General features: G+C 62.2%; 56 protein-coding genes, 1 tRNA gene, 1 pseudogene and 1 riboswitch (1 of these 59 cut by a window edge). Of the genes and pseudogenes, 34 read left to right on the top strand and 24 right to left on the bottom strand.

Annotated features, from left to right (window positions below):
* Positions 1–265 carry the 5' portion of a 16S rRNA (cytidine(1402)-2'-O)-methyltransferase gene (gene rsmI / locus MRY75_RS10600; RefSeq protein WP_292307621.1) on the bottom strand. 593 nt of this gene lie to the left of the window's left edge, so 265 of the gene's 858 nt are visible here — the first part of the coding sequence; its start codon is at positions 263–265; its stop codon lies beyond the left edge, outside the window.
* Positions 266–354: 89 nt separating this feature from the next.
* On the opposite strand from rsmI, the gene MRY75_RS10595 reads away from it, so the two are divergent.
* The 3 genes from MRY75_RS10595 to MRY75_RS10585 are packed head-to-tail and all read left to right on the top strand — an operon-like array spanning position 355 to position 6,226.
* Positions 355–1,536: a penicillin-binding protein activator gene (locus MRY75_RS10595; RefSeq protein WP_292307620.1), complete on the top strand. Its 1,182-nt coding sequence runs from the start codon at positions 355–357 to the stop codon at positions 1,534–1,536.
* Between the two features lie 10 nt (positions 1,537–1,546).
* Positions 1,547–4,306, top strand: a complete 2,760-nt coding sequence (locus MRY75_RS10590; RefSeq protein WP_292307619.1) for a [protein-PII] uridylyltransferase — start codon at positions 1,547–1,549, stop codon at positions 4,304–4,306.
* A 30-nt stretch (positions 4,307–4,336) separates the two neighbouring features.
* Entirely contained in the window at positions 4,337–6,226 is a 1,890-nt protein-coding gene (locus MRY75_RS10585; RefSeq protein ID WP_292307618.1) for a DUF4214 domain-containing protein, read from the top strand.
* Positions 6,227–6,315: 89 nt separating this feature from the next.
* Here MRY75_RS10585 and MRY75_RS10580 read toward each other — a convergent pair whose 3' ends face one another.
* Complete coding sequence (locus MRY75_RS10580) at positions 6,316–6,615, bottom strand: hypothetical protein (RefSeq protein WP_292307617.1); 300 nt, start codon at positions 6,613–6,615, stop codon at positions 6,316–6,318.
* A 299-nt stretch (positions 6,616–6,914) separates the two neighbouring features.
* Here MRY75_RS10580 and murJ point away from each other — a divergent pair, with 299 nt between their 5' ends.
* A complete protein-coding gene (murJ, locus tag MRY75_RS10575; protein WP_292307616.1) occupies positions 6,915–8,465 on the top strand; it encodes a murein biosynthesis integral membrane protein MurJ in 1,551 nt (516 codons plus the stop codon).
* On the opposite strand, the gene MRY75_RS10570 is transcribed toward murJ, so the two are convergent.
* Positions 8,453–9,142, bottom strand: coding sequence for a rhomboid family intramembrane serine protease (locus tag MRY75_RS10570; protein WP_292307614.1), 690 nt, complete (start codon positions 9,140–9,142; stop codon positions 8,453–8,455). The genes murJ and MRY75_RS10570 overlap by 13 nt on opposite strands.
* A gap of 77 nt (positions 9,143–9,219) precedes the next feature.
* Between MRY75_RS10570 and trpS the strand changes: the two genes are divergently transcribed.
* From trpS to MRY75_RS10490, 16 genes and pseudogenes are all read left to right on the top strand, one after another.
* Positions 9,220–10,254: a tryptophan--tRNA ligase gene (trpS, locus tag MRY75_RS10565; RefSeq protein WP_292307613.1), complete on the top strand. Its 1,035-nt coding sequence runs from the start codon at positions 9,220–9,222 to the stop codon at positions 10,252–10,254.
* Between the two features lie 153 nt (positions 10,255–10,407).
* The gene (locus MRY75_RS10560) at positions 10,408–11,271 is read left to right on the top strand and encodes a branched-chain amino acid aminotransferase (protein WP_292307612.1); all 864 of its coding nucleotides are present in this window, start codon (positions 10,408–10,410) and stop codon (positions 11,269–11,271) included.
* 77 nt (positions 11,272–11,348) lie between these two features.
* Positions 11,349–11,804, top strand: a complete 456-nt coding sequence (locus MRY75_RS10555; protein WP_292307611.1) for a universal stress protein — start codon at positions 11,349–11,351, stop codon at positions 11,802–11,804.
* Positions 11,805–11,869: 65 nt separating this feature from the next.
* Positions 11,870–12,424 carry a hypothetical protein gene (locus MRY75_RS10550; protein WP_292307609.1) on the top strand — a complete coding sequence of 185 codons (555 nt, stop codon included), beginning with the start codon at positions 11,870–11,872 and terminating at the stop codon, positions 12,422–12,424.
* 74 nt (positions 12,425–12,498) lie between these two features.
* Positions 12,499–13,062, top strand: coding sequence for a NifU family protein (locus MRY75_RS10545; protein WP_292307608.1), 564 nt, complete (start codon positions 12,499–12,501; stop codon positions 13,060–13,062).
* Positions 13,052–13,627, top strand: coding sequence for a tRNA (adenosine(37)-N6)-threonylcarbamoyltransferase complex dimerization subunit type 1 TsaB (tsaB, locus tag MRY75_RS10540; RefSeq protein ID WP_292307606.1), 576 nt, complete (start codon positions 13,052–13,054; stop codon positions 13,625–13,627). The genes MRY75_RS10545 and tsaB overlap by 11 nt, the downstream gene beginning before the upstream one ends.
* A gap of 23 nt (positions 13,628–13,650) precedes the next feature.
* A complete protein-coding gene (locus tag MRY75_RS10535; protein WP_292307604.1) occupies positions 13,651–14,091 on the top strand; it encodes a GNAT family N-acetyltransferase in 441 nt (146 codons plus the stop codon).
* Positions 14,092–14,186: 95 nt separating this feature from the next.
* Complete coding sequence (locus MRY75_RS10530; protein WP_292307603.1) at positions 14,187–15,182, top strand: BMP family ABC transporter substrate-binding protein; 996 nt, start codon at positions 14,187–14,189, stop codon at positions 15,180–15,182.
* A gap of 96 nt (positions 15,183–15,278) precedes the next feature.
* A pseudogene (locus MRY75_RS10525) lies at positions 15,279–16,841 on the top strand (ABC transporter ATP-binding protein); the annotation flags it as partial.
* 409 nt (positions 16,842–17,250) lie between these two features.
* On the top strand, positions 17,251–18,342 hold the full coding sequence (locus MRY75_RS10520; RefSeq protein WP_292307601.1) for an ABC transporter permease: 1,092 nt from the start codon (positions 17,251–17,253) through the stop codon (positions 18,340–18,342).
* A complete protein-coding gene (locus tag MRY75_RS10515) occupies positions 18,342–19,307 on the top strand; it encodes an ABC transporter permease (RefSeq protein WP_292307599.1) in 966 nt (321 codons plus the stop codon). Before MRY75_RS10520 ends, MRY75_RS10515 begins: the two co-directional genes overlap by 1 nt.
* A 162-nt stretch (positions 19,308–19,469) precedes the next feature.
* The gene (locus MRY75_RS10510; RefSeq protein WP_292307598.1) at positions 19,470–20,384 is read left to right on the top strand and encodes a sulfite exporter TauE/SafE family protein; all 915 of its coding nucleotides are present in this window, start codon (positions 19,470–19,472) and stop codon (positions 20,382–20,384) included.
* Positions 20,385–20,533: 149 nt separating this feature from the next.
* The gene (locus MRY75_RS10505; protein WP_292307596.1) at positions 20,534–21,448 is read left to right on the top strand and encodes a sulfite exporter TauE/SafE family protein; all 915 of its coding nucleotides are present in this window, start codon (positions 20,534–20,536) and stop codon (positions 21,446–21,448) included.
* Entirely contained in the window at positions 21,448–22,209 is a 762-nt protein-coding gene (locus tag MRY75_RS10500) for a TIGR02186 family protein (RefSeq protein WP_292307594.1), read from the top strand. The genes MRY75_RS10505 and MRY75_RS10500 overlap by 1 nt, the downstream gene beginning before the upstream one ends.
* Positions 22,209–22,640: a thioesterase family protein gene (locus MRY75_RS10495; protein WP_292307592.1), complete on the top strand. Its 432-nt coding sequence runs from the start codon at positions 22,209–22,211 to the stop codon at positions 22,638–22,640. Before MRY75_RS10500 ends, MRY75_RS10495 begins: the two co-directional genes overlap by 1 nt.
* Positions 22,641–22,709: 69 nt before the next feature.
* The gene (locus tag MRY75_RS10490) at positions 22,710–23,126 is read left to right on the top strand and encodes a hypothetical protein (RefSeq protein WP_292307591.1); all 417 of its coding nucleotides are present in this window, start codon (positions 22,710–22,712) and stop codon (positions 23,124–23,126) included.
* Positions 23,127–23,141: 15 nt separating this feature from the next.
* On the opposite strand, the gene uvrC is transcribed toward MRY75_RS10490, so the two are convergent.
* The 5 genes from uvrC to MRY75_RS10465 all read right to left on the bottom strand — a co-directional run bounded on the left by uvrC (position 23,142) and on the right by MRY75_RS10465 (position 30,495).
* A complete protein-coding gene (gene uvrC, locus MRY75_RS10485; RefSeq protein ID WP_292307590.1) occupies positions 23,142–25,010 on the bottom strand; it encodes an excinuclease ABC subunit UvrC in 1,869 nt (622 codons plus the stop codon).
* 312 nt (positions 25,011–25,322) lie between these two features.
* Positions 25,323–26,102 (bottom strand): SDR family oxidoreductase, encoded by a 780-nt coding sequence (locus MRY75_RS10480; RefSeq protein ID WP_292307588.1) that lies wholly within the window; start codon positions 26,100–26,102, stop codon positions 25,323–25,325.
* A 15-nt stretch (positions 26,103–26,117) separates the two neighbouring features.
* On the bottom strand, positions 26,118–27,065 hold the full coding sequence (locus MRY75_RS10475) for a calcium/sodium antiporter (RefSeq protein WP_292307628.1): 948 nt from the start codon (positions 27,063–27,065) through the stop codon (positions 26,118–26,120).
* A 176-nt stretch (positions 27,066–27,241) separates the two neighbouring features.
* Positions 27,242–28,039, bottom strand: coding sequence for a S49 family peptidase (locus MRY75_RS10470; RefSeq protein ID WP_292307586.1), 798 nt, complete (start codon positions 28,037–28,039; stop codon positions 27,242–27,244).
* A gap of 257 nt (positions 28,040–28,296) precedes the next feature.
* Entirely contained in the window at positions 28,297–30,495 is a 2,199-nt protein-coding gene (locus tag MRY75_RS10465) for a primosomal protein N' (protein WP_292307585.1), read from the bottom strand.
* 79 nt (positions 30,496–30,574) lie between these two features.
* Here MRY75_RS10465 and fsa point away from each other — a divergent pair, with 79 nt between their 5' ends.
* From fsa to MRY75_RS10425, 8 genes are all read left to right on the top strand, one after another.
* A complete protein-coding gene (fsa, locus tag MRY75_RS10460) occupies positions 30,575–31,228 on the top strand; it encodes a fructose-6-phosphate aldolase (RefSeq protein WP_292307583.1) in 654 nt (217 codons plus the stop codon).
* Between the two features lie 161 nt (positions 31,229–31,389).
* Positions 31,390–32,094 (top strand): DUF484 family protein, encoded by a 705-nt coding sequence (locus tag MRY75_RS10455; RefSeq protein WP_292307581.1) that lies wholly within the window; start codon positions 31,390–31,392, stop codon positions 32,092–32,094.
* Entirely contained in the window at positions 32,091–33,017 is a 927-nt protein-coding gene (locus tag MRY75_RS10450; protein ID WP_292307580.1) for a tyrosine recombinase XerC, read from the top strand. The genes MRY75_RS10455 and MRY75_RS10450 overlap by 4 nt, the downstream gene beginning before the upstream one ends.
* Before the next feature lie 81 nt (positions 33,018–33,098).
* Positions 33,099–33,719, top strand: a complete 621-nt coding sequence (locus MRY75_RS10445; RefSeq protein ID WP_292307578.1) for an FMN-binding negative transcriptional regulator — start codon at positions 33,099–33,101, stop codon at positions 33,717–33,719.
* Positions 33,720–33,833: 114 nt separating this feature from the next.
* On the top strand, positions 33,834–34,439 hold the full coding sequence (locus MRY75_RS10440) for a glutathione S-transferase (RefSeq protein ID WP_292307576.1): 606 nt from the start codon (positions 33,834–33,836) through the stop codon (positions 34,437–34,439).
* Positions 34,440–34,527: 88 nt separating this feature from the next.
* Entirely contained in the window at positions 34,528–35,190 is a 663-nt protein-coding gene (locus MRY75_RS10435) for a phosphatidylserine decarboxylase (protein ID WP_292307574.1), read from the top strand.
* Positions 35,187–35,966, top strand: a complete 780-nt coding sequence (gene pssA / locus MRY75_RS10430; protein ID WP_292307572.1) for a CDP-diacylglycerol--serine O-phosphatidyltransferase — start codon at positions 35,187–35,189, stop codon at positions 35,964–35,966. The genes MRY75_RS10435 and pssA overlap by 4 nt, the downstream gene beginning before the upstream one ends.
* A 16-nt stretch (positions 35,967–35,982) precedes the next feature.
* Positions 35,983–36,486, top strand: a complete 504-nt coding sequence (locus MRY75_RS10425; RefSeq protein ID WP_292307570.1) for an ATP-binding protein — start codon at positions 35,983–35,985, stop codon at positions 36,484–36,486.
* Here MRY75_RS10425 and MRY75_RS10420 read toward each other — a convergent pair.
* Positions 36,476–37,144: an outer membrane beta-barrel protein gene (locus MRY75_RS10420; protein ID WP_292307569.1), complete on the bottom strand. Its 669-nt coding sequence runs from the start codon at positions 37,142–37,144 to the stop codon at positions 36,476–36,478. The two genes, MRY75_RS10425 and MRY75_RS10420, sit on opposite strands and share 11 nt — an antisense overlap.
* 219 nt (positions 37,145–37,363) lie before the next feature.
* On the opposite strand from MRY75_RS10420, the gene petA reads away from it, so the two are divergent.
* The 3 genes from petA to MRY75_RS10405 are packed head-to-tail and all read left to right on the top strand — an operon-like array spanning position 37,364 to position 40,107.
* Positions 37,364–37,942, top strand: coding sequence for a ubiquinol-cytochrome c reductase iron-sulfur subunit (petA, locus tag MRY75_RS10415; RefSeq protein ID WP_292307567.1), 579 nt, complete (start codon positions 37,364–37,366; stop codon positions 37,940–37,942).
* A gap of 12 nt (positions 37,943–37,954) precedes the next feature.
* On the top strand, positions 37,955–39,301 hold the full coding sequence (gene petB / locus MRY75_RS10410; RefSeq protein ID WP_292307566.1) for a cytochrome b: 1,347 nt from the start codon (positions 37,955–37,957) through the stop codon (positions 39,299–39,301).
* 17 nt (positions 39,302–39,318) lie between these two features.
* The gene (locus MRY75_RS10405; protein WP_292307564.1) at positions 39,319–40,107 is read left to right on the top strand and encodes a cytochrome c1; all 789 of its coding nucleotides are present in this window, start codon (positions 39,319–39,321) and stop codon (positions 40,105–40,107) included.
* A 125-nt stretch (positions 40,108–40,232) separates the two neighbouring features.
* Here the strand turns inward: MRY75_RS10405 and MRY75_RS10400 are convergent, their stop codons facing one another.
* The 3 genes from MRY75_RS10400 to MRY75_RS10390 are packed head-to-tail and all read right to left on the bottom strand — an operon-like array spanning position 40,233 to position 43,403.
* On the bottom strand, positions 40,233–40,937 hold the full coding sequence (locus MRY75_RS10400) for an ATP-binding cassette domain-containing protein (RefSeq protein WP_292307563.1): 705 nt from the start codon (positions 40,935–40,937) through the stop codon (positions 40,233–40,235).
* A complete protein-coding gene (locus MRY75_RS10395; RefSeq protein ID WP_292307561.1) occupies positions 40,921–42,438 on the bottom strand; it encodes a thiamine/thiamine pyrophosphate ABC transporter permease ThiP in 1,518 nt (505 codons plus the stop codon). Before MRY75_RS10395 ends, MRY75_RS10400 begins: the two co-directional genes overlap by 17 nt.
* Positions 42,414–43,403: a thiamine ABC transporter substrate binding subunit gene (locus tag MRY75_RS10390; RefSeq protein WP_292307559.1), complete on the bottom strand. Its 990-nt coding sequence runs from the start codon at positions 43,401–43,403 to the stop codon at positions 42,414–42,416. Before MRY75_RS10390 ends, MRY75_RS10395 begins: the two co-directional genes overlap by 25 nt.
* A gap of 35 nt (positions 43,404–43,438) precedes the next feature.
* A riboswitch (TPP riboswitch) is annotated at positions 43,439–43,540 on the bottom strand.
* Positions 43,541–43,761: 221 nt separating this feature from the next.
* On the opposite strand from MRY75_RS10390, the gene aroC reads away from it, so the two are divergent.
* On the top strand, positions 43,762–44,865 hold the full coding sequence (gene aroC, locus MRY75_RS10385; RefSeq protein WP_292307558.1) for a chorismate synthase: 1,104 nt from the start codon (positions 43,762–43,764) through the stop codon (positions 44,863–44,865).
* A 5-nt stretch (positions 44,866–44,870) separates the two neighbouring features.
* Here the strand turns inward: aroC and MRY75_RS10380 are convergent, their stop codons facing one another.
* Genes MRY75_RS10380 through MRY75_RS10370 form a run of 3 tightly spaced genes read right to left on the bottom strand, consistent with a single transcriptional unit; the run spans position 44,871 to position 46,967 of the window.
* Complete coding sequence (locus MRY75_RS10380; RefSeq protein WP_292307556.1) at positions 44,871–45,281, bottom strand: thioredoxin family protein; 411 nt, start codon at positions 45,279–45,281, stop codon at positions 44,871–44,873.
* Between the two features lie 19 nt (positions 45,282–45,300).
* Positions 45,301–46,014: a cytochrome c biogenesis CcdA family protein gene (locus MRY75_RS10375; protein WP_292307554.1), complete on the bottom strand. Its 714-nt coding sequence runs from the start codon at positions 46,012–46,014 to the stop codon at positions 45,301–45,303.
* Positions 46,015–46,073: 59 nt separating this feature from the next.
* The gene (locus MRY75_RS10370) at positions 46,074–46,967 is read right to left on the bottom strand and encodes a DMT family transporter (protein ID WP_292307553.1); all 894 of its coding nucleotides are present in this window, start codon (positions 46,965–46,967) and stop codon (positions 46,074–46,076) included.
* Positions 46,968–47,217: 250 nt separating this feature from the next.
* On the opposite strand from MRY75_RS10370, the gene MRY75_RS10365 reads away from it, so the two are divergent.
* On the top strand, positions 47,218–47,496 hold the full coding sequence (locus tag MRY75_RS10365; RefSeq protein ID WP_292307551.1) for a hypothetical protein: 279 nt from the start codon (positions 47,218–47,220) through the stop codon (positions 47,494–47,496).
* A gap of 13 nt (positions 47,497–47,509) precedes the next feature.
* On the opposite strand, the gene MRY75_RS10360 is transcribed toward MRY75_RS10365, so the two are convergent.
* The 4 genes from MRY75_RS10360 to MRY75_RS10345 form a co-directional block, all read right to left on the bottom strand.
* Complete coding sequence (locus tag MRY75_RS10360) at positions 47,510–48,157, bottom strand: L,D-transpeptidase (RefSeq protein ID WP_292307549.1); 648 nt, start codon at positions 48,155–48,157, stop codon at positions 47,510–47,512.
* A 210-nt stretch (positions 48,158–48,367) separates the two neighbouring features.
* On the bottom strand, positions 48,368–49,141 hold the full coding sequence (locus MRY75_RS10355) for a fumarylacetoacetate hydrolase family protein (RefSeq protein WP_292307547.1): 774 nt from the start codon (positions 49,139–49,141) through the stop codon (positions 48,368–48,370).
* Between the two features lie 211 nt (positions 49,142–49,352).
* Positions 49,353–50,456 carry a site-specific DNA-methyltransferase gene (locus MRY75_RS10350; protein ID WP_292307545.1) on the bottom strand — a complete coding sequence of 368 codons (1,104 nt, stop codon included), beginning with the start codon at positions 50,454–50,456 and terminating at the stop codon, positions 49,353–49,355.
* Positions 50,457–50,571: 115 nt separating this feature from the next.
* Entirely contained in the window at positions 50,572–51,177 is a 606-nt protein-coding gene (locus MRY75_RS10345; RefSeq protein ID WP_292307542.1) for a ribonuclease HII, read from the bottom strand.
* A 175-nt stretch (positions 51,178–51,352) separates the two neighbouring features.
* Between MRY75_RS10345 and MRY75_RS10340 the strand changes: the two genes are divergently transcribed.
* Positions 51,353–51,427 (top strand) — tRNA-Phe (locus MRY75_RS10340).
* A gap of 397 nt (positions 51,428–51,824) precedes the next feature.
* Here the strand turns inward: MRY75_RS10340 and MRY75_RS10335 are convergent.
* The 5 genes from MRY75_RS10335 to MRY75_RS10315 all read right to left on the bottom strand — a co-directional run.
* Positions 51,825–52,775: an SMP-30/gluconolactonase/LRE family protein gene (locus MRY75_RS10335; RefSeq protein ID WP_292307540.1), complete on the bottom strand. Its 951-nt coding sequence runs from the start codon at positions 52,773–52,775 to the stop codon at positions 51,825–51,827.
* Positions 52,772–54,064 (bottom strand): TRAP transporter large permease, encoded by a 1,293-nt coding sequence (locus tag MRY75_RS10330; protein ID WP_292307538.1) that lies wholly within the window; start codon positions 54,062–54,064, stop codon positions 52,772–52,774. The genes MRY75_RS10335 and MRY75_RS10330 overlap by 4 nt, the downstream gene beginning before the upstream one ends.
* The gene (locus tag MRY75_RS10325) at positions 54,065–54,580 is read right to left on the bottom strand and encodes a TRAP transporter small permease (protein ID WP_292307536.1); all 516 of its coding nucleotides are present in this window, start codon (positions 54,578–54,580) and stop codon (positions 54,065–54,067) included.
* Position 54,581: 1 nt separating this feature from the next.
* A complete protein-coding gene (dctP, locus tag MRY75_RS10320; RefSeq protein ID WP_292307534.1) occupies positions 54,582–55,556 on the bottom strand; it encodes a TRAP transporter substrate-binding protein DctP in 975 nt (324 codons plus the stop codon).
* Between the two features lie 54 nt (positions 55,557–55,610).
* Positions 55,611–56,314, bottom strand: a 704-nt coding sequence (locus MRY75_RS10315) for a tripartite tricarboxylate transporter substrate binding protein (protein WP_292307532.1), incomplete at its 5' end; no start/stop codon positions are given.

Raw genomic sequence — 56,314 nt, 5'->3', positions numbered from 1 at the left:
CAACGGACTGACCGGCCTCGAGCGCGGCCATCAACCGGGGCCGGGCGCGGGCGCCATTATGGTCGTGATAGGCGATCAGCGGACGCTCGCCCAGCGGCACCCCGTGAATGTCCATCAGCCGCCGCAAGGAGCGGGTGTCCTCGGCTGCAAGCACATCCGCCCCGGCAAGCAGATCAAGCGCGCGCAAAGTGATGTCGCGCGCATTGCCCAGAGGTGTCGCGACAAGGTAAAGCCCCGGCGCGATCTCGCGTGTCTGCCAATTCATGTCTGGACCCGCCTTTGTCGTTGTCTATTATCGGCCCCAATCAATGTCGCGCGCCGAAGACCTTTCCGCGCGCAAAGGGAGTGCGTTTCATGTTGGCTGTTTTGTCCACCCCCCGCAAGCTGTTGCGCAAGGTTGTTGCGGTCTCGGCCTTTCTCGGTCTGGCCGCCTGCGACCCCGCGATGATGTCGGCGCCCAGCGTGGGGTCCGGCCCCAGCGTCAACACCAACGCCCCAGTGCCGGTGGCGCTGCTGGTTCCGCGCAGCGACAGCGGTGCGGGCGCCGTGGCGGCCAGCCTCGAGAACGCAGCGCGTCTTGCCATTGCCTCGCTCGACGGTGTTCAGATTGACCTGCGCGTCTACGACACGGCCGGTGACGCCCAACGCGCCGCGCTTCAGGCCGAAACCGCTGTTGCAGAGGGCGCGCAGATCATTCTCGGCCCACTCTTTGGAGAAGCCGCCAACGCGGCCGGTGTCGCCGTGGCCGACAATGGCGTCAACGTGCTCAGCTTCTCAAACAATCCGTCGATTGCGGGCGGCAACGTTTTTGTTCTCGGGCCCACATTCCGCAACACGGCCAACCGCCTGCTCGGCTATGCCGCGCGCCAGGGCCGCAACTCCGTGGTCATCGTGCACCCGCAGAACGTTGAAGGCGAGTTCGGCAAGGCCGCGATCCAGGTCGCAGCGAGCCAGAACGGCGTGCGTGTGGCTGCGATTGAATCCTTCCCCTTCTCGCAGGAAGGCGTCACCTCTGCCGTGCCCCGCATTCGAAGCAGCATTGACGCGACCGGCGCGGACTCGGTCTTTCTGACGTCGAACGCGGCAGGCGCCCTGCCGATGCTGCTGCAACTGCTTCCCGAAGCCGGGATCAGCCCGTCGACAACCCAGTACATGGGCCTTGCGCGATGGGACGTGCCGACACAAATCCTGTCGATGCCCGGCGCCCAGGGTGGGTATTTCACCCTGCCCGACACGGCCGCGAAGAATGCCTTTGACAGCCGCTACCGCGCCCAGTTCGGTCAGGACCCGCATCCGCTTGCCGGACTGGCCTTCGACGGGATCGCGGCCGTCGGTGCCCTTGTGCGCCAGGGCCGGTCGGATGCGCTCAGCGCGCGGGCGCTGACACAGAATTCGGGCTTTCAGGGGGCCAATGGTGTCTTCCGCATCCGCCCGGATGGTACAAACGAGCGCGGCCTCGCGGTGGCGACCGTGCGCAACAATCAGGTGACAATTCTTGACCCAGCCCCATCCGGCTTCGGCGGCGCAGGCTTCTAAATCCCTGAGCATGACCAATCCATCCGAGGCCACACCGGCCTCGGATGATTTTTCCGACATCCTCGATGTGCCTGCCCTGCAAGACAGGATGTGGGCCGCCATCGGTGACGCCTCCGATGAACGCGCAGTCCGCAGCGCGGTGGTCAGCGTCCTCAAGGACGCGCAGAAATCCGGTCGCGCGGCCGTTGCGGCCCGCCTTGACGCGCAACCCCGCAATGCCTTGCCCGTGACGACCGGGTATACATGGCTCACCGACCAATTGATCACCCTGACGTTCGAGGCGGTCACGGGCCGTGTGCACCGCAACCCGAACCCGACCGAGGGCGAACGTCTTACCGTGCTGGCCGTCGGCGGCTACGGGCGCGGCGAGATGGCTCCCTTCTCCGATGTCGACCTGCTGTTTCTCACCCCCTACAAGATCACCGCCTGGGCCGAGAGCGTGATCGAGTCCATGCTCTACATCCTGTGGGATCTGAAGCTGAAGGTCGGGCATTCCTCGCGCACCGTCAAAGACTGTCTGCGTCTGGGCGCCGACGATTTCACCATCCGCACCGCGATGCTCGAACACCGCTTTCTTGTCGGCTACGAAGCCTTGGCCGACGAGCTCGACACAAAGCTCTGGAACACCCTCTTCAAAGGCACCGAGGTCGAGTTTGTCGAGGCCAAGCTGGCCGAACGCGACGCCCGGCACGTCAAGCAGGGCCAGCGCTACATGGTCGAACCCAACGTGAAAGAGGGCAAAGGCGGCCTGCGCGACCTTCAATCGCTGTTCTGGATCGCCAAGTACATCCACCATACCGATGATCTGGGCAAACTCGTGCGGGCCGGCGTCTTCCGACCTGAAGAGTTTCAGACCTTCGTCAAGGCTGAGAATTTCCTCTGGGCCGTGCGCTGCCACCTGCACCTCGCCTCGGGGCGCGCCACCGAACAGCTTACCTTCGACATGCAGGTCGAGGTCGCCGACCGCATGGGCTATGTCGACAAGGGCGGCCGCCGCGGGGTCGAGATCTTCATGCAGGATTTCTTCCGCCACGCCACCTCCGTCGGCGATCTGACCCGCATCTTCCTGACCTCGCTCGAGGCGTCGCAGCAAAAGGAACCGCCGCTTCTGATGCGGCTCTTCAAGCGTCAGCCCAAGACGCGGGACGGCTACGAGGTGGTGAACAATCGCCTCGCCATCATCGATGATGCCGCTTTTCTGGCCGACAAGATGAACCTGCTGCGCATCTTCGAAGAAGCGCTGCGCACCGGGCTTCTGATCCACGCCAACGCGATGCGCCTGATCAGCGCCAACCTGCATCTCATCGACCGCGACATGCGCAACGACAAGGAAGCCCAGCGCATCTTCCTTGATCTGCTGCTCAAACACGGCAACCCCGAACGCGCCCTGCGCCGAATGAACGAACTGGGCGTGCTCTCTGCCTTCATCCCCGAGTTTGAACCCATCGTGGCGATGATGCAGTTCAACATGTATCACCATTACACGGTGGACGAACACACGATCCAATGCATCTGGCACCTGAGCGAGATCGAGAACGGCCATCTTGAAGAAGACCTGCCCGTCGCCAGTTCCATCCTCAAGGACGGCGTCAACCGAAAGGTACTCTACATTGCCCTTCTGCTGCATGACATCGGCAAGGGACGGGACGAAGACCACTCCGTTCTGGGCGCCAAGATCGCCCGCAAGGTCGCGCCCTGTCTGGGCCTGAACAAACAGGAATGCGCCACCGTCGAATGGCTGGTACGCTATCACCTGCTGATGTCCGACATGGCTCAGAAACGCGACATCGCCGATCCCCGGACCGTGCGCGATTTCGCCAAGGCGGTGCAGACGCGCGAACGGCTTGACCTGCTCTGCGTGCTCACCGTCTGCGACATTCGCGGGGTCGGGCCCGGCACGTGGAACAACTGGAAAGCCGTGCTGATCCGCGCGCTCTACCGTCAGACCCGCCGTGCGCTGGAAGACGGGATGGAGGCACTCAACCGCGAAAACCGCGGGGCCGAGGCCAAGAAGGCGTTGCGGGATGCGCTCGCCGGGTGGGACGCCAAGGACCTCCGCATCGAAACGGCGCGACACTACCCGCCTTACTGGCAGGGCCTGCATGTCACCGCGCACAAGGTGTTTGCCGAGCTGCTGCGCGACATCGGCGACAACGAGATCCGCATCGACATCCATCCCGACGAAGACCGGGATGCCACCCGCGTCTGCTTTGCCCTGTCCGACCATCCCGGCATCTTTTCCCGGCTGGCCGGCGCGTTGGCGCTGGTGGGGGCGAATGTCGTCGATGCGCGCACCTTCACGTCCAAGGATGGATTCGCCACGGCAGCCTTCTGGATTCAGGATGGTGACGGTTCGCCCTATGAAGACGTGCGCATCCCGCGCCTGCGCGACATGATCTCCAAGACATTGCGCGGGGACATCGTCCCGCGTGAGGCAATCAAGCCGCGCGACAAGATCAAGAAACGGGAACGGGCCTTCAACGTTCCGACCTCGATCACCTTCGACAACGAAGGATCGGAAATCTACACGATCATCGAGGTCGACACCCGCGACCGCCCCGGCCTGCTTTTCGATCTGACCCGGACACTGGCAAATGCCAATGTCTATATCGCCTCGGCTGTCATCGCGACCTATGGCGAACAGGTGGTCGACACCTTCTATGTCAAGGACATGTTCGGCCTGAAATTCCACTCCGAAAGCAAACAGAAATCGCTCGAGGCGAAACTGCGCACCGCCATTTCCGAAGGTGCTGCGCGCGCCAAAGAATGACCTCCGCGAAGAGGCAGTCAGGACAGACCCATGCAATTTACCTATACCGGCAACAACACGCGCTTTCTCGAACAGTCGTTCTTCGACCCCAATGGCGCGCTGGCGGTGGACATCTCTCTCGTGTCGCCGCTCGAAGCTGTGATCACCCACACCCTGTACACCCAGGCCAATGTATTCGTCGTCCTGCGAGGACTCGGTTTCGATCTGGACGCTGCCGGCAATTTCCGGTCGGGTGTGATCACGGAACTCGAATTCAACGGTCTCGAAATCGAGCAGGCCCGCGTCACCGACATCAATTGGTCCGCTGAGGCATTTCAGGACGCGCTGGTCGACATTGCCGAGCGATCCGACTTTTCCGGTCTGGCCCAGCTGTTCAACAGCTCGCCGCAGATCTCGGTCGATGCCAGTAACGGACTTGGCGGGTTCGATCAGGAAACGGCCTGGGCCGGTTTCCTGCCGTTGATCACACGTCCGATCCTGCTCACCGGGTCGCGCTTTGACGAGATCGTCGCCGGCAGCGGCGGCGATGATTACATCGACACGGGCACAGGATCGCAAGATGGCGACACCATTGTCGGCAGCTTCGGCAGTGACACGATCGCGTTCAGCGCGCCCAAGGGTAGCAACGGGCCGGGCTATGTCCTTGATTACGATGGGATCGACACGCCGGTCACCTTCGCTGTCGATGGCGTGACAGAGACTGCGACGGTCAGCTCCGCAACCTTTACGGACACCCTGCTGAACGTGGGCAACGCGCTGTCCGAGTATCTTGGCATGGAAGGCACCGCGGGTGCCGATACCTATGACATTCGCCTCTCGACCGGTCAGGTCGCCTCGATGATCGGGGGGCCCGGCGCCGACGTCTATACCGTCGATCCCGGCGCAGGCCTGCCGATCCTCGATTTCCTGTTCTCGGATGCCACGGCCGGACTCGAACTGGATTTTGCAAGTGGTTTGATTTCCAATGATGGCTTTGGAAATTCCGAAGTCTTCACCTTTACCACGCTGCCCGAGCTGGCCGTCCTTTTTGCCACCGACCTCAATGACCGGGTCAGCGATGGACCGGGCGACCAGTTGGTCCGGCTTTACAACGGCGATGATCTCTTTCTTTCCGACCTGTCCGGCGACGACAGCATCGATGGTGGAAACGGCGATGATACGGTGCGTTTCGACACCATCGCGCAGGGCGAGATGACCCTGAGCTTTGAGGGAACCTTGACCACGGTCACGGATCGCTCGGACCCGGCTGGACGTGCGACACTGCTGAGCGTGGAGACCCTTGAAACGGAGGGCGGCGTACAGCTCGAGCTCGACAAACATGATGGCATCGGCCAGATTTCCGCAGACGATCTGACCACGCTGACCGAGCTTTACATCGCGTATTTCGATCGCGCGGCAGACGCGCTTGGCCTCTCGTTCTGGGCCACAGCCTTTTCGAAGAACGGCTTTACCTTTGATGCCATCGCGGATCTTTTCTTCACCCAGCCAGAGACCGTCGCCCTCTATTCCGGGGTGAGCGATGGCGACTTCGTCACAGCCGTTTACAACAATGTTCTCGGGCGCGCTCCGGATCAGGCCGGGTTCGATTTCTGGACCGAGCAGCTGGGTGCAGGGACTGTCACCGAGAGCGGCTTCATCCTCGACCTGCTTGACGGTGCGCGGGCCGCTACAGGTTCTGCGGCCGATGTCGCCTTCATCGAAGCCAAGACCGATCTGGGGCTCTATTTCGCCGTCATCCAGGGACAGAACGACCTGACTGCGGCCAATGATGTCATGGATGCTTTCGATGGCAGCGCCGAAAGCCTGGCGACCGCGCGATCGCTGTCGGATGCGGCTCTTGCCGATGCCCAGAGTGGCAGCACCGACCTTTTGATGCCGGTGATCGGTGTCATCGACAATCCGTTTGCGGCGATCGCCTGACACCTGCCGAAACCGCGCCACGAGCCACGCCCAGAGGCACTGCAGCGCCACAAGACCGGGCATCGCCTGCACGGTTTTTTCCGTGCAGATCACCGCAGCCATCCTGCCTGTGCCTGTTCGGCCAGCCCCTGTTCGGCAACCGCTTGCCGCAGGCGGTCTTCGTCGCGCCGCTTCAGGTCGGCGTGCATGTCGCGGTACTTCCGGTCGGCGCGCGTCGCCTCGAACAGCGCGCGTGCCTCGGTGATGGGGACAAGCCCCGCAATCGGCTTGCCCCGGCGCAGGATCGCGTAGCGTGCCCCGTGATTGACCTCGTTCAGGACAAACCGCAGATGGCTGCGCAGCCAATCGGTATGGATGTCCTCGATAGGTGACAGGTTGTAGGAATACACGTTCGAATCCCGAGCATGGCAGATCGTGCCACTGTGACTCGCAAGCGTTGACAAAAGGTAAGCGCGCCGTGCGCAAGCGTCCGCTGGGCCGGATTTCGTCAACCGTACGGACGAACCTTACGGTTCGCGGGTGTCTGCCGTACGGTTGCACCCACCCAAGAGGGAAAACCCGCAAACGCCCTTGAAATCGGCCGGGAAAAGGCCCTGAACCGTACGGCAGACTGCCCCGAACCGGACAAGAGGTACTTTTCGCCGGTCGATTTCTGCTCTACGCCGGACGTCACGCGCAAGGAGCCAGCATGAAACCGATCCGCCTCATTTCCGGTGTTCTGACCGTCGGCTTCTGGACCCTGATGAGCCGCATTCTGGGCGTGCTGCGCGAGGTCATGATCCTTGCCCTGATCGGCCCCGGCCCCGTCATGGACGCCTTCGTCGCAGCCTTCCGTCTGCCGAACATGTTCCGCCGCTTCTTTGCCGAAGGCGCCTTCAACGCCTCCTTCGTTCCCATGTTTTCCAAACGGTTGGAAACCGGGGATGACCCTGTCGGTTTTGCCACACAGGCCCTGTCGGGACTGACTTTCGTGCTGCTGATCCTGAGCGCCGTCGCCATGGTCTTCATGCCGGGTCTGGTCTGGCTGACCGCCGGAGGATTTGCCGGAGACGTGCGTTTCGACTTGACCGTCGAATACGGTCGCATCGTCTTTCCCTACATCCTCCTGATGTCGCTGACAGCGCTTTTCTCAGGCGTTCTGAACGCCACAGGCCGCTTTGCCGCGGCGGCGGCGGCCCCTGTCTTTCTGAATATTTTCGTATGTTTTGCAATGGCTTGGGCGGCCTATTCGGGTGGAGAGGTCATTCGCTGGCTGATCTGGACCGTGCCTGTGGCGGGTCTTGCACAGCTGGCGCTCGTCTGGGTTGCGGCGGACCGCGCCGGCATCAGGCTGCGCCCGTCACGGCCCCGCTGGACACCCGAGATGAAACGGCTGGTCGTGGTCGCGGTCCCGGCTGCGCTGGCCGGAGGGGTCATGCAGATCAACCTTCTGGTGGGGCAGCAGGTGGCGTCGCATTTCGACAAGGCGGTGGGCTGGCTCTATGCCGCGGACCGGCTCTACCAGCTGCCGCTTGGGGTGGTAGGCATCGCCGTTGGGATCGTGCTGCTGCCCGACCTGTCCCGACGCCTCGGTGCGCAGGACGATGCCGGCGCCAAACATGCGTTCTCCCGCGCCGGAGAGCTGTCGCTGGCGCTGACCGTCCCAGCAGCGGTTGCGCTGGTCGTCATCCCCCTGCCTCTGGTGTCGGTGCTTTTCGAACGCGGCGCAACCGGAGCGGATGATTCCGCGGCCATCGCAATGGCTGTTGCGATCTACGGTCTGGGCCTGCCCGCCTTCGTTCTGCAGAAGGTTTTGCAGCCGCTGTTCTTTGCGCGCGAGGACACGAAATCCCCTTTTCGATACGCGGTCTGGGCGATGGTCGTGAACGCGGCGGTGGCCGTCGGTCTGGCGCCCGTGATCGGGTGGATTGCCCCAGCCATCGCCACCACGCTCGCGGGTTGGGTGATGGTCGGAATGCTCGCACAGGGCGGACGCCGGATGGGGGATGTCGCACGGTTCGATGCGCGGTTCCGCAGGCGGATTTGGCGGGTGTGTCTGGCCTCGGCCGCCATGGGTGTCGTTCTATGGGGCTGCACCGTCCTGTTGGGTCCGGTCCTCGCCATGGCTGGCATTCGCTTCATTGCTCTTGCTGCGCTGATCCTGATCGGGATGGTCAGCTATGCCCTGATCGGACAGGCCGTCGGGGCGTTCGCGCTGCGCGAATTCCGGGACGCGTTCCGACGCCGTCAGTTGCGCTGACGCAGTCGGGCGACGAGTTTGGCCCAGCCGCCGGGGACAAGCACGGTGCTCAGGGCAAAGCCAATGGCAAAGCCCCCGAGATCAGACACCCATTCGGAGTTCGATCCGAAAAGCAGCCCGAAAATCAACTGGATCGCCAAGAGGAACCCGATCAAGGTGAACGCCCGAAGCTGCTTTTCGCCCAACTGACCGAGACGCAGCCAGAGCAGGTAAGTAAACCCGCCGATCAGACCATAGACCGCCGGAAAAGCCCCGATCAGAGGCGCCGGGCTGCCGACGAACAGCGCGTAAACCAACGCGCCGCCTGCAGCCGAGACGAAGAAGATCAGCACGACAGCGATGCTGCCCATCGCCTCTCCCACCATCTTGCCAAGGGCAAGGAGCATCACACCCGCGAACAGCGCGTGGGTAAAGCTCGCGTGGACAAAGGGATAGGAGAAAAAGCGCAGCACATGCTCCACCGGCCAGCGTCCGGTGCTGCGCATCCAGTCGAAGATCTCGGGCGAGAAGGCATAGCGTTCCAGCGTGGCAAGCCGCCATCCGACAGCGCCAGGTCCGCCAACGATCCCACGCGATCCGAGGGTCAGGACAAGCTCGATCCCAATGATGACGAGGAACAGCGCGATCACCACGGGCGGCAATGGGTTCAGAGGGGGTTCGTTGTGCGGATGGCTCACGGCGCGGGCCCTTGCTTGACGGCACTTTGGGTCATGGGTAAGGCACCAGCACCAGATTTGCCAGATGGAGTTTTGCCATGTCCGAGGGGGTCCAAACCTCTCCCGCGTTCACACCCCGGGTTTTTTCGGGGATCCAGCCTTCCGGAGGGCTGACGCTGGGCAACTACCTTGGCGCGATCAAGCGCTTTGTCGAAAAGCAGGACGAGGATTACGAGACGATCTATTGCATCGTCGATCTGCACGCGATCACCGCCACACTGTTCGAACCGGACGCGCTGCGCCGTCAGACCCGTGAATTGACAGCGGGCTACATCGCCTCGGGTCTCGACCCTGCGAAGTCCATCCTCTTCAACCAGAGCCAGGTTGCCGAACATGCGCAATTGGCGTGGATTTTCAACTGCGTCGCCCGAATGGGCTGGATGCAGCGCATGACCCAGTGGAAGGACAAGGCGGGCAAGAACCAGCAGAACGCATCCCTCGGTCTGCTGGCCTATCCGGCACTGATGGCGGCGGATATTCTCGTTTATCACGCGACCCATGTGCCTGTGGGCGAGGACCAGAAACAGCATCTGGAACTGACCCGCGACATCGCGATCAAGTTCAATCACGATTACGGCGTGGAGTTCTTCCCGGTGACCGAACCAGTCATCGAAGGCGCCGCGACGCGCGTCATGAGCCTGCGCGACGGATCGAAGAAAATGTCGAAATCCGACCCGTCGGATGCCAGCCGCATCAATCTGACTGACGATGCCGATGCGATTGCGCAGAAGATCCGCAAGGCCAAGACTGACCCCGATGCCCTGCCCTCCGAGGTCGAGGGCCTCGAAGGCCGGCCCGAAGCGCGCAACCTTGTCAACATCTACGCCGCTCTGGCCGAGACGTCGGTCGAGGCCGTGCTGCGCGATGTTAGCGGCAAGCCGTTCTCGGAATTCAAACCGATGCTGTCGGACCTGGCGGTCGCCAAGCTCGCCCCGATCTCGACCGAGATGGCGCGGCTGATGCAGGAACCTGACGAGATCGATGCAATCCTGAAAAAAGGGTCGGACCGCGCACGCGAAATCGCATCTCCAATCCTCAAAAAGACTTACGAAATCGTCGGGATGGTGTCCTGATCTGCAGTCGGACACGCGGGATGCCGTACTGAATGGCATCCCGCAGTTCTTCCTTCGAAGAGACCGAGGTGCCTTGAGACATCTTGGCCCCCGGCACGCTCTGGACCTTCCTCAACCATCCCCCTAACCTCGCGCGCAAAAAGGGAGGTCGCCATGGCAACCGGCACGAACATCCACACCTATTTCAATGGCACATGGCACAATGGTGACGTGGCCGTCATGAACGCCGCCGATCACGGCGCGTGGCTGGGCAGCGGCGTGTTTGACGGTGCCCGTTTTGTGAATGGCGTCGCGCCTGACCTTCTGGCCCATTGCGAACGCGTGAACCGCTCGGCAGAGGCGCTGATGATCACGCCCACCGTCAGTGCCGAAGACATGGTGCAGATCGTCTGGGACGGTCTTCGCGCCTATTCCAAGGACACAGCCGTCTATATCCGCCCGATGTACTGGGGAATCGACGGCGACCAGACCGCGATTGTCCCGCAGCCGGGCAAGACTGGGTTCGCCATCTGCCTCGAAGAGATCCCGATGGCACCGGAAACCGCCAGCGTGTCGCTGGGCAAGACCCGGTTCCGCCGCCCGGTTCTCGAAAGCGCGGTGGTCAATGCCAAGGCCGGTTGCCTGTATCCCAACAATGCGCGGATGCTGGCCGAAGTCCGCGCGCGCGGTTTCCAGAACGCGCTTGTGACCGATGCAATGGGCAATGTCGCCGAAAGCGCCACGGCCAATGTCTTCATGGTCAAGGACGGCGAGGTTTTCACCCCCATCGCCAATGGCACCTTCCTTGCCGGCATCACACGAGCACGGCACATGACCAACCTGCGCGCCGACGGCACACCGGTGCACGAGACCGTGCTCACGTTCGACGATTTCATGGATGCCGACGAAGTCTTTCTGTCCGGCAACATGAACAAGGTCACACCGGTCGTCGGGTTCGAGGACATCAGCTACCAGGTCGGGCCTGTGACCCGCCGGGTTCGCGAGATGTACTGGGATTGGGCGCATTCCGCCGCCTGACCTCTGTCTGCCTGCAGGACCCAAGCTCTATTGCGTGCGCCTGTGTCCTGCGTCATGATCTTGGCGGGAGAACCTTTATGCGTAAGTTTCTTGTCGTGCTGGATGACAGCCGCGAATGCCTGAACGCGATGCGCTTTGCGGCGATGCGCGCAGCCCATACCGGCGGCGGGGTGGAAATTCTGTCGATCATCCCCGCGGATGAGTTCAATCACTGGATCGGCGTGGGCGAAGTCATGCGCGAGGAAGCGCGCGAGCGGATCCATGCGCATTTCGAAGTCTTCGCCAAATGGATGCGCGACAAGCAGGGAGTCAATCCTGAACTGGTGATCCGCGAAGGCGAAGCCGTGGCCGAAATCATCGCACAGGTCCAGGACGACCCGGAAATCGGCGTTCTCGTGCTGGGCGCCAATTCGGGCAAGAAAGGCCCCGGCCCGCTTGTGACGCAACTGACCAAGAATGCGGGCAGCCTTCCCATTCCGATCACGATCGTGCCGGGAGAGCTGTCCAAGGAACGGCTCGAAGCCATCACCTGACACGGCCCTTCGCGTCAGGTGACAGGACCCGGACGGGTGCCGATGCCATGACGAAGGAGCGACAGATGACGGCTTTTCCCGAGACAGGCGCTTTGCGGATCGTGCGGTCGATGTGTATCGGCGTCCTGCTTCTTCTGGCATCGCACGCGACTGCGCGGGAAGACGGGCATATCACGCTGCGTCTTCCGGATGAGGAACTGAACCTGCCGCTCAGTGCGGGCCACAGCGATTGGACCAGTTCACAGGGTTTCGTGCAGGTCAGTATCCTGACCCGACCGGACGACCTCGACACCTGGCAACGGTTCCAATCCCTCAGGCTGGCTTTCGATCTGCTGCGCAACCGCGCGCAGATGCCCGAAATGTCGCTGCTGCGCAGGACCGGAGATGCCGCATTCGAACGGTGGTACGGGCGAGCGGATCGCGGTGGACTGTCGGTCACCGTAAGCGATCAGGCGCGCAACGGGGACCTGCTGCATATCCGAGGCAAATTCGCCGGCACCCTGGGGAGAAGCCGGGATTTTGGCCAGACGATCGACATTTCCACGCCAATGCCCGTGTCCGGCACATTCGAGGTCACGCTGATGCCGATTGCGAGGTCGCGCCAAACGTCCGATCCATGACTTAGAATGGTTCTAATCCTTGACGCTGCAAGCCGCGCACCGCATATATGACCCAACCACCAGGAGGTGTTGCCATGTTTATCCAAACCGAATCCACGCCCAACCCCGCCACGCTCAAGTTTCTGCCCGGCCAAACCGTGCTGGACATGGGAACGGCCGATTTCCCGAACGCAGAAGGCGCGTCGGCTTCGCCGCTGGCCTCGCGTCTTTTTGCCGTTTCCGGTGTGAAAGGCGTGTTCTTCGGGCACGACTTCGTCACCGTGACAAAGGATGACGGCACGGATTGGGATCACCTGAAGCCCGCGCTTCTGGGTGCCATCATGGAACATTTCCAGTCTGGCGATCCCGTCATGGCCGGCGACGCGCAGGCCCCGTCGGGACATGCAGAGCACGACGGCGAAGATGGTGAGATCGTTGGCCAGATCAAGGAATTGCTGGACAGCCGCGTGCGTCCGGCAGTGGCGCAGGATGGCGGTGACATCACGTTCCACGGCTTCGACCGCGGCGTGGTTTACCTGCACATGCAGGGCGCCTGCGCAGGATGCCCGTCCTCGACCCTGACTCTGAAGATGGGGATCGAGAATCTGCTGCGGCATTACATCCCCGAAGTGACCGAGGTGCGCCCGGTTGCTGTCTGACACGACCCTTCTGGCGTTCGACACATCGGCTGCGCATTGCGCAGCCGCTTTGTTTTGCGACGGGCGGATCGTGGCGACCCGCGTCGATGACATGGCGCGCGGTCAGGCAGAACACCTGATGCCCATGCTCGAAGACCTTCTAACCGAACATGGCCGGGTTTGGGCCGATCTGACCCGCATCGGCGTCGGTGTTGGCCCCGGCAATTTCACCGGTATCCGCATCTCCGTTGCGGCCGCACGTGGATTGGCTCTGGGGCTTGGAATACCCGCCATCGGGGTATCGACCCTTGACGCGCTCCAGCACGTGCATCCCGGCGCGATCACCGCCGTGCCCGCACCCCGCGACATGATTTACGCCCAACGCCCCGGTGCAGCGCCGCAACTGGTTGCTCCGGCAGATGCTCCCGGCGCGATCCAGTCGGACGATCCTCACAAGCTGATCGCCGCGATGGCCGAATGTGCAGCTCTGGCAGATGCCGATCAGGCGTCTCGGCCCAAGCCGCTTTACATCAAACCGGCGGACGCGGCCCCGTCACGCGATGCGCCCCCGGTGATGCTGTCGTGACACCTGACAGATTGGCAGCCCTGATGGACCGCGCCTATGTCCAGATGCGGCCCTGGTCCGCCAGGGACATCGCCGACACACTGTCTGCCAGTCACAATCTGATCCTCACCCGCGACCACGGATTTCTGATCGCCCAAATGGTTGCTGACGAATGTGAAGTACTGGCGTTGGCTACGGACCCGGACGCGCAGCGTAGGGGCGTGGCGTCCGCGCTTTTGTCAGATCTCGTCGCCAGAGCTGCAAAAAACCGTGTCACCCGGATCTTTCTGGAAGTGGCACGACGGAACGAACCGGCCAAGGCGTTTTACTCTGCGAAGGGATTCGCGGCGGTCGGCACGCGGCGCGGCTACTACACCCTGCGTGACGGCACAAAAGACGATGCCTTGCTGCTTTCTCTGGCCATTGACCAAGATCAGGGCCATCGTGCGCCAACGTCACATGGCTCTGACACAAAAAGCGGTTGAACTATCGTTCGCAGCCAGCCTTAATTGCATCCGATCACCCGATCTAACCAAGCGACGCAATCAAGCCGTCGCAGTCCAACATCTGGGAGCTGCACATGACCCTCATGACCAAACTTTACGGTGCCGCCGCTGCTTTGGCGCTCACCGCAGGCGCGGCTGTTGCCGAGCCGGCCCTGATCTTCGATCTGGGCGGCAAGTTTGACAAATCCTTCAACGAAGCGGCCTTCAACGGCGCTGTCCGCTGGGCCGAGGAAACCGGCGAGACCTTCCGCGAGATCGAGCTTCAGTCCGAAGCGCAGCGCGAACAGGCGCTCCGCCGCTTTGCCGAGAACGGCAACAACCCGATCGTGATGACGGGCTTTGCCTTCGGCAACGTCCTGTCCGAAGTGGCCCCCGATTACCCCGACACCAAGTTCGCCATCATCGACATGGTCGTCGATCAGCCCAACGTGCGTTCGGTCGTCTTTAACGAGCATGAAGGCAGCTACCTTGTCGGCATGATGGCCGCGATGGCGTCGGACTCCGGCACTGTCGGCTTTATCGGCGGCATGGACATCCCGCTGATCCGCAAGTTTGCCTGCGGCTATGCCCAAGGTGTCAAGGCCGTGAACCCGGATGCCACGGTTGTCGCCAACATGACCGGCACCACTCCGGCCGCATGGAACGACCCGGTTAAGGGGTCCGAGCTGACCAAGGCGCAGATCAGCCAGGGCGCTGATGTGGTTTATGCCGCTGCTGGCGGCACCGGTGTGGGCGTTCTCCAGACCGCAGCTGACGAAAACATCCTGTCCATCGGTGTGGACAGCAACCAGAACTACCTGCACCCCGGTCAGGTTCTGACCTCGATGATGAAACGCGTCGACAATGCCGTTTATGACGCGATGAAGGCGGGCACCGATCTGGAAACCGGCATCAACGTCATGGGCATCGCCAATGGCGGCGTCGGCTACGCCTTGGATGAGCACAACGAGTCGCTCGTCAGCGCCGAGATGAAAACGGCTGTCGATGATGCCGCCGCAAAGATCGCCAGCGGCGAACTGGCCGTGCATGACTACATGTCGGACGACAGCTGCCCGGCACTGAGCTTCTGATCCGATCAGATAACGCGTAAATGTACGGAGCGGCCGGTCACGGCCGCTCCGCCATGTATCGGGCACCAGACCCGAAGACTGACGCAGGGATAGGTCATGAATACAGCTGTTGCCGCCCCCGAAACGGACGCCCTTCTTGCGCAGGTGCCATCTGCAATCCAGCTCAAGGGCATTTCCAAGGCGTTCGGCCCGGTTCAGGCCAACAAGAACATCTCGATCAGCGTCAAACCCGGTACGATCCACGGCATCATCGGTGAAAACGGCGCCGGCAAATCGACCCTGATGTCGATTCTCTATGGCTTTTACAAAGCCGATTCCGGCCAGATTTTCATCAATGGCAAGGAAACCCAGATCCCCGACAGCCAGGCCGCGATCAAGGCGGGCATCGGCATGGTCTTCCAACATTTCAAGCTGGTGCAGAATTTCACCGTCCTTGAAAACGTGATCCTCGGTGCCGAGGATGGCCCACTGCTCCGCCCCTCGCTGAACAAGGCGCGCGGCGTGTTGAAGCAATTGGCCGAGGAATACGAACTGAACGTCGATCCCGACGCGATCATCGAAAACCTGAGCGTTGGACACCAGCAGCGCGTTGAGATCCTCAAGGCGCTTTACCGTCAGGCCGACATTCTGATCCTGGATGAGCCCACCGGCGTTCTCACGCCCGCGGAAGCCGATCACCTGTTCCGCATCCTCGACAACCTGCGCAAAGAGGGCAAGACGATCATCCTGATCACCCATAAGCTGCGCGAGATCATGGAAGCCACCGACACCGTGTCGGTGATGCGCCGCGGCGAGATGACGGCGACAGTCAAGACTTCGGAAACCAGCCCCGAACGGCTGGCCGAGATGATGGTGGGCCGTAAAGTCTTGCTTCAGGTCGACAAGAAACAGGCCGTCCCGGGCAAGCCCGTGCTCGAGGTCGAAAACCTGCGTCTGATCGACGACAAGGGTGTCGAACGGCTCAAGGGCATTTCGCTCAACGTGCGGGCGGGGGAAATCCTTGGCATCGCCGGGGTGGCAGGCAACGGCCAGTCCGAACTGCTCGAGGTGCTGGGCGGCTATGCGAACGCCACGGGCACGATCCGCGTGAACGGGCAACAGATCGACCTCAGTGGCGCTCATTCCGACGGTCAGTCACGCCGTGCGCGCGGCATTGCGCATGTGCCCGAAGACCGCCACCGCGAAGGGCTCATCATGCCGTTCACGGCTTGGGAAAACACGGTCTTCGGCTACCACCGCGATCCGAAGATCCAGTCCGGCCCGCTGATGAACAACGCCGCGATCAAGGCCGAAGCGGCGGCAAAGATGGAGCGCTTCGACGTACGCCCGCCGAATCCGAAACTCGCCGCGCGCAATTTCTCGGGCGGCAACCAGCAGAAGATCGTTCTGGCCCGCGAGATCGAACGCAACCCGGATATCCTTCTGGTGGGCCAACCCACACGCGGCGTCGATATCGGCGCCATCGAATTCATCCACCAGCAGATCATCCGCCTGCGCGACGAGGGCAAGGCGATCCTTCTGGTGTCGGTCGAACTTGACGAGATCTTCTCGCTGTCGGACCGCATTGCGGTGATGTTCGACGGCCAGATCATGGGCGAACGCATCCCGTCCGAAACGAACGAACAGGAACTGGGCCTGCTGATGGCCGGGATTACCGACACGGCCCACGCCCATATGCCCGCATCCCCCATGGCAATGACCGAGGAAGAACTGCAAGAGGCAGCCGAGGCCCCGGTCGATGCGCCTGCAACCGACGAAACCGAGGTTGCCAAGGCGGACACGGCACCCGACGCCGCACCGGACACCACTGAGACGCCGCCCGCGCCTCCGGAACACACCCCGTCCGAGGAGGACAGTGTCAGGGATGTCGCAGCCGAGGATCCCAAGGCGGCACCCGTACAGTCCGACGACACGGCGAGCTTCAGCACCGATCCCGTGCCTGTCGAAGCACCAGAACCGAAGACCGACTCGATCAGCCTCGCCAGCCTGAGCGCGACTATCGCCCAGTCCGCCCCCGAGCGGCCAAAGGTCGAGGACACCAAGAAAGACCCCGAGGAGAGCGACAAAAATGGATAAGATGCCCGGTTGGACCGACGCGGTCCTCGTCCCTCTGATTTCGCTCCTGCTGGCCGCGATCCTGTCGGCGCTGGTGATCATCGGTATCGGCGAAGACCCGGTTGCCGCTTTCAAGCTGATGGTCGATGGCGCGCTGATGCGGTCTTCCGGCTGGGGCTACACGCTTTACTACGCGACCAACTTCATTTTCACCGGCCTTGCCGTGGCCGTCGCCTTCCATGCCCGCCTGTTCAACATCGGCGGCGAAGGCCAGGCGATGATCGGCGGGCTGGGTGTGGCGCTCGCCTGCCTCTATATCCCGTGGCCGAACTGGTATGTCGCACTGGTCGGCGCAACGGTGTCAGCCGCCATCTTCGGCGCGCTCTGGGCGCTCATCCCGGCCTATCTGCAGGCCAAGCGCGGCAGCCATATCGTGATCACGACGATCATGTTCAACTTCATCGCCGCGGCCCTCCTGAACTATGTCCTCGTGAACCTGCTGCGCCCCCAAGGCGCGATGGACCCGGCGACCGCCCGCTTTCCCGAAGCCACCCAACTGCCCACGTTTCAGGATATGTTCTCGACCGCTGAAACCGCGATGTTCCGGGGCGCACCGGCAAACGTGACCTTCTTCTTGGCCATCGCGATGTGCCTTGTGGTCTGGCTGCTGATCTGGCGCACTAAACTGGGCTATGAAATCCGCGCCTTCGGCCAGTCGGAATCGGCGGCGAAATATGCGGGCATCAGCCCGGTCAAGATCACCGTCGTGGCCATGCTCATCTCGGGCGGCCTTGCCGGGATGATGGCGCTCAACACCACGATGGGCGAGGCGGAACGCCTTGTCATGAACGCAACCGAGGGCGCGGGCTTCATCGGCATCGCCGTCGCCCTGATGGGCCGGTCACATCCATTGGGGGTTCTGCTGGCGGCGCTCCTCTTCGGTTTCCTTTACCAGGGTGGCGCAGAGCTTGCCCTCTGGACCAATATCCCGCGCGAACTGATCGTCGTGATCCAGGCACTGGTCATCCTCTTCACGGGCGCGCTCGACAACATGGTGCGGATGCCGCTTGAAAAACTCTTCCTCGCCTCCCGGAGGAAAGCCTGATGGATTTCGTCACCCTGCTTCAGGTGCTCGACAGCACTGTTCGTCTGGCAACGCCGCTTCTTCTGGCCTGTCTCGCCGGCCTCTTCAGCGAACGCGCAGGCATCTTCGACATCGGCCTCGAAGGCAAGATGCTGGCCGCCGCCTTCTTTTCTGCCGCCGTTGCCGCGATCACCGGCGATGTCTGGCTCGGGCTTGGGGCCGGTGTGCTCGCGTCGCTTGCGCTCTCACTGCTGCACGGGCTGGCCTCGATCACCTTCCGCGGCAACCAGCTGATCTCGGGCGTCGCCATCAATTTTCTTGCCGCCGGCCTGACGGTCCTGATCGCTCAGGACTGGTTCAGCCAGGGCGGGCGCACCCCGTCGCTGATCGGTGAAGGCCGGTTCGAGGGCATCACCCTGCCGGGCGTGGAGGCCATCGCGGGCATCCCGCTCATTGGCCCGATCTATGGCGAGCTGATCTCGGGGCATTCGATTCTTGTCTATGTGGCCTTTGCCATGGTGCCGCTGACCTGGTGGCTGCTCTATCGCACCCGCTTCGGCCTGCGCCTGCGCGCCGTCGGCGAGGCGCCCGAAGCCGTGGATACCGCGGGCATCTCGGTTGTCGGGCTGCGCTTTGTCGCCGTCGGGATCTGCGGCGTGCTCTGCGGCATCGCCGGAGCCTACCTTGCCACCGCCCTGCAGGCAGGGTTTGTCAAGGACATGACCGCAGGACGCGGGTTCATCGCGCTGGCCGCCCTGATCTTCGCCAAGTGGCGGCCATGGTATGCGCTTTATGCTTGCCTGCTCTTCGGCCTCCTGCAGGCGGTGGCGCTGAGATATCAGAACATCGACCTTGGCGCGTTTGTCGTGCCGGTTCAGGTCATGGACGCACTGCCCTACATCCTCACCGTGGTGATCCTTGCGGGCTTTGTCGGCAAGGCGATTCCGCCGCGCGCCGGGGGCGAGCCCTACGTCAAGGAACGCTGACAGCCGGGTTAAGCGGGCGTTTCCGTCAACGGAAACGGGTGATGCGTCGACGCATCACCCGCGCCCTTTGCTAAGTCCAGTTGACCGCCACCGTTAGGTCCTTTTCGCACCTGCGGCACCGCTTCGCTTGAAACGTGTGTCCGGATGCGACTAAGCACGAATATGCAGATCTACCTTCCCATTGCAGAAGTCTCCGTAAACATCTTCCTGCTGTTGGGGTTGGGCGGTCTTGTGGGGATGCTGTCCGGCATGTTCGGCGTGGGCGGTGGTTTTCTGATCACCCCGCTTCTGTTTCTCGTCGGCATCCCGCCCGCCGTCGCGGTCGCGACTTCGGCCAACCAGATCGTCGGCTCTTCTGTCTCGGCCCTGCTGCCGCATATCCGAAGACGCAACGTGGATTTCCGCATGGGCAGCGTGCTTTTGGCCGGGGGTCTCATGGGGTCCGCGCTGGGGGTGTATGTCTTCAACTTCCTCAAGTCGCTCGGACAGGTCGATCTGATGGTCAACCTCTGCTACGTCATCTTCCTTGGCGTGGTCGGCAGCCTGATGTTCATCGAAAGCCTGAACGCGCTGCGCAGGTCCAACCGCGGCGTCGCGCCGAAGCGGCGCAAACACAATTGGGTCCACGGCATGCCGTTCAAGGTGCGGTTCCGGGTGTCGGGGATTTACATCTCGGTCATTCCCCCGCTGCTCGTGGGGCTGCTGGTCGGTGTGTTGTCGGCGATCATGGGGGTCGGCGGTGGTTTCATCATGGTTCCCGCGATGATCTACCTGCTGAGCATTCCCACAAAGGTCGTCGTCGGCACATCGCTCTACCAGATCATCTTCGTCACCGCCTTCACGACCCTTCTGCATGCGACGACGAACTATACCGTCGATATCCTGCTTGCTCTGCTCTTGCTGATCGGCGGCGTAGTCGGCGCGCAATTCGGTGCGATTGTCGGCGCCAAGCTCAGGGCCGAACAGTTGCGCATCCTTCTGGCCGGGCTGGTGCTTCTTGTCTGCGTCAAGCTGGCGATCGACCTCAAGCTCCAGCCCTCCGACCTCTATTCGCTGACGGATGGGGTGGCGTCGTGATGGCGGCGGTTCCTGTCGCCATGCGGGCGGACCACCCGTTCAGTCGCGGGCCAGCCCATGACGACACGAACCGGACTGCGCCGCTGGGTCACTGGGCATGGGCGCCTTCGACGCTTGAAACCGCAAAGTCCTTGAGGCTACAGAATAACATGCAGATCTACCTCCCCATCGCCGAGATTTCGGTCAATGCCTTCCTGCTGCTGGGCCTTGGCGGGATCGTCGGTGTTCTGTCGGGCATGTTCGGGGTCGGCGGGGGCTTTCTGATGACCCCGCTGCTGTTCTTCATCGGTATCCCGCCGGCGGTGGCGGTGGCGACCGAAGCGAACCAGATCGTCGCGTCCTCGTTTTCCGGCGTTCTGGCGCATCTCAGGCGCAAGACGGTCGACCTCAAGATGGGAACGGTGCTGCTGGTCGGAGGTCTGATCGGCGCGGGCCTTGGTGTCTGGGTCTTCAACTACCTGAAAAGCCTCGGTCAGGTCGATCTGCTGGTCAAGCTTTGCTACGTCGTCTTTCTTGGCGTCATCGGATCGCTGATGTTCGTCGAAAGCCTGAACGCGATCCGCAAGACGCGCTCGGGTGCCGCGCCAAAGCGTAAGAAGCACAACTGGATTCACGGTCTGCCCTTCAAGATGCGCTTCCGCACCTCCGGTCTCTACATCTCGGTGATCCCGCCGGTGATCGTGGGCATTGCGGTGGGTATTCTGGCCGCGATCATGGGTGTCGGCGGTGGGTTCATCATGGTGCCGGCGATGATCTACCTTCTGGGAATGCCCACCAAGGTGGTTGTGGGCACATCGCTGTTCCAGATCATTTTCGTCACTGGCTTCACGACGCTGCTGCACGCCACCACGAACTATACCGTGGACATGGTGCTGGCCGTTCTGCTGCTGATCGGTGGCGTGGTCGGGGCCCAGATCGGCACGGTGATCGGGGCAAAGCTCAAGGCCGAACAGTTGCGCATCCTGCTCGCGATCATGGTGCTCGCGGTCTGTGGCAAGCTGGCGCTCGATCTGCTGATCCAGCCTTCGGAACTGTTCACCATCGGCACGGCGGGAGGTCACTGATGTTGATCCGGCTTCTCCTGCTTCTGATTGCCCTGGCAGCCCCCTTGCGGGCAGAAGAGGTCGTTTTGGGCCTGAGCCAGGACCAGGTGTCGATCTCGACCAATTTCGACGGATCGGAAATCATCATCTATGGCGCCATCAAGCGGGAAACCCCCATCCCGCTCGATCAGCCTTTGCAGGTCATCGTGACCATTGCAGGCCCACAGGAACCGATCACCGTCCGACGCAAGGACCGCGTGCTGGGCATCTGGGTCAACGCCGCGGCGATGGATGTCTCGGCCGCCCCCAGCTTTTATGCCATCGCCACCTCTGCACCATGGGGCGATGTCATCAACGAAGCCGACGACCTGCGCCACAACGTATCGATCCCGCGCCGCATCCGGTCGATCGGGGCCTGGTCGCAGGTGGCCAATCCGCAGGAATTCATCGACGCGCTGGTCCGCATCCGCATGAAAAACGGTCTCTATGTGCTGGCCGAAGGCGCGGTGGATTTGCGGGAGTCGACCCTGTTCAATACGGCAATTCAGATGCCCGCGAACCTGACAGAAGGGGAATACGCGACACGTGTCTTCCTGACGCGCGGGGGCAAGGTCGTGTCGAAATACGAAACCAGCATCGACGTCCGCAAGGTCGGACTCGAGCGCTGGCTCTACAACCTGTCGCGACAGCAGCCGCTGGTTTACGGGCTTCTGTCCTTAGCCATCGCCATCGCGGCAGGATGGGGCGCGTCCGCCGCCTTCCGCCTGATGCGATCCGGCTGATGGCCCGAACGCCGCCCGGAACCCGCGCGGAGTACCGCGCTTTCCGCACCCTGCCGACGCGATGGCAGGACAATGACGAATACGGACATCTGAACAACGCCACGTATTACGCGCTTTTCGATACCGCTGTCAGCCTCTGGCAAATGGATCAGGGCATCGAGATCCGAGGCCCCAACGCAACGCGCTTTCTCGTGGTCGAAAGCGGCTGCCGCTACCATGCCGAAATGGGCTTTCCAGACATCCTGACGGCTGGCATCCGGATCGCCCATATCGGCACCTCGTCCTTCCGGTACGACATCGCGCTGTTTGCCAATGACAATGAGACCGCCGGCGCCGAAGGGTTCTTCACTCAGGTACACGTTGATGACCGGAACCGTCCCGCCCCTCTGGCAGAGACGGTCCGGAAGATCCTGTCAGGGCTGAAGATCTAGGAGAGATTCAATTTTGTCGGGAAGATTCCTCGGGTTACTCTTCGCGTGGACCGATCAGGAGACTCACTCATGGCCCTTCTCAATCCTATGCGCTTTCTTGCGACCGCTTTGGCACTGACCCTTGCCACAGGCCTGTCCGCCCAGACCAAATCCGAGGTGAAATTCGCCCCCGGAAATTTCGGCGCGATGGTGTCCGGCACCATCATCGGTGACGAATATATCGACTACCTTCTCGGCGCGAATGCCGGTCAGAAAATGTTTGTCGATCTCACCGTGACCGACAGCAATGGCAACGGGACGGTCTATTTCAACATCCTGCCGCCGGGCAGCGATGGCGTTGCGATCTACAACAGCTCGATGAACGGAAATTCGACGACCGTTGACCTGCCGTCCAAGGGCACATACGCGATCCGCGTCTACCACATGGGCAGCGACGAGGACACAGGCAAGACCAGCGGTTTCAACATCGACCTGTCGATCCAGTGATCGCCCCGAGGCCGGTCAGCCGGCCTCGTGGAAGAACCCGTAGATCCGTTCAGCCAAAGCCTCGCTGACGCCTTCAACCGCCTTCAGGTCAGCCAGGTTCGCCCGGCTGACCGCCTTGGCCGATCCGAAATGCGCCAGCAGTGCGCGTTTGCGGGCCGCTCCGACACCCGGCACCTCGTCAAGAGGATTGGCCATCTGGGACTTTGACCGCTTCGCCCGGTGTGTACCGATGGCAAAACGGTGCGCCTCGTCCCGCAGCCGCTGGATGAAGTAGAGCACAGGATCATTGTGACGGAGCGCAAAGGGGCGGGTTCCGGAGCGGTGGAATTCCTCCTTGCCCGCATCGCGATCCACACCTTTGGCCACACCGACCATGGGCACGTCCTCGACGCCGTATTCCACCATGATCTCTCGCACAGCAGACACCTGCCCTGCGCCACCGTCGATCAGGAGCAGATCAGGCCACAGCCCCTTGTCGCGGTCCGGGTCATCCTTGAGCAACCGCTTGAACCGCCGGGTCAGCACCTCCTTCATCATGCCGAAGTCATCGCCCGGCGTGAGTTCATCGCCCTTGATGTTGAACTTGCGGTACTGGTTCTTGATAAAGCCATCCGGCCCGGCGACGATCATCGCGCCGACTGCATCCGTGCCCTGGATGTGCGAGTTGTCATAGACTTCGATCCGCTCCGGCGGCGCGTCCAGCCCAAAGGCTTCGGCCAGGCCGCGCAACAGCTTGCCCTGTGTCGCCGTTTCCGCCATCCGCCGCGCCAGAGACTCCCGCGCGTTGCGCAAGGCGCCATCCACAAGCTCGGACTTTTCCCCCCGGCGCGGCACCGCGATCTCGACCTTGCGGCCCAACTTGTCTGACAGGGCTTCGGTCATCAGGTCTTCGTTCTCGATCGGATGTGACAGCAGGATCAGCTTGGGTGGCTCCTTGGTGTCATAGAACTGGCCAAGGAACGCCTCCAGCACTTCGGCCTCTTCTACATCCGGGCCGACACGCGGATAGAAATCGCGGTTGCCCCAGTTCTGGTTCGCCCGGATGAAGAAGACCTGAACGCAGGCCTGTCCCTTTTCCAGATGCAGCGCGATCACATCCGCCTCGGTGACACCGCGCGGATTGATCCCCTGCGCCGTCTGCACTTGCGTCAGCGCGCGGATGCGGTCGCGCAAAGCGGCAGCGCGTTCGAACTCCATCGCCTCGGACGCCTCGGCCATCTCCTTGGCCAAGGTCTCCTGCACGTTGGTGGATTTGCCCGACAGGAACCGTTCGGCATCCTTCACGCTGGCGGCATACTCGGCCTCGCTGATCTTGCCCACACAGGGCGCGGAACAGCGTTTGATCTGGTACTGCAGACAGGGTCGTGTCCGGCTGTCGAACATCGCATCCGAACAGTTGCGCAGCAGGAATGCGCGCTGCAACTGGTTCAGCGTCCGATTGACCGCACCCGCGCTGGCGAAGGGTCCGTAATACGCACCCTTGTCCTTCTTTGCCCCGCGATGCTTGCGGATCATCGGGAACGGGTGGTCCGTCACCTGAATGTTGGGGAACGACTTGTCGTCCCGCAGGAGCACGTTGTACCGCGGCTTGAGCTGTTTGATGAGATTCTGTTCGAGCAGCAGCGCCTCGGTCTCGGTGCGCGTCGTCAGGAACATCATCGACGCGGTTTCCGAGATCATCCGCGAGATCCGGCCCGAATGCTGGGGTGACGGTCGCGAGTAGTTCGACACCCGCGCCCGCAGGTTCCGAGCCTTGCCGACATAGAGCACCCGCGCCTGCGCATCGAGCATCCGGTACACGCCGGGACTCGAGTCCAGTGTCTTCAGGTACCTCTGGATACACGGGTATCCAGTTACGGTTTTCGTGTCAGTTTCGCCCGTCATGTCAGCCCAAGTTGACAACCTTTTTCGGTTTCCGCGATTCTCCCCTCTCGCTGCCCCATCGCCCCCACCGATGCAACTGTTAAGACATCCACGGTTTCTGTGGATAAGTCTGCGGAGAAGTTTTGGACGTCAGGGATTTTCCTTTGTATTTCGGCACCCTCTCTGATTTGCACAATTTTTAGGCATAATTATAAGCCTTTGATTTAATGCAAAATTTTCTCAGGCCCGCAACAAGTTACTGAAAACATTAACACTTTCGTAACGCTTTCGTAACGTCAATGTGAGCGGTGCAAAACTTGCTTTTGCGGGGCATCATTCGACCCCGATCACGTCTGGTGTCTGCCATCCCAGATGCTGTCCGCCGTCCACGCAGAGCAGCTGCCCTGTGACCCCCGGCGCATCGAGAAAATAGCCCAGCGCGCCGGTGATGTCGGAGGTATTCGATCCGCGTTTCAGAACGGTCGCCGCACGCTGCTTGGCGAAATGCGCCTCGCTCTGGCGCCCCCCGCGCAATGTCGGCCCGGGACCGATCGCATTCACGCGACAGGCGGGGGCCAGCGCCTGTGCCGCCGTCTGTGTGAAGGCCCACAGCCCCATCTTCGCAATCGTATAGGTCATGAACTCCGGTGTCAGCTTGCGCACCCGCTGATCGATCATGTTGACGACCAGACCCGGTGCCACCGGTTCGTTCATGTCGTCGATTTCGGGCTCCGGCAGTTGCGCCGCGAAATGCTGGGTGAGCACGAAGGGGGCGCGCAGATTGCTTTCCAGATGCCGGTCCCAGCTCTCGCGCGTCGCCGTTCCGATGTTGTCGTATTCGAAGATCGAGGCGTTGTTGATGAGCACCTCCAGCGGGCCGCCGATGCCGTCAATCGCAGCTCCGACCAGCGCTTGTGTTTCGTCTTCGTTCAACAGGTCCGCCTGCACGGTGCAGGCGCGCCGCCCTTTGGCGCGGATCATTTCTGCGACTTCCTCGGCCGCATCGCCGGATGACGCATAATGCACTGCAATGTCGAACCCGCGATCGGCCAGGTACAGCGCCATCGCGCGCCCCAGCCGTTTGCCTGCGCCTGTGATCAGTGCTTTGCTCATTGGTCTGCCTCGCGCTTACATGATGACAAGCGCAATGTAGCCCACATAAAGCGCCGACAAGACCACGCCCCACAGGCGGGTCAGATCCTTGGCGAGGAAAACCAGCGGGAAGATCAGAAGCGACGCGCCCAGCATGACCCAGAGATCGAAGCTCAGGAATTCTGGGGCAACCGGGATCGGCGCAATCAGGGACGCGACGCCGATGATGGCCAACAGGTTGAACATGTTCGACCCGATCACGTTGCCCAGCGCAACATCCGCCTGACGGCGCAGTGCAGCCATGACCGTGGTCGCCAGTTCCGGCAGCGACGTGCCCAGTGCAACAAGTGTCAGGCCGATCACGGTGTCGCTGACGCCGAACATCGTGGCAATCTGGACCGAGCTGTCGATCAGGAGGTCTGCGCCCAGCGGCAACCCGACCAGACCGAGCGCCAGATAGACGAGGATCTTCCACCACGGCATGTCGGGATCGGCGCCTTCGGGTTCTTCCTCAGCCTCTGCCTCCTTGCCCGCCCGGCGGTGCGCCAGAGCTTCCCGGATGGAGTCGCCAAGGATGACGGCCAATGCGACCAGCAGTCCGATCCCGGCGATCCAGTCAAACACACCGCGAAAGGCCAGCGCGATGAAAAGCACCGACGCGCCCAGCATGATGACATAGCTTTTCCGCGTGTCGCATTCGCTGGTATGCATGACAGCCAGCAGCGCGGGGATGCCCAGAACGAGAAGAATGTTTGCGGTGTTGGAGCCGACGACATTGCCCAGCGCGATGCCGGGGACATTCTCCATCGCCGCCTTGATCGAGATGAGCAGCTCTGGTGCAGAAGTGCCGAAGGCGACCACCGTCAGGCTGACGATCAGCGCCGGAATACCGATCCGCAGCGACAGGTTGACCGCACCCTTGACCAGCGCATCGCCGGCCAGCAGCAGGATCACGAGCCCGATGACGACACCGCCCCAGATCATCAGCATGTCAGCTTGCCTTTCCGCTGCAGGGGCATGGCCCCTTGCCGATACGATAGCGCCCGCAGTTGCGGCACTTAGCACTGGCCAGACGCTTTGCACCCGGCACGCGCAGTTTCCCGAACATGGCAAGCACGGCGATGAAGACGAGGAAGAGAAGGACGATCTTGGAAATCACGTCAGAGCCCGTAGCGCGCGAACTCGGCGCGTTCTTCGATGACGCCAAGGGCGTCTTCGGTAAGTTTCGCTCCGAAACGGCTCAGGAACGGGCGGCGCTGTTCGTAGCGGCGGAATTTGACCTTGTCACCGAACCGATCCTTCATCGCGGGAACAAGGTGTCCGACATGATCTGCCAGCCCGACATCGACCGCGCCCTGACCAACCCAGATCTCTCCTGTGAAGAGATCGGGATTGTCGGCAAGCTTGGCCCCACGGCGGCTTTTCACCTGATGGATGAATGTCTCGTGCAACTGTCCCAGCAACCTGTTCAGGCGTGCGACATCCTCTTCGCTTTCGGGACGGAACGGGTCGAGCATGGATTTGGATTTGCCCGCCGTGTAGACCCGGCGCTCAATACCCTGCCGTTGCAGGAACACATGCGCGCCGAACCCGGCAGAGATGACACCGATGGAGCCAAGAATGGACGCCGGGTCGGCGTAAATCTCATCTGCCGCGGAGGCGATCCAGTAGCCACCCGACGCGGCGACGTCTTCCACAAAGGCGTAGACGGGGGTTTCGGTTTCATCCGCAAGACGGCGGATGCGGGCGCCGATCAGCGAACTTTGCACAGGCGATCCACCAGGGGAATTGACCTCGAGCGCAACGGCAGCGGGCTTGCCCTTGCGGAACGCCTTTTCAAGCAGAGAGCGAAGGCTGGCATCGCTCAGAGTCCCACGTGACCCCGCCGCAATCGTGCCTTGCATCCGAACAACAGCGACTGTGGGGTCGGATTTAACAAATGGGATAAAGCGCTTCATGATGGCCCATGTAGAATGCAGGTGAAGGGCATACAAGGCATGGCCGGAAATATGGGTGCCCTGTTGACCCGGAGCCGCAACACGGATCGGAACCAAACCTGACCTATTGTTTCACGCGCGAAACATTGGAACCGGATCGGACCAATTAACCCTTTGACAGGATGTGCGCGATCATGCGGCGCCTCGGTCCGCCATGCCGGGGGCGCGGACGCGTCGACGCGTCCGGGTTTTCAGTCGACTGAAAACCGGCGCTGACCTTAGTAAAAGCTCTGCGGGTCGATGTCGATCGCCATGCGCAGCTCTCCCTTGAGGCGGAAGGGTTTGACCCATTCCGCCAGCGCCGGCTGCAGCGCGGTGCCCTTGGGAGCCTTGACCAGAAGGCGCACCCGGTGGCGGCCACGCACCCGCGCGATAGGCGCCGGGGCCGGACCGAAGACCTGAGCCCCCACACGGCGCAGCGGTGCGTCGTTGCGGGCCAGCGCGTTGCCGAGGTCGAACACCTCCTGCACGTCCGTCGAGGACAGGATGATCCCGGCAAGGCGTCCATAGGGCGGCACGCCCGCATTGCGGCGCTCACCGGCTTCGGCGGTCCAGAAATCCTGCTCGTCCCCGGACAGGATCGCGCGGATCACGGGATGTTCCGGCTGATAGGTCTGCATCAACGCCTGACCGGGTTTGTCAGCGCGCCCGGCCCGACCCGCCACCTGCCGCATCAGTTGAAACGTGCGTTCAGCCGCGCGCAGGTCCGAGCCTTGCAGACCAAGGTCGGCGTCAATCACGCCCACAAGCGTCAGCAGCGGGAAGTTGTGGCCCTTGGCGACCAACTGTGTGCCGATGATCAGGTCTGCGCCACCGCTGGCGATGGTCTCGATCTCGGCCTTGAGGGCGCGGGCTGAGCCGAACATGTCCGACGACAACACCGCCAGCCGGGCATCGGGAAAGAGCGTCTGCGCCTCTTCGGCAAGGCGTTCGACACCGGGGCCAACGGCAGCAAGTTTGTCTTCGGCCCCGCAGGAGGGGCAGGTGTTGGGCATCGGTTTGGTCTCGCCACATTGGTGGCAGACGAGACGTTTGAGAAATCGGTGTTCGACCATCCGCGCATCGCAATGGTCGCAGCCGATCTGGTGCCCACAGGCGCGGCAGATGGTGACGGGGGCATAGCCGCGCCGGTTGATGAAGAGCAGCGCCTGTTCCTTGTTGTCGAGCCTTTGTTGCACCGCGCGTTGCAACGTCGGCGAGATCCAGCTTGACCCGGGCAGTTGTTCGCTGCGCATGTCGATGGCCCGCATCTTGGGCATGACCGCCGCGCCGAAACGGGAGGTGAGTTCGAGTTTGCGGTATTTGCCTGCGTCGGCATTCGCCCAGCTTTCCAGACTTGGCGTCGCAGAGGCCAGGATCACCTGTGCGCCGCAGATCGACGCGCGCAGCACGGCCATGTCGCGGGCGTTGTAAAGAACGCCATCTTCCTGCTTGTACGACGTGTCGTGTTCTTCATCGACGACAATCAGACCCAGATCGCGGAACGGCAGGAACAGCGCGGAGCGTGCGCCGACGACCAGTTGCGCCCCGCCTTGGGCGGTCATTTTCCAGACGCGGCGGCGGTCTGTCATGGTGACGCCGGAATGCCATTCGGCGGGTTTCGCGCCGAAACGGGCATCGACGCGGGTGAGGAATTCAGCAGTCAGCGCGATTTCCGGCAACAGGACCAATGCCTGACGGCCTTGGGCCAGACATTCGGCCACCGCTTCGAGATAGACTTCGGTCTTGCCGGACCCTGTGACGCCTTTCAGCAGGGTTGTGCCATAGGATCGCGTGGCGACCGAGGCTCGGAGTGTGGCGGCGGCGGTGGTTTGATCCTCGGTCAGGGTTTTGCCGCCATATGCCGGATCGAGCGTCGGGAAGGGTGTGTCGCGCGGGCTGTCTTCCTCGCGCACGGCCCCCTGTTTTACGAGGCCTTTGACGACAGAGGTGGTCACGCCCGCTGCCTCGGCCAGTTCCTTGAGCGTCAGAGACAGGCCCCCCATCTCGCGCAGTACGTCGAGCACGCGGGTGCGCGTGTCGGTCATGCGGTCGGGGGTGCTGTCGCCCAGACGGTAAATCTTGCGCATCGACGGGGGATCACCGAGGCCCGGTGCGCGGGTGGCAAGCCGCAGCATCGCGGGCATCGGGGTCAGCGTGTAGTCGCCCGCGCGGGTCAGAAACGCCATCAGTTCCTCGCGCATGGGCGCGGCATCGAGCACGCGGATCACCGAGCGCACCTTGGAGATGTCGTAATCGCCCTGCCCCGGCCCCCAGACGACGCCAAGCACCTTGCGCGGACCAAGCGGCACCTCGACAAAGGCCCCCGGATGGCAGCCCCCCTCGGGCGCGCGGTAATCCAGCACCCGGTCCAACGGCTGGGTGGTCAGCACGCCGATCAGCGCGCCTTCATCGAAATAGCTGGATGTTAGCGCCATCAGTTGAGGGTTTCCGTCTGCATTGTCTTGGGGTAAAGCCCACGGTAGGAAAGGCCAACCCATCACAGGAGCGAGAGCCATGAAATTCTTTGTCGACACAGCCGAAATCGACGCGATCGCGGAACTCAACGATCTGGGCATGGTCGATGGCGTGACCACCAATCCGTCGCTGATCAAGAAATCCGGTCGCGACATCCTCGAAGTGACCAAGGAGATCTGCGATCTGGTCTCGGGCCCGGTCTCTGCCGAAGTGGTGGCGCTCAAGGCCGAGGACATGATCGCGGAAGGACGCAAGCTGGCCGAGATCGCCGAGAACATCGCGGTGAAGGTACCGCTGACCTGGGACGGTCTGAAGGCCTGCAAGGTGCTGACCGACGAGGGCAAGATGGTCAACGTGACGCTTTGCTTCTCGGCCAATCAGGCTCTTTTGGCGGCCAAGGCGGGCGCGACGTTCATTTCTCCGTTCATCGGGCGTCTGGACGATCTGAACATGGACGGTCTGGACCTGATCGCGGACATCCGTGAAATCTATGACAATTACGGGTTCGAGACCAACATCCTTGCCGCGTCGATCCGCAGCGCCAATCACATGAGCGAATGCGCCAAGATCGGGGCCGATGTTGCCACCGCCCCGCCCGCCGTGATCAAGGCGATGGCGAGCCACGTGCTGACGGACAAGGGTCTTGACCAGTTCGTCAAGGACGCGGCAGCGGCCAATATCAAGATCCTCTGAGCCGGGAGAAAGCCGCGTCGACGCGGCTTTCAACGCCCGTCGACGGGCGTTCCTGCGCTTCTGCCACAGTTTTTCGAGTTGCCCGCATTTGATCGAAAAAATGCGGGCATCTCTGTGCCACCCCTGATACTGTCCCGCAAACAAAAGACCCTGAGGATGGCATGAGCAGCCCCCGTATCGACGACGACCTGCGCGAAACGATCATGACGCGCCCTGACGTGATTCTCGAGGATCAGGACCTGATGCGCGCCCTGATCGCCGCGAATGAACGTGCGATGGGCGGCAATATCGTCGACCTGCGCGGCATCGCGATGGACCGACTCGAGGCCCGTCTGGACCGGTTGGAAGACACCCACCGGTCGGTGATTGCAGCCGCCTACGAGAACCTTGCGGGCACCAATCAGGTGCATCGCGCGATCCTGCGGATGCTCGACCCGGTGGAGTTCGAATCCTTCCTGCGCGATCTGGGCGGCGACGTGGCCGAGATTCTGCGGGTCGATGTCATCAAGCTTGTGCTGGAATCGGTGCAGAACGACGAAGACCCGGCGATCAAACGGCTGGGATCAGTGCTGTCTGTGGCGGCCCCCGGCTTCATCGACGCGTATGTCAGCACCGGGCGTAATGCGCCACCCCGGCAGGTCACGCTGCGGCAGGTCGAGACTGGCGCACGCGAGATCTACGGCGACAAGGCGGACTGGATCCGCTCGGAAGCCTGTCTAAAACTGGATTTCGGGCCAGGGCGTCTGCCGGGGTTGCTGGTGATGGGGGCGGAAGACCCGCATCAGTTCACACCGCAGCAGGGCACGGACCTTCTGACCTTTTTCACCGGTGTGTTCGAGCGCCAGATGCGGCGCTGGCTGTCATGAGCCTGATGATCTCTCCGGCGGCGCGGGACGCGCTGGAGGGGTGGCTCGCTTCGAGCCGGGCACTGAACGGGACAGCCGAGAACACGCTGATCGCCTATCGCGGCGACGTAGTGGATTTCATCGCGTTCCTGACAGACTACAAGGGCGAGGCGCAGGGGCTGGCGCCCCTGGCGCGGATCACCGTGCCTGACATGCGGGCGTGGATGGCGCACACGCGCAGCGGTGGGGCCAGTCCGCGATCGCTTGCGCGCAAGCTTTCGGCGGTCAAATCCTTCTATCGCTGGCTGGCGGAGCGGGAGGGGTTCGAGCCGACAGCCGTGCTGTCGACCCGTGCGCCCAAGTTCCAGAAAAAGCTGCCCCGTCCGCTGAGCGAGGATGCCGCGCGCGAGATGATCGACACGGTGGGTCAGCAGGCGCAGAAAGACTGGGTCGGCGCTCGGGACATGGCGGTGGTGACGCTGCTCTATGGCTGTGGCCTGCGGATTTCCGAAGCGTTGGGGCTGACGGGGCGTGACCTGCCTTTGGGCGAGGCGGTGCGGATCATCGGCAAGGGTGGCAAGGAACGGGTGGTCCCGGTTCTGCCCGTCGCGCGGCAGGCGGTGGCGACCTATGTGACGCTGTGCCCGTTCGACATGGAGCCGGATGCGCCGGTGTTTCGCGGCGCGCGTGGCGGGGCGTTGAACCCTAGGCTGGTGCAGAAAGTGACGGAACAGGCGCGGATGCAGTTGGGTCTGCCCGCCACCGCGACGCCACATGCGATGCGGCACAGCTTTGCGACGCATCTGCTGTCGGCGGGCGGTGATCTGCGGGCGATTCAGGAATTGCTGGGCCATGCGTCCCTGTCGACAACGCAGGCCTATACCTCGGTCGATACGGTGCATCTGATGAAGGTCTACGAGGCGACGCATCCCAAGGCGGGATGATTGTTTCGGGTACAATTCAGGGCGGGATTTTTGGTTTCGGTTGTGCCAGATCGGGGGCGTTTCCAGTCCTGAGCCAATGCCATGCACCCCAACCCGAGCTTTCACAGTCACGACCACGCCAAGGACATCGCCTTTGTCCGCGAGCGGGGGTTTGGCACTCTGGTGATGAATGGCGATCCTGTGCCGATGGTGGCGCATGTGCCGGTTCTGCTGTCCGAGGATGGGCGCGAGGTGCTGATCCATCTGGTGCGGTCCAACCCGATTGCGCGGGCGTTGAGCGGGCCGCGCCCTGCTCGGATCGCGGTGACGGGGCCGGATGCCTATATCTCGCCGGATTGGTACGGGGTCGTGGATCAGGTGCCAACGTGGAACTATGTGGCGGTACACCTGACCGGGGTTCTGGAACTTTTACCACATGGTAAAATGCGCGAGGTGCTGGATGTGCAGTCCGCCTTCTACGAGAACCGGCTGGCGGGAAAGACGCCGTGGACCACCGGCAAGATGACGCCAGAGGTTCTGGAGCGGATGATGCGGATGATCGTGCCCTGCCGGATGGTGGTGGAGGAGATCGCAGCGACGTGGAAGCTTGGCCAGAACAAGGACGACGCGGTTCGGCAGCGCGCGGCGGTTCAGGTGCCTGGCGGGATGGGCAGCGAGCTTGAGGCGCTGGCTGCGTTGATGGCGGATCCGCCGGTGTTGTGAGCGGCCTCTTTCCGTCGACGGAAAGAGGCGATGCGTCGACGCATCGTGACACGCGGCTTGGCAATCGGAGCGCGACGGGATTAGCTGGCAGCAGACCAAACAGGGAGCAGGCTGATGCAACTTCTCAGATCGGGGCCATCGCCCTTTGTCCGCAAGGTTCTCGTGACGCTGCACGAAACCGGGCAATATGACGACATCGAACATGTGAACGTGACCAGCACACCGCTGTCGCCTGATTCCAAGCTGATCGCGGCGAATCCGATGGGCAAGATCCCGGCGCTGATCCGTCCGGATGCGCCAGCGATCTATGACAGCCGGGTGATCTGCCGGTTCCTCGATGCGCGGGCAAATGCCGGGCTTTATCCCGAACACCGGATCTGGGACACACTGACGTTGGAGGCGACGGCGGATGGCATTCTCGATGCGGCGGTGCTGATGGTCTATGAAACCCGGTTCCGCCCCGAGGAGAAGGTCATGATGGATTGGGTCGAGGGGCAGTGGGGCAAGGTTTCCCGTGCGCTGGATGCGATCAACACTCGCTGGATGAGCCATCTCAACGGGCGTCTGGACATGGGGCATATCGCGGTGGCCTGCGCGCTGGGATATCTCGACCTGCGCCATGACGCGCGGGCCTGGCGCACCGGGCGCGATGCGCTGGCGGCGTGGTTCGACACGTTCTCGACACGCGACAGCATGGTGGCGACCCATCCCGAAGCCTGATCCGCGACGTCAGGTTATGTCGGCAAAGCTTGCGTGTCGGAGAACCCCGGTTTACCGACGCGCAATGTTTTGAAAGGATGCTGCCGCGATGCGGATGACAGATACATTCATCAAGCCGATGCACCCGGAAGGGCGCAAATTCGTCGCGATCTTTGCGGCCATCACTCTGGTGCTGTTTGCCGTCGAGGATGTGCTGGGCTGGATCGGTGTGGGGTTGACCGTCTGGTGCTATTACTTCTTCCGCGATCCCGAGCGGGTCACGCCGGATGCACCGGGGCTGGTGATCAGCCCGGCGGATGGGGTGGTTTCGCTGATCGAACCTGCGGTACCGCCGCGCGAGCTGGGTCTGCCGGAAGAGGCGCTGACACGGGTCAGCGTGTTCATGTCGGTGTTCAACTGCCATGTGAACCGCGCACCGGTGGCGGGCAAGGTTGAGAAGATCGCCTACAAGCCCGGCAAGTTCCTGAACGCTTCGCTCGACAAGGCGAGCGAGGACAATGAGCGCAATTCACTGGTCATCCGGATGGAGGACGACCGCATCCTCACCGTGACACAGATCGCCGGTCTGGTGGCGCGGCGGATCGTGAGCTTCACGCAGGAAGGTGCGGTCTTGGATCGGGGTGAACGCTTCGGGCTGATCCGCTTCGGGTCGCGTCTGGACATCTACCTGCCCGAAGGGGTGGAGCCATCGGTGAAGATCGGGCAGACCATGATCGCCGGTGAAACCGTGATTGCGGACCTGTCGACATGACCACGGAAACGAACGGTCAGAAACTGACGCTGGTTCAGCTTCTGCCGAACATGCTGACCGTGACGGCCATCTGTGCGGGGCTGACGGCGATCCGGTTCGGGCTGCAGGGCAACTACGAGTTGGCGGTGCAGTTGATCCTGCTTGCGGCCATCCTTGACGGGCTGGACGGGCGTCTGGCCCGTGCGCTTGGCAGCGACAGCAAGATGGGCGCCGAGCTCGACTCGCTGGCAGATTTCCTGAATTTCGGGGTTGCGCCGGGGCTGCTGCTTTATGTGTGGGCGCTGGATGACACGCGGCAATTGGGCTGGCTGGCCGTGCTGGTCTATGCGGTCTGTGCAGTGACGCGGCTTGCGCGGTTCAACGTAGCCCGTAAGGCCGAGAACGGATCAGCCGAGAACGCCTATTTCATCGGGATTCCGTCCCCCGCCGGGGCGATTCTGGTGATGCTGCCCATGTATGCGTCGTTTGCCTTTGACAGCACACAGATCATCCCCGATGTGCTTTTGGCGATGTATATTGCGCTGATCGGCATGCTGATGATCGGGCGGTTTCCGGTCTGGTCTTTCAAGACCACCAAGATCAGCCAGCGCCGGGTCAAAGTGTTTCTTGTCGGCTTTGCCGCAATCGGAGCGGCTGTGGCCATCTATACCTGGATTGCACTGGTCGTGCTGAGCCTGATCTACATCGGCGCGGTGGTCTGGATGCTGCCATCCTCGCGCAGGGCGCTGGCACAGGCAAAGACGGACGACGAGGCGCGCAACAGCGACAAGGCCTAGACCAAGAGGCGTGATCATGTCGGACCGACGGCCCTGTCTGCACGTGATCTGCGGCAAGATCGCCGCCGGGAAATCGACCCTCGCGGCACATTTGGGGACGGCGGCCAATACGCTGGTCATCGCGGAGGATGACTGGCTGGCAGCGTTGTTCAAGGACGAGATCACCACCGGACAGGACTATCTTCGGCTCTCTGCCAAGCTGAAGACTGCGATGGGACCGCATGTGGCGGCTCTGCTGCGCGAGGGTTTGTCCGTGGTGCTCGACTTCCCGGCAAATACCGTTGCGTTCAGGGACTGGATGCGCGAAGTTGCATCAGAGGGTGAGGCCCGGTGCGTCGTTCATGTGCTCGACGTGCCAGACGAGGTGTGTCTTGCGCGGCTCAGAGCCAGGAACGCTTCGGGCACGCACGCCTTCGCCGCAAGCGAGTCGCTGTTCCGGCGCTTTTCAGAGCATTACGTCCCGCCATCCTCAGAGGAAGGCTTTGACGACATCCGGGTTGTGGATCAGATCAGAACTTGAGCGTCAGACCGACATTGAGCGCATTGGTCTTGATGTCGGTTTCGAGCGATCCCCCCTCGGGCAGATCGACGTTGTTGCTCGAATAGGTGAACTGGTACTCGCCAAAGACCGCGAAGCGATCATTGATGTCATAGCTCATCCCCGCAGTCAGACGCGCCGCCGGTCCGGTGATCTGAAGCTCGTAGGTGTCGATCCCGGTGGTCGTGTCCACATCGACATGCGGCACCGCGATACCGACACCCCCGCCAACATAGGGTGTGATGGCGCCCTGCGCCCACAGTCCCGGCCAGCGGTGATAGGCATTCACGGTCACGATGTTGAGGCCGTCGGTGAACTCGAGATCGGAAAACCCGATGGCGGCTTTTTCGTCATCCGGCGCGTAGACCTTGGCATGTGTGAACTCGAGCCCGAAGCCCAGCTTTTCATTCTTCCACCATGTGCCGCGCACGCCGTAATAGGGTGGCATCTCGAATGATCGGCCTTCCCAGCCGATCAACGCATCGATATCAGCGCCCGTGCCGGGGTAGTCGCCGTAGAGACGGCTGTGCGGCGCGGTCTGCCAACCGGTGTAGACGGACAGCTCCATCTCGGCCATCGCCGGCGCGGCAAAGCCAGCCGTGGCGATCGCAAGTATACCTGACAGAATCGTTTTCCGCATGGTGGGCCGTCCGTTTCGTGTTTGTCGCGTCACTACCACGCCAATCCTGCAAGGTCAGTGCCATTTACCGCGACACTTCGGCGCTTATCCCTAACCTAGGTCTTCTGGAGGTGGACGGCTAGGGGGTAGCCCGCTAAATAGCGCCTCGGAGCGCCGCCCCCAGGGTCGGCCCAACCCGTATTGTGGCCAGATGATCGGCCGTTAAATGGAGATAACCTCGTGTCCAACGCAGAACACCACGAAGGCACCCGGAGGGACTTCCTGTACTACGCCACAGCCGGCGCAGGCGCGGTTGCCACCGGTGCCGCGGTTTGGCCTCTGGTCAACCAGATGAACCCGTCGGCTGACGTTTTGGCCCTGTCCTCGATTCGAGTGGACGTGTCGGGCGTAGCAGAAGGCTCTCAGATCACTGTAAAATGGCTCGGCAAGCCGGTCTTCATCCGCCGCCGCACCGCCGAAGAGATCGAGGCAGCACGCAGCGTCGATCTGGGTGATCTGGTCGATCCGGTCGCACGCAACGCAAACCTTGATGGTTCGGCCGAAGCAACCGACGAAAACCGCGCCATGGATGAAGCCGGCGAATGGCTGGTTCAGATGGGTGTGTGTACACACCTTGGCTGCGTTCCGCTGGGCAATGCCGGCGATTATGCACTGGACGGTGGCGTCGGTGGCTGGTTCTGCCCGTGCCACGGCTCGCACTACGACACATCCGGTCGCATCCGCAAAGGGCCGGCACCGCAGAACCTGCCAGTGCCACCGGCGGAATTCGTCGACGAAACAACAATCCTGCTGGGATAAGGAGACGCGCGAATGTCTGGAATTCCACACGACCATTACGAGCCGTCGACCGGCGGAGAAAAGTGGCTGCACTCGCGGCTGCCGATCGTTGGCTTGCTCTATGACACCCTGATGATCCCCACACCCAAGAACCTGAACTGGATGTGGATCTGGGGCATCGTTCTTGCGTTCTGTCTGGCGCTGCAGATCATCACCGGCATCGTTCTGGTGATGCACTACACGCCGCATGTCGATCTCGCTTTCGGCTCGATCGAACACATCATGCGCAACGTGAATGGCGGCGCGATGCTGCGCTACCTGCACATGAACGGCGCATCGCTGTTCTTTGTCGCCGTATATGCGCATATCTTCCGCGGTCTCTACTACGGCTCCTACAAGGCGCCGCGCGAGATCACGTGGATCATCGGCATGCTGATCTACCTCTTGATGATGGGCACCGCGTTCATGGGTTACGTGCTTCCGTGGGGACAGATGTCCTTCTGGGGTGCGACCGTGATCACCGGCCTCTTTGGTGCGATCCCGTTCATCGGTGAATCGATCCAGACCTGGCTGCTGGGCGGACCGGCCGTGGACAACGCCACGCTGAACCGCTTCTTCTCGCTGCACTATCTGCTGCCCTTCGTGATTGCCGGTCTCGTGATCGTGCACATCTGGGCCTTCCACACCACGGGCAACAACAACCCGACCGGTGTAGAAGTGCGTCGCACCTCGAAGGCGGATGCCGAGAAAGACACCCTGCCCTTCTGGCCCTATTTCGTGATCAAGGACCTGTTCGCGCTGGCGATTGTTCTGGTCGTGTTCTTCGCGGTTGTCGGCTTCATGCCGAATTACCTGGGCCACCCGGACAACTACATCGAAGCGAACCCGCTGGCGACACCGGCGCATATCGTTCCGGAATGGTACTTCTTGCCCTTCTACGCCATCCTTCGCGCCTTTGACGGCGACGTCTGGGTCGTGATCGCGGCAAACTTCCTGACCGGTGGTATCGTCGACGCCAAGTTCTTCGGTGTTCTGGCGATGTTCGGCGCGATTGTCGTGATGGCGCTGGTGCCGTGGCTTGACACATCGTCGGTGCGCTCCGGCCGCTACCGCCCGATGTTCAAGTGGTGGTTCTGGCTCTTCGTCGTGAACTTCTTCGTTCTGATGTGGGTTGGCGCCATGCCGGCAGAAGGCATCTACCCCTATATCGCCCTGATCGGCTCCACCTACTGGTTCGCCTATTTCCTCGTGATCCTGCCGCTGCTGGGCGTGCTTGAAAAGCCGCTGCCGCAGCCGGACACCATCGAGGATGACTTCAAGGCGCATTACGGCAAGTCCTCGACCAACGACGGCGCTGCTGCAGCGACCCCGGCCGAGTAAGAAAGGACACGCGAACAATGCTCAAGAAACTTGCCCTCGCGGCCACTCTGGCCCTGGCACCCGTCTCCGGCGCATATGCCGCCGGAGCATCGGGCCATGTCGAAAACTTCGACTTCTCGTTCGAAGGCCCGTTCGGGACCTTCGATCAGGCCCAACTGCAGCGCGGTCTTCAGGTCTACACCCAGGTCTGTTCGGCCTGTCACGGCATGAAGTACGTGCCGCTGCGCACGCTGTCCGCTGAAGATGGCCCCGGCATGCCGGAAGATCAGGTCCGCGCCTATGCGGCCCAGTTCTTTGAAGTCTATGACGACGAAATCGAAGACTTCCGTCCGGCACGTCCGACGGATCACTTCCCCGAGAACAACGCGGCTGGCGCACCCGACCTGAGCCTGATGGCCAAGGCCCGCGCAGGCTTCCATGGCCCCTACGGACTGGGCATCAACCAGTTCTTCAAGGGCATGGGCGGACCCGAGTACATTGCGTCGCTGCTGCACGGCTACACCGGCGAAGAAAAAGAAGAAGCGGGTGCGATTCTCTATGAAAACACCGCCTTCCCCGGTGGCTGGATTTCGATGGCCCCGCCGCTTTACGGTGACGATGTCGAATACTCCGACGGCACTGAAGCGACCATCGAGCAGCAGGCGCAGGACGTTGCAGCCTTCCTGATGTGGGCCGCGGAACCCAAGCTGATGGCCCGCAAGCAGGCCGGTTTTGTCGGCGTGCTGTTCCTGACGGTTCTGTCGGTTCTTCTGTACCTCACCAACAAGCGTCTCTGGGCGCCGGTGAAAGCTCGCGCGAAGGACTGATCCTTCGGGTTCGAAACAGGAAAAGCCCCGCCGATCCGGCGGGGCTTTTTCGTTGAGACATGACGTTTGTCACTGATCGGGCGATGCGCTGTGAAACCTGCGGTTCGCGCATCATCTAAGACGCGTCACTCTCCTCCAAGATAGGCCCGCAACCCCGGCGGCGGATTGTCGAGCAAGGGGCCGGTTTCCTGTGGCGGTGCAACCTCGCCGTTCTCGACCACGATGGTCTTTGACGCAAACCGACGCGCATCCTGGGGATCGTGCGAGACAAGAAGCACGGTCAGCCCTTCGGCCGCTGCAACCTCGGCGACAAGATCCAGCATCTCGATCTTGAGCGCCGGCCCAAGCGCGGCAAAGGGCTCGTCCAACAGCAACACGGGCCGTCCCTGCAACAGCACGCGCGCAAGCGCGGCGCGGCTCTGCTGTCCACCTGACATTTCCGACAGGCGGCGGCTCGCAAAGCCGGCAAGGCCCACGCGGTCAAGGCTGGCGTCGATCCGCCCAGCATCCTCTGCCCGCATCCGCCCGGTAGCCGGGTTCAACGCCAGCGCCAGGTTCTGTCCCACGGTCAGGTGCGGAAAAAGGTTTGTGTCCTGGAAGAGGATGCTGACCGGGCGCTGCCCCGGCGGTACGGTGCTGATGTCCCGACCCGCCCAGCGCAACGCGCCCGATGTTATCGACAGGAAGCCTGCAATCACATCGAGCAGGGTCGATTTGCCCGATCCTGACGCGCCGACAATGGCGACCCGCTCCCCTTCGGTGACAGTCAGGTTGGCCCGGAGACGGAAGCTGCCGGACCGCGCCTCGATCTGGTCAAGTTCTAGAGCCAACGCGCCCTCCTCTGTCGAAAGCCCAGAAGAGACCAAGGCTGAGCATGAGCAGCAACAACGCGCCGCCTGCCGCCTGATCCATCCGATATGCCCCCATCAGTTGGTACACTTTCAACGGCAGGGTCGCATTGTCTGGATCGGCAAACAGCGCGATCACACCGAGATCCCCCATCGAGAGCGCCGCTGTCAGCCCTGCCGCAAAACCCAAGGGCCGTTTCAGGCGGGGCAGAAAGACCCATCGCAGCCATGCCCAACCAGACAGGCCCAGCGCGGCGCGCAAGCGTGTGTAGTCGGCGCGGATGGCCTCGGCTTCGGGGCGCAGGATGCGCAGAACGAAGGGCAGGCTGACAAAGGCGTTCACGGTCGCTGTGACATAGAGCGCGAGGTCGAACGGGTTGGCGAAGGGGCGCACGATCAGGAAGAGCCCGATGCCCAGCACCAATGGCGACAGCGCGATCCCGGCAAGGCCAAGCCATTCGCCCCAGCGGGTGGCCAGTGGCAGCGCCCAGAGCAGGCAGAGCGCGGTCGAACCGAGCGCCACGAGGATCGAATGCCCCGCCGCCTGCCAGACCGATGCGCCCAGCGTCGTGATCCCGGCCAGACCGTTCAGAGTGACCATGGCGAGCGGTGTCAGCAGGAAGAGCGCCGCGAGGCCGATCCAGAGCACATCCGTACAGACGGCGCCCGGGTTCGTACGGTCCCAACGCGGAACGCGACGGTCCAGCCCTCTGGACGCCACGGGCACCTGCGTCATCCGCAGAGCAATCAACCCGGCCGTCAATGCCAGACCAAGTTGGAGGAGGCCCAGAGCGGCGGCGCGGGCGAGGTCGAAATCGAACCGCATGGATTGGTAGATCGCCAGTTCCAGCGTCGTCGCCCGAGGCCCGCCCCCCAGCGTGAGTGCAACGGCAAAGGACGAGAGGCAGATCACGAAGATCACGGCAAACGCCCCCGGCACGATCCGGCGCAGCATCGGGTATTCGATGGATCGCCACATGGCGCGGCGTCCCATGCCCAGCGTGGCCGCCAGACGGAAATGTTCGGCCGGGATGGCCAGCCAGCCTTGCAGGATCAGCCGTGTCGCGAGAGGCAGGTTGAAGAACACATGCGCCAAGAGAACGCCCTGCAGCCCGTAGATCTGCAGGTCCGGCAGACCCAACGGGGCCAACAGGCGATTGAGAAGCCCCGATTGGCCGAACACGGCCAGAAGGCCGAGCACAGCCACGATCACCGGCAGGATGAAGGGCGCCCCCAGGAGCGCCGCGAGGAGCCCGCGTCCCGGGAAACTCCTCCGTGCCAGCGCGCGGGCCACCGGGATGGCGAAAAGCACGCTAAGCCCCGCCGACAGCGTGGCCTGCACCAACGTGAACCGCAGCGCCTGCCAGTCTGCCGGGCGGAACCCGCTGAACGCCTCGGCCCGCAGGATCACCGCCGTGACCGGGCCGGTCACCAGACCGGCCACGGTCAAGGCGGCGATTATTGAGACAGGGCGCGACGCCATTCCTCGACCGTTTCATCGCGCAGGGCGGCGGCTTCGTCTTCGGAGTAGAAGAGCACCTTTTCCGGCAGGTTCAGCTCCTTGAACCCCTCGGGCCATTTCGAGGCATCGAGCTTGGCCGGGAAAGACCAGTTGCCGGTGGCGATCATGGTCTGGAACTCTTCGGAAAGCTGGAATTCCAGAAACTGATCCGCCAGTTCCGGCACGTCCGTGCCCGCCACCTTGGCCGACAGTTCTACCATGAAGTAATGTCCTTCCGGGAAGATCGCCGCCTTCTTGGTGCGGTCCTCTTCGGCGATGATGTGATAGGCGGGCGAGGTGGTGTAGCTCAGCACCATGTCCGCCTCACCATCGGTGAAGAGACCATAGCTTTCCGACCAGCCTTTGGTGACGGTGAGGATTTTCGGCGCGAGCTTTTCCCAGACCTGTTCGGCGTCATCGCCGTAGATGGCCTTGACCCAGAGCACCAGCGCCAGTCCCGAGATCGACGAGCGCGGGTCCTGGATCACGATCTTCAGGTCATCGGGCGCATTCAGCAGCGCGTCAAAGCTTTCTGGAACATCCGAAATCCGCTCTTCATTGTAAATAAAGGCGGTGTGGCCGTAATTGTAGGGCAGGAACACGTCATCGGTCCAATCCACCGGCAGTGTCAGGCTCGAGGTGTCCTGCCCATGCGGCGCAAAGAGATCGCTTTCGCGGGCGCGCTTGGTGACATCAGTGTTCAGGCCAAAGACGATGTCCGCATCGGTCTGCGCACCTTCGAGCAGGATCCGCGGCAAGAGATCGCCGGGCTTGAACTGCAGGTCGCAGGCGCATTGCGCCTCGAACATCTCTTCGATCTTCGGGCCGGGTCCCCATTCCGATACGATGTAATCGCCCGCATAAACGGTCAGAACGGGTGTGTCCTGTGCAGCCACCAAGGTGGTCGACGCAAGAAGTCCCGCTGCAAATGAAAGGGCCTGTTTCATGGCATCCTCCTGTTTTGCGGCGAGAGGGCAAAGCAGGAGCGTATCCAGACCTTCCCTCCGCCAGTGTTAACTGGTTCAGGTTCAACGGGTTCGCATCACGCATCTCAGCCAAATTCCTGGCACCCCGAGGTAGGGCAAGACGTAGACCTGCGCGCCCACGTCTTCAAGCCGAAAACTGCGCTCCTTCATCTTGCCGGATAAACTCCGGGGAGCGCGAGGGATCGGGAATTGTTCGCCATTGGTTCAAGAACAATGGACGATGCCCCTCGCATCCCTCGGATGGGCGCAGCCCATTCGAAACACCTTGAGACCAACCCCGCCCTGCCCTAGGAACGTCAGAGCCAAGGAGACCCGCGCAATGAGCCTGAACACATTCGGACATCTCTTCCGTGTCACCACATGGGGCGAAAGCCACGGGCCTGCGCTTGGGGCGACGGTGGATGGGTGCCCTCCGGGTGTGCCGATCGATGCGGGCATGATCCAGCACTGGCTTGACCGGCGCAAACCGGGTCAGAACAAGTTCACCACGCAGCGGCGCGAACCCGACGAGGTGAAAATCCTGTCGGGTGTGTTCGAAGGCCAGACCACCGGGACGCCGGTGCAGTTGATGATCGAGAACACCGACCAGCGGTCGAAGGATTATTCCGACATCATGGAAAAATTCCGCCCCGGTCATGCGGACATCACCTATTGGCAGAAATACGGTATCCGCGATTATCGCGGCGGCGGGCGGTCCTCGGCGCGGGAAACGGCGGCGCGGGTGGCGGCGGGTGGACTGGCGCGCGAGGCGATCAAGGCGCTGCTGCCGGACGTGCAGATCACCGGATACATGACCCAGATGGGTCCGAACCGGATCGACCGGGACCGGTTCGACTGGGACGAGATCGAGAACAATCCGTTCTGGGTGCCCGATGGCAAGGCGGCGGCAGATTGGGCCGACTACCTCGACGGGTTGCGCAAGTCGGGCGAAAGCGTCGGCGCGATCATCGAAGTGGTGGCGCGGGGTGTGCCTGCGGGGCTGGGCGCGCCCATCTATGGCAAGCTGGATACCGATCTGGCGGCCGCGATGATGAGCATCAACGCGGTCAAGGGCGTGGAGATCGGTGAGGGCATGGCGTCGGCGATGCTGACCGGGACCCAGAATGCGGACGAGATCTACATGGGCAATGACGGGATGCCGAAGTTTTCGTCCAACCACGCGGGCGGCATTCTGGGCGGAATTTCCACCGGTCAGGACATCGTTGTGCGCTTTGCGGTCAAGCCGACCTCGTCGATCCTGTCGACGCGCAAGACGATCACCAAGTCGGGTGAAGAGACCGAAATCATCACCAAGGGCCGTCACGACCCCTGCGTCGGCATTCGTGCAGTGCCCGTGGGCGAGGCGATGATGGCCTGCGTGATCCTCGACCACCTGCTTCTGCATCGTGGGCAGGTGGGCGAGAACCGGGGCAAGATCGGTTGATCAGGTCAGGACGTGGATGCGGCCAGCGCCGTGTCCATCAGCGCCTTGATCTGCGCCGTTCCGGTCTGGGCGACGATCCGACCCAGTTCCTGATCGCCTTTCAGGACCACAAGCGTCGACCGGCGCGGGATCTTGAGCGACTGCGCCAGTTCGGATGTGCCGTAGGTGTCCCAGTCGATGTCGATGAAGGTCACGGCCTGCGCATAGGCGGGGTTTTCCGCTTTCAGAGCGTTGATAGTGCGCCCCTGCGACCGGCATGTGGAGCACCAGCTTGCGGTGAAATCCAGAAACAGGGTTTCGCCTTTGGCCAGCCTTTCCTGCACCAATCCGGGTGTGTAGGACAGGGCTTCGGCCTGAGCGGCGAAGGGCACAACCAGCGATGCGGCGCTGAGGGTTAGAAACGTACGGCGGTCCATTGAGCAGTCTCCTTTTGGGTCAAAAACGAACGGACAGATCGACGAGCCACGCGGGCATGCTGTCGAGCAGCCAGATTTCAATCGCATGGTGCCATTGCAGAAGCAGGCCGGTGCCGACCAGCAGGAAGGCCAGACCCAGCACCGGGCGGCTGGCCATCGCGATTTGACGGAGGCGCGCAGTGTGCCGGCCGATTGAGCCGCGTGCGCCATAGGCCAGCGCGAGCATGAAGCTCGACACTCCCAGCGCGAAAGCGGTCATGATGAGGGTGACATGACCAAGGCTCTGTCCCTGGCTGGCCAGCGCGATGGCGCCGCCGAGGGTCGGGCCGATGCAGGGGCTCCAGACTGCGCCGAGCAAAGCGCCACCAGCGAATTGGCCCCGCAGGGAGTGCCCGTCGAGGTCGTTCATCCCGGCATCGGCCCGCGCCGAAAGACTGGATGTGGCAGCAACCATGACGGCTGAGCCTTTGGGCACCAGCAGCAGCAGACCGAAGGCCACCATCAGCCACGCACCGATCTGCGCCAAGGTGTCGACGGTCAGGCCGATCAGGTGGCCAAAGGCCGTGACGCTGACACCCAGGACCACAAAGGACAGGCTCATGCCTGCCGCCAGGGCCAGAGGGCCGCGCCGATCTGCCTGTACCGCCGTCGCAAGGACAATGGGCAGCACGGGGATCACGCAAGGGTTGATCAGGGTCAGCAGACCCGCGAGATACGCAAACACGATTTCCATGACATGATGCGTAGTCCGCAATCTGTCGATGTGTCACTCAAACAAGTGCTGACGCGTTTTCACTTCGCTGTGGCGTTTGTTTCAGTCCCACCCGTCTGGCGCGCAATCTGAACCGCCAGAATGCCGAAGGTGATGATCACCACGCCAAGGATGTCCATCGCGCCCAGTTGCTCGGACAGGATCACGGCGGCAATCGCCACGCCAAGGAACGGGTTGAGGAAGTGAAATGTCGCCGCCTTGACCGCACCGATGCGGTTGACCAGCCAGAACCAGACCAGCGTCGCGGCAAGGCCGGGCACCAGCGTCGTGTAAGCGAAGGCCAGCACGAGCTTGAGCGACATGTTGACCGTCGCGGTTTCGAGCGCCAGACCGACGGGCCAGAGCACCGCGCTGCCGATCAGCATTTGCAGGCCGACGATCATCATGAAATTGCCGCCCGAACTGGCGTTCCTGAGCGAAAGGGTCGCCACGGTCAGAGAGATCACCCCGAGGATACACAGGCCGACGCCCAGCAGATCCGCCCCGGCGCCCAGCCGCGCGCTCATGATGATGACGACGCCACAGAATCCGGCGATGAGACCGATGATCCCAAGCGGAGAAATGCGCTGACCTGCGAAGACCCATCCGGCGACGCCTACGAGCAAGGGCATGGATGAGGCGATGATGGCGGCGAGGGACGCTTCGATGCGCTGCATCGCCACGAAGTTGAGGCCCAGATACAGCGCGTTCTGGCAGATGCCGAAGATGATCGTCGCTTTCCACTGGTTCCGTGTCAGCTGCCAGCTTTGGCCCATCAGTCGGGCGAGCAGAACCGCGAGTGCCCCGGAAATGGCAAAGCGCAGGGCAAGCGCCATCAAAGGCGGCGCATCCGCCACGATGATCCGCGCCGAGGTAAAGGCCGAGGACCACATCGCCGCGAAAGCCAGTCCCATCAGGATTGCGCGTATGTCCAAGCTGGCCTCCGAACCGGGATATCACGCAACGGCTGGATGCCTTAGTCACGCCTGCGGCTATCTACACATCGGGCGACGGAAACTTCAATGTCTCGTCGGCCCATCACCTGCTCGGGTAGCGGGCGAGGCCGGATCGAAAACATGCGGCATCCTTGCCATGCCTCAGGCACCATGCTTCTGGATGGTCTTGCGGCGTCAGGGGACTAGTGCAAGTTTCGCAGGCGCAAGACCACAGCGGAATGAGTACGATATGACCAGAGCCAAGGCTTTCCTCGTGGCCCCCCTGACCCTGCTGGGTCTGGCGGCCTGTGAACCTGTACCGTCGTCGGGGGGAACGTCAGGCTCTGCCCGCATCACCGTGCCCGAATCCGTGGCAACGATTGCCGCGCCCTATCAGGACCTGACGACAGCGCGTGTCCGGGCCGAGGACGGCTGTTACTGGTACACGCATCGCGGGCCCGTCGAGACAACGGAACTGCCGTTGCGGACATCCAACGGCAGCCCGATCTGCGTTCGCCCGCAAAGCTGAGCGACGGGGCGGCCTAGAGCCGCCCGCCGTCCGTCGGATAGAGATACGCCGTCACGCCGGTATCGACCTGATCGTAGAGCGTGTTGATATGCGCCATAACCATGCGCACGCAACCGGAGCTGGCGCGGGTGCCGATGGAGCGTGGCGCGGGCGTTCCGTGAATGCGCAGATAGGTGTCGCGATTGCCGACATAGAGGTAGAGCGCGCGCGACCCCAACGCGTTTTCAGGCCCCGGAGGCATGCCGTCTTCCCAACGGGCGTACTTGTCGGGCTCGCGTTTGATCATGGCGGGCGTCGGGGTCCAGCCCGGCCATTTAGCCTTGCGGCGGATCGTGTAGACGCCCGGCTCATAAAGCCCATCCCGACCGATCGCCACACCGTAGCGCATCGCCGTACCATCCTCTTGAATGTGGTAGAGATAGCGGGCCACGGCGTCGACATGAATGTCGCCCGGGCGCAGACCTGCATTCGCCTGCACACGCTGCGGAAGATACCGGGGATGAAGTCCCCAGGGGTTGGTCGAACCGAGATCGAAATTCGCAGGTGTGACCTGCGCATCCCATTTGTCCCATTCGCTGGGCGCGGCCATGGCAGGGCCAACAAGCGCCGGCACGGCAAGCGTGGACAGGGTGGTTGCAATCATTTGACGACGGTTCAACATGGGCAGCCTTTCAGTCGAATTGGCCCCATCACTCAACGGAACCAGAAAACAGCATTATCGAGTCTATTCAAACTGCCAAAAGCCCATTTGGTTCAATGCCGTAATGCCGGTTTCACGCAGTTTTGTGGTGAACTGCGTGATCCAAGCAAGCTTTTCCCGCGCCATCCGCCACCAGATCGTGACATCTGCGGCCGGTGCACGGGGTCGCAATCAGGCAGCGCCCGGCTCCACCAGGGTGACGCCCAGCGAGCCGATCCCTTCGATGACGACATCCACCTCCATCCCGGCCTTGACCGGTCGCGCCCCAAGCGAGGTTCCGCAGGCGATCAGATCACCGGGATTCAGGGTCATATCCTGCGACAGCAGGCTCACGATTTGCACCGGTGTGAGGATCATGTCTGACGCCGGGTAGGATTGCCGCTCGCGACCATTGACCAGCACAGTCACGGTCAGGTCGCGCCAGTCCAGGTCCGTTTCGATCACCGGGCCCACAACGCCGAACCCGTCAAAGCTCTTGGAGCGGGTCCATTGCGGAAAGGACGGGTCGGCATTGAGAACATCGAGCGATGTGAAATCGTTGATGCAGGTATAGCCGAAAATCGCCTCTGCCGCGTCCTCGAGCGAGGCATTGCGGCAGGCCTTGCCGATGACGATCCCAAGTTCGCCTTCGAAGATCACGCGGCCGGCAGACTGGGGCAGCGCGACACGGGCACCGGGACCAGAGAGCGAGGTATCCGCCTTGAAGAAATAGAGCGGATGCGACGGGTGTTCGTTGCCGTTCTTTTCGGCAGCCGCCTTGAAGTTGTTCCAGAGGCCGATGAACTTGCCCGGCACGACGGGCGGCAGCAGCGTGACATCCGCAACCGACATCGGATCTCCGGCTGCGTCGTCCGCACCAAGAGCACTGCGTGGCTCGAACATGTCCCCCGTGATCACTCCGAACTGTGTCTCGCCTGTCGCGAGACGTGCTCTGGCCCATTTCATTCTGTGTCCCTCCGTCGTCTTGTTCTGTGCCTGATCGGCAGTTTTTGGCAGTGCAGGATGTTATAGACCGAGCGCGCCACACCGCCACGGAAATCGGTGGCACCTGAACGTCTGCAGCATCGCAGACCAAAAAACCCCGCCGAAAACCGGCGGGGCAAGGTGTAGTGCCGCGGGGATCATGGCCGCAGGCACCGGCGGTGTTCGTATGGCCTCAGCTGAGCTCGGCGCGGATCTGCTGGCGAAGCACGTCGATGGGCACGGTCTTGCCATCGCGTTTGAAGCACCAATAGGTCCAGCCATTGCAACTTGGCGCGCCTTCGAGATGCGCGCCGACCTGGTGGATCGAGCCTTTGATGTCATTGCCGATCAGCGTGCCGTCGGCCCGGACCTTGGCCTTGTGGCGCCCGTTCATGCTCAGCAGTTCTTCACCCGGACGCAGCATGCCGCGTTCGACAAGCTGGCCAAAAGGCACGCGCGGTTCGGCGCGTTTGCTTGTGGCGGTTTCGAGGGACGCCTTGTCGAGACGACGCACCTGGGAAATCCGCTCTTCCGCGACTTCGCGGTACTTTGCCTCGCGCTCGATGCCGATCCAGTCGCGACCCAGCATCTTGGCAACGGCGCCGGTCGTACCCGTGCCGAAGAACGGATCGAGCACGATGTCGCCCGGCTTGGTCGATCCGACCAGAACGCGGTGCAGGAGCGCCTGAGGCTTCTGCGTCGGGTGGGCCTTGTCGCCGGCCGCATCCTTCAGCCGCTCGCCCCCGTTGCAGATCGGAAGAACCCAGTCCGACCGCATCTGGATGCCTTCGTTCAAGGCTTTGAGCGCTTCGTAGTTGAACGTGTATTTCGCGCCTTCCGATTTGGACGCCCAGATCATGGTCTCATGCGCGTTGGTGAACCGCTTGCCGCGGAAATTCGGCATCGGGTTCGACTTGCGCCAGACCACGTCGTTCAGGATCCAGTATCCTTCGTCCTGCAGGGCGGCGCCGACGCGGAAAATGTTGTGATAGGATCCGATGACCCAGATCGCCCCATCGGGCTTGAGCAACCGACGCGCGGCCTTCAGCCACGCACGGGTGAAGTCGTCATAAGCCTTGAAGCTTGAGAACTGGTCCCATTCGTCATCCACCGCGTCGACCAGCGAATTGTCCGGACGGTGAAGATCGCCCTTGAGCTGCAGGTTATAGGGTGGATCCGCGAAGATCAGATCGACCGACGCGGCGGGCAATCCGTTCATGATATCAATGCAGTCCCCTGCAAGAATCGTGTTGATCGGCAGCGCATCCGCGCTGTTCGGCTTGGTCATCTTTGTCATTCTCTGCCTATCGTCCCGGCGCGGTTGCTGCGCTCTGTGATTGGCTCAAAAGATGAGTCAAAGCCGATTCGCGGTCAATTTCTTTTTTGAATCAAGCGGTTATGTTTTCAGCTTGTCACAAGATATTGTGCACCGGCTTGAAGGAACGTCTATGGTGTGGGGTGACACCAAGATTTCGAAGGGCTTCTTTGTGACACTTCGTGGGGTATCCCTGATTTCGCTCCCAACCGTAGCCGGGATACTGTTGCGCCAAATCCCACATGATCGCATCACGCCTTGTTTTGGCCACAATTGAGGCCGCTGCGATGCTCAAGGAGAGGCTGTCTCCCTTGACTACGGCCGTTGCCGGGAGGGTCAGATCACGCGGGATCAGGTTGCCATCGATCAGGACATGATCCGCCGCCGAAGGCAGCGCCTCGATGGCGCGGCACATCGCGAGATGGCTGGCACGCAGGATGTTCATTTCGTCGATTTCCGCAACGCTCGCCTCACCAATCCCGACCTCGGCCTGCGCAAGGATCAGAGGCAACAGCGCCGTGCGTTTCGACACGGTCAACGCCTTGGAATCATTCAGCCCATCTGGCAGTCGCGCGGGATCGAGAACAACCGCCGCCGCAACAACGGGCCCCGCCAGTGGCCCTCGTCCAGCCTCGTCCACACCGGCAACGCGCAGTTGCCCTGCCCCGTGCAAACACTCTTCATATGCAAAGTTCGGCTCCATGCGCGCAGCTTGGACATCCCCCTGCCGAACACAAGCCCCCGGCACGCGATTTCCGTCCACCACCGCCCCTTCAGCCGCACCCTGACGCTTTTTGCGAATTCCGACGAAAACCCACTGGACACGCCCCGAACCCTCACATAGAACGCCGCCACCCGAACGTTGATCGTTCTCCCGTGCCCGGGTAGCTCAGGGGTAGAGCAGTGGATTGAAAATCCTCGTGTCGGTGGTTCGATTCCGCCCCCGGGCACCATTTTTCAGAGTTCAATACGCAGACGGTGTCGGCTCATACCTGCCAACTGATGATGTCCCTGCAGACGACAGCTTCGCCTACATTGGCGCTGTTCGCTGCGAGAGCGTTTGAGATGAAAAGGTGTTTGGTGGCGGATGGAACGGTTCTGCTGTGTTGGCGTGCCGCCGAACAGCGTGGCCTCCAAATCAGAACGGCTTACGGATGAATTTTTCCCAACCAGCTTCTGGTGCGGTTTCTACGGGGAATTCACGAGCACGCGAAGCTGGGGGCGTTCCTGTCAACACCACGACAAGGCATGCCGCAATTCGCGAGCGCTTTTTGCATGCCCGGCGCGGATCATTTCGGTGCAGGTCGCGCGGGAGCTGTCAGAGCTCGGCCCCACGGGTCGGCATCGCGTCTAGAACGCGCCCGAGAACATCGGCGCTCCGGCGATGCTCAAATCTTCCGGGAACTCGGCTTTCAGAATACTGCCGCTGTCCGACTCGGTGATGAACAGCGTCCGCCCGTCCGGTCCGCCAAAGGCACAGTTGGTGGTGCCCAGTCCGCGAGGGCTCCGCACAACGGCAATGGGCCGCCCCAGGACGTCATGGACCCAGACCAGGCCCATGCCGGTCTGGCACACGACGACGCCGCCCTGAGACGTCAGCGCAAGGCCATCGGGGCCCGCGCGCCCGCCGGAGAACTGGATGAACAGCCCCGCCTTGTTGACCCGACCGCTGGGCGACATGGGCAGGCGCCAGACCGCGTTGGCCCGCGTCACCGCGAGGAGGAGCACGTGCTCTGCCAGATCCAGCACAAGGCCATTGGGGCTGGGCACCTTGTCGATCAGGCAAGTCAGCGCGTCCGTCTCCGGGACCCATTTCCATACGCGGCCCGTCGGGTCTTGCAGCCCCGTCTGGCCCTGATCCGTGAAGTAGAGCGCGCCATGTCGGTCGAAATGCAGATCATTGCAGCCCTTGAAGCTCTCGGTGTCGGCATCGCCAAGGGCCTTGCTTACGGTGCCCGTGTCAGGATCCAGCACCATGATGCCGTTCTGGTAATCCGCAAGAAATACCCGCCCGTCGCGATGGATTTTCAACCCATTTGGTTGGCCGTCATATTCGGCGATCTGGGTGATCTGACCGGCCGGATCAGCCCTGAACACGCGCCCAAAGGGGATGTCGACGAAGTAAAGGTTGCCATCGCGGTCGAAGGACGGCCCCTCAAGGAAGCTGTCGGCAGGCGCACCGCGTCGGTTCTTTTCCGCCCAGTAGGACGACTGACCGGTGCGACGCAAACTGTCGGGCAACTCAGTGAACACCTCTGCGTCGATGATCACCGGTTCGGGGAAGGGATAGGTATGGGTCATCCGAACGTGAACTCCGGCAGGAAAAGCGCGATTTGCGGCGCGGCGATGAGCAGCAGCATGAAGGACACGATGATGATGAAAAAGGGCAAGGTACCCATGATCACATCCTCGACCTTTACCTCGTCAGATGAGGATGCCACCACGAACAGGATCACTCCCAGTGGCGGTGTCAACTGACCGAGTTCCACCAAGATCACGACAAAGACACCGAACCAGATCGGATCGACGTCCAGCGCCAGCAGCGCCGGAAAGATCACCGGCACGATGATGGCGATCATTCCGAGACCTTCCATGAAGCAGCCAAGGATCGCAAAGACCACCATGATGATCAGCAGGAAGGTGAGGCGCGAGACATTGGCGCTTTCCAGCATACCGACCAAATCCTCGCCAATGCCGGACAGCGCGGTTGCATAGGCAAAGATCATCGAGGTGAAGACGATAAAGAGGATGTTCCCGCTCATGGAGGCCGTGCGCGCAAGCGCATCTTTCAGAAGGGTCCAGGACACCTTGCGATACAGCCCCGCGATCAGGATCGCACCAACGGTGCCCACGGCTCCGGCCTCGGTCGGGGTCGCAAACCCGCCATAGATGCTGCCCAGCACGATGACGATCAGCATGAGGAAGGGCACGATATCGAGAAGAGCGCGCCCAAGGTCACCGGCATTGGCCTTGGTTTCGACCTTGGGGGCGAGAGCCGGGTTGAGCTTTACCCGCAAGATGATGAAGCCCATGTAACACAATGCGAGGGCAATCCCCGGGATAAGACCGGCCGCGAACAATCGCGCGATCGAGGTCTCGGTGAAGGTGGCGTATATGATCATGGTGATCGACGGCGGAATCAGAATGCCGAGCGTGCCACCGGCGGCCAACGATCCGGCGACCAGCCGCTTGTTGTAGCCACGCGCAGAGAGTTCGGGCAGAGCGACGGTCGACATCGCCGCCGCGGTCGGCGCAGAGCCGCCCGAGATCGCCGCGAAGATGCCGCTGCCTGCGATATTCGTGTGCAGGAGACCCCCCGGCAAGCGGCGCATGAAGGGTGCCACGCCGTTGTAGAGGCGTGTGGAAAGGCCCGAGCCCAGCAGGATCTCGGCCATTAATACGAAGAGTGGAATGGCGGCCAGAGTAAAGCTGTTCGCAGCGCCCCAACTGACAAGGCCGAGCGCCTTCCAGCCAGCAAAGCCCTTGAGCAGCCAGATATAGGTCAGGCCAGCGCCTGCTACGGCGAATTGAACCCACATTCCGCCAAGGATGAGCCCGATCAGCAGACCGAAGGCGAGGATCGCTTCCATTCAGGTGTCCTCGGATTTGCGAAAGGTCAGAAGCAACTTCTCGACCAGGAAGAAGGCCAGCACAGAGAACCCGAGCGGCAGCATGATTTGCGGAATCCAGAGCGGCGTGCGCAGCACGGTCGGCGCGAACTTACCGCGAGACAAGGAGGACAACATCAAGTCCTTGGTCTTCCACGCGAGGATGACGCAGATGATCAGCGCGATCAGCACGAAGGCGCGGATCAGCCAGCGACGGGTGCCCTCGGGCCATTGATCCAGCAGGAAATGAACCTGGAACATGCTTGAGCCACGCAGCGACAGGGCGGCGCCGAAGAAGGTCACGAAGACCACGCCATAGCCGGTCAGTTCCTCCGCGAAGCCGAGCGAATGGTTGAAGGCCCCGCGCAGGAAGGCTTCGAGGCAGACAAGCGAGACAAGAGCGACCAGCACCGTCCCGGTCATCAGGCCTGTGACCTTGGCCACCGCATCAAAGAGGGGGCCGGCGGACACCGGCCCCTTGTTGCTTTCGAGGTGCATCTTACTTGCCGATGGCTTCGCGCACGGTGGCAAGTGCCGCTTCATATTCGGGGCCGTTTTCCTTGGCCCAGGCTTCCCAGAAGGGTGCGAGCTTCGCATTGGCCGCGGCCGCGTCGCCATCGGCCATTGAGACCAGGGTCATGCCGGCTTCGGACTGGGCCTTCTTCTGCACGTCTTCATCTTCGAGGAAAGCTTCGGTCGTCTTGGGGCCCTCTTCGGCGACGATGGCACGCAATGCTGCCTGCGTGTCCTCGGACAACGCGTCGAAACTGTCAGCATTTGCGATGATCATCGAGTTGCCGTAGTTGACGGCGAAGCGGTAGTTGAAAGGCAGGAATTCGTGCCAGTTCTTCGCACCGCCGGCAGACGCTGTCAGAACGCCCTCAATGACGCCGCGTTCCAGCGAGGTGGGGACTTCGGAGCCTGAGAGCGTGATCGGTGCACCGCCGAATTCCTCGATGAATTTGCCTTGCTCAGGCGAGGTCACACGGATCTTGTGGCCTTCAAGGTCGGCGAGAGAATTGATCTCGAACGTGGTGAAGATGGTCTGTTCCGGATAGCGGTAGCTCCCCAGCAGCACCACGCCCTGATCTGCAAAAGCCTCGACCAGCGTCGGCTCCATCGCAGCGTATGCGGCCGCCCATTCCTCGTCGTTCTCGATCAGCATGGGCAGGTTCAGGACACGCGCGAGCGGCACCGAACCCGAGAAGAAGAAGTCAGCCGCCATGTCGATGATCCCGTCACCCACGGCCTGCGTGATGTCGGCGGATGCGATCTGCAGAGTCTTGCCCAAATGCAGGTCGATGGTCAGGTCGCCTTCGGTTTCAGCCGCAACGCGCTCGGCGATGCGATTCATGCCTTTGACCGCGGATGTCGTGGAGACGGATGAATAGGTGTAGGCAGTCCAGTCGTCGGCGCAGGCGACGGTACCGGATGCAGCGATCAGCGCGACAGCGCCAAGAGTTTTGAACGTCATTGTTTCCTCCAGTGTTCAAAAAGCTGTGCCGAGCGGTGCAGCCCGGCGCATGGGTTATTTCCAGGGGGTTTCTTCCCAGATTGTCCGGGCCACGCCGTCTTGTTTTGCTGCCGTGGCAGCGAAATCCTCACCAACCATGAAGGCGATCGGGTTGCCCTGTTCGGCCATCATCGCCTGGAACTCGGGGTTGTCGTTCACGGCTGTCAGTGCTGCACGCAACTGCTCGGTGGTTGCTTCGTCGAGACCGGCTGGCGCCACGATGCCACGCAGCGACGACATCTGCACGTCGAAGCCCAGTTCTTTCGCCGTCGGCACATCAGGTCGGAAGGGCGAACGCTGGTCACTCAACACAGCTAGCACACGCAGCTCGTCGGGGAAATTCGTGGTCTGGCCAAGGGTCATCGTCCCTGCAGCCACGTGCCCGCCCATGATCGCCGTGCGCGCCATCGACGCCCCCTTGAACGGCACCAGCGTGAACTCGGCGCCAGAGGCCGCCGCCATCATGTTGGCCGAGAAGTGATCGTTCCCACCCAGTGACGACAGGCCTACGGTGATCGCCCCGGGATCAGCCTTGGCAGCATCGAGCAGGTCGCCCAAGGAGTCGAATGGCGACGTGGCCGCGACGGTAATTGTGTTCGGGTCCTCTACAAAATTTGCAAGGTAAGTGAAGCTGGTCACGTCATAGTCCGCCTCGCGGTCATGCGTCAGGGCCAATGCCGCAGGCAGGTTGAACGTGCCTAGCGTATAGCCATCGGGAT

This window comes from Marivita sp., from assembly GCF_022763305.1.
Lineage (GTDB): Bacteria > Pseudomonadota > Alphaproteobacteria > Rhodobacterales > Rhodobacteraceae > Marivita.
Note: the sequence above shows the minus strand (reverse complement) of the source record. Positions and strands in the feature narration are given on the sequence as shown.

Bases quoted from the DNA above. Each gene is read 5' to 3' on its own strand.
- trpS (WP_292307613.1), top strand. From the start codon at position 9,220: ATGTCCGAGGGGGTCCAAACCTCTCCCGCGTTCACACCCCGGGTTTTT.
- MRY75_RS10350 (WP_292307545.1), bottom strand. From the start codon at position 50,456: ATGACAAAGATGACCAAGCCGAACAGCGCGGATGCGCTGCCGATCAAC.
- MRY75_RS10495 (WP_292307592.1), top strand. From the start codon at position 22,209: ATGGCCCGAACGCCGCCCGGAACCCGCGCGGAGTACCGCGCTTTCCGC.
- MRY75_RS10455 (WP_292307581.1), top strand. From the start codon at position 31,390: ATGAGCAGCCCCCGTATCGACGACGACCTGCGCGAAACGATCATGACG.
- MRY75_RS10440 (WP_292307576.1), top strand. From the start codon at position 33,834: ATGCAACTTCTCAGATCGGGGCCATCGCCCTTTGTCCGCAAGGTTCTC.
- MRY75_RS10465 (WP_292307585.1), bottom strand. From the start codon at position 30,495: ATGGCGCTAACATCCAGCTATTTCGATGAAGGCGCGCTGATCGGCGTG.
- MRY75_RS10530 (WP_292307603.1), top strand. From the start codon at position 14,187: ATGACCCTCATGACCAAACTTTACGGTGCCGCCGCTGCTTTGGCGCTC.
- MRY75_RS10330 (WP_292307538.1), bottom strand. From the start codon at position 54,064: ATGGAAGCGATCCTCGCCTTCGGTCTGCTGATCGGGCTCATCCTTGGC.
- MRY75_RS10425 (WP_292307570.1), top strand. From the start codon at position 35,983: ATGTCGGACCGACGGCCCTGTCTGCACGTGATCTGCGGCAAGATCGCC.
- MRY75_RS10490 (WP_292307591.1), top strand. From the start codon at position 22,710: ATGGCCCTTCTCAATCCTATGCGCTTTCTTGCGACCGCTTTGGCACTG.
- MRY75_RS10590 (WP_292307619.1), top strand. From the start codon at position 1,547: ATGACCAATCCATCCGAGGCCACACCGGCCTCGGATGATTTTTCCGAC.
- MRY75_RS10585 (WP_292307618.1), top strand. From the start codon at position 4,337: ATGCAATTTACCTATACCGGCAACAACACGCGCTTTCTCGAACAGTCG.
- MRY75_RS10480 (WP_292307588.1), bottom strand. From the start codon at position 26,102: ATGAGCAAAGCACTGATCACAGGCGCAGGCAAACGGCTGGGGCGCGCG.
- MRY75_RS10375 (WP_292307554.1), bottom strand. From the start codon at position 46,014: ATGGAAATCGTGTTTGCGTATCTCGCGGGTCTGCTGACCCTGATCAAC.
- MRY75_RS10420 (WP_292307569.1), bottom strand. From the start codon at position 37,144: ATGCGGAAAACGATTCTGTCAGGTATACTTGCGATCGCCACGGCTGGC.
- MRY75_RS10595 (WP_292307620.1), top strand. From the start codon at position 355: ATGTTGGCTGTTTTGTCCACCCCCCGCAAGCTGTTGCGCAAGGTTGTT.
- MRY75_RS10355 (WP_292307547.1), bottom strand. From the start codon at position 49,141: ATGAAATGGGCCAGAGCACGTCTCGCGACAGGCGAGACACAGTTCGGA.
- MRY75_RS10450 (WP_292307580.1), top strand. From the start codon at position 32,091: ATGAGCCTGATGATCTCTCCGGCGGCGCGGGACGCGCTGGAGGGGTGG.
- petB (WP_292307566.1), top strand. From the start codon at position 37,955: ATGTCTGGAATTCCACACGACCATTACGAGCCGTCGACCGGCGGAGAA.
- MRY75_RS10395 (WP_292307561.1), bottom strand. From the start codon at position 42,438: ATGGCGTCGCGCCCTGTCTCAATAATCGCCGCCTTGACCGTGGCCGGT.
- MRY75_RS10360 (WP_292307549.1), bottom strand. From the start codon at position 48,157: ATGTTGAACCGTCGTCAAATGATTGCAACCACCCTGTCCACGCTTGCC.
- murJ (WP_292307616.1), top strand. From the start codon at position 6,915: ATGAAACCGATCCGCCTCATTTCCGGTGTTCTGACCGTCGGCTTCTGG.
- fsa (WP_292307583.1), top strand. From the start codon at position 30,575: ATGAAATTCTTTGTCGACACAGCCGAAATCGACGCGATCGCGGAACTC.
- MRY75_RS10405 (WP_292307564.1), top strand. From the start codon at position 39,319: ATGCTCAAGAAACTTGCCCTCGCGGCCACTCTGGCCCTGGCACCCGTC.
- MRY75_RS10335 (WP_292307540.1), bottom strand. From the start codon at position 52,775: ATGACCCATACCTATCCCTTCCCCGAACCGGTGATCATCGACGCAGAG.
- MRY75_RS10520 (WP_292307601.1), top strand. From the start codon at position 17,251: ATGGATAAGATGCCCGGTTGGACCGACGCGGTCCTCGTCCCTCTGATT.
- MRY75_RS10545 (WP_292307608.1), top strand. From the start codon at position 12,499: ATGTTTATCCAAACCGAATCCACGCCCAACCCCGCCACGCTCAAGTTT.
- MRY75_RS10535 (WP_292307604.1), top strand. From the start codon at position 13,651: ATGGACCGCGCCTATGTCCAGATGCGGCCCTGGTCCGCCAGGGACATC.
- MRY75_RS10475 (WP_292307628.1), bottom strand. From the start codon at position 27,065: ATGATCTGGGGCGGTGTCGTCATCGGGCTCGTGATCCTGCTGCTGGCC.
- MRY75_RS10470 (WP_292307586.1), bottom strand. From the start codon at position 28,039: ATGAAGCGCTTTATCCCATTTGTTAAATCCGACCCCACAGTCGCTGTT.
- MRY75_RS10380 (WP_292307556.1), bottom strand. From the start codon at position 45,281: ATGGACCGCCGTACGTTTCTAACCCTCAGCGCCGCATCGCTGGTTGTG.
- MRY75_RS10510 (WP_292307598.1), top strand. From the start codon at position 19,470: ATGCAGATCTACCTTCCCATTGCAGAAGTCTCCGTAAACATCTTCCTG.
- MRY75_RS10505 (WP_292307596.1), top strand. From the start codon at position 20,534: ATGCAGATCTACCTCCCCATCGCCGAGATTTCGGTCAATGCCTTCCTG.
- MRY75_RS10325 (WP_292307536.1), bottom strand. From the start codon at position 54,580: ATGCACCTCGAAAGCAACAAGGGGCCGGTGTCCGCCGGCCCCCTCTTT.
- aroC (WP_292307558.1), top strand. From the start codon at position 43,762: ATGAGCCTGAACACATTCGGACATCTCTTCCGTGTCACCACATGGGGC.
- MRY75_RS10500 (WP_292307594.1), top strand. From the start codon at position 21,448: ATGTTGATCCGGCTTCTCCTGCTTCTGATTGCCCTGGCAGCCCCCTTG.
- MRY75_RS10345 (WP_292307542.1), bottom strand. From the start codon at position 51,177: ATGGAGCCGAACTTTGCATATGAAGAGTGTTTGCACGGGGCAGGGCAA.
- pssA (WP_292307572.1), top strand. From the start codon at position 35,187: ATGACCACGGAAACGAACGGTCAGAAACTGACGCTGGTTCAGCTTCTG.
- MRY75_RS10435 (WP_292307574.1), top strand. From the start codon at position 34,528: ATGCGGATGACAGATACATTCATCAAGCCGATGCACCCGGAAGGGCGC.
- MRY75_RS10560 (WP_292307612.1), top strand. From the start codon at position 10,408: ATGGCAACCGGCACGAACATCCACACCTATTTCAATGGCACATGGCAC.
- MRY75_RS10445 (WP_292307578.1), top strand. From the start codon at position 33,099: ATGCACCCCAACCCGAGCTTTCACAGTCACGACCACGCCAAGGACATC.
- dctP (WP_292307534.1), bottom strand. From the start codon at position 55,556: ATGACGTTCAAAACTCTTGGCGCTGTCGCGCTGATCGCTGCATCCGGT.
- MRY75_RS10555 (WP_292307611.1), top strand. From the start codon at position 11,349: ATGCGTAAGTTTCTTGTCGTGCTGGATGACAGCCGCGAATGCCTGAAC.
- MRY75_RS10365 (WP_292307551.1), top strand. From the start codon at position 47,218: ATGACCAGAGCCAAGGCTTTCCTCGTGGCCCCCCTGACCCTGCTGGGT.
- MRY75_RS10390 (WP_292307559.1), bottom strand. From the start codon at position 43,403: ATGAAACAGGCCCTTTCATTTGCAGCGGGACTTCTTGCGTCGACCACC.
- MRY75_RS10515 (WP_292307599.1), top strand. From the start codon at position 18,342: ATGGATTTCGTCACCCTGCTTCAGGTGCTCGACAGCACTGTTCGTCTG.
- MRY75_RS10550 (WP_292307609.1), top strand. From the start codon at position 11,870: ATGACGGCTTTTCCCGAGACAGGCGCTTTGCGGATCGTGCGGTCGATG.
- uvrC (WP_292307590.1), bottom strand. From the start codon at position 25,010: ATGACGGGCGAAACTGACACGAAAACCGTAACTGGATACCCGTGTATC.